This window comes from Kovacikia sp. CALU 1929 (assembly GCF_056784235.1).
In genome coordinates, this window is sequence record NZ_JBXBCF010000062.1 from 1 (window position 1) to 57,671 (window position 57,671).

General features: G+C 50.5%; 54 protein-coding genes (1 of these 54 running past the window's edge). 30 read left to right on the forward strand and 24 right to left on the reverse strand.

Translation table 11 applies throughout. The features are described from left to right. Positions 1-234, forward strand: a 234-nt coding sequence (locus AC1S52_RS10105; protein ID WP_482028872.1) for a hypothetical protein, incomplete at its 5' end; no start/stop codon positions are given. A 244-nt stretch (positions 235-478) separates the two neighbouring features. Continuing rightward, positions 479-1,384, forward strand: coding sequence for a 4-hydroxybenzoate solanesyltransferase (locus tag AC1S52_RS10110; RefSeq protein WP_482028873.1), 906 nt, complete (start codon positions 479-481; stop codon positions 1,382-1,384). Positions 1,385-1,548: 164 nt separating this feature from the next. Here AC1S52_RS10110 and AC1S52_RS10115 read toward each other — a convergent pair whose 3' ends face one another. Next, the gene (locus AC1S52_RS10115) at positions 1,549-2,334 is read right to left on the reverse strand and encodes an RNA polymerase sigma factor SigF (protein ID WP_482028874.1); all 786 of its coding nucleotides are present in this window, start codon (positions 2,332-2,334) and stop codon (positions 1,549-1,551) included. A 267-nt stretch (positions 2,335-2,601) separates the two neighbouring features. On the opposite strand from AC1S52_RS10115, the gene AC1S52_RS10120 reads away from it, so the two are divergent. From AC1S52_RS10120 to AC1S52_RS10135, 4 genes are all read left to right on the forward strand, one after another. Beyond that, positions 2,602-3,333: a Bax inhibitor-1/YccA family protein gene (locus AC1S52_RS10120; RefSeq protein ID WP_482028875.1), complete on the forward strand. Its 732-nt coding sequence runs from the start codon at positions 2,602-2,604 to the stop codon at positions 3,331-3,333. A gap of 112 nt (positions 3,334-3,445) precedes the next feature. Beyond that, a protein-coding gene (prfB, locus tag AC1S52_RS10125) for a peptide chain release factor 2 (protein ID WP_482028971.1) occupies positions 3,446-4,559 on the forward strand; the annotation gives its coding sequence in 2 pieces (ribosomal slippage) (positions 3,446-3,517 and positions 3,519-4,559; 1,113 coding nt in all). A 16-nt stretch (positions 4,560-4,575) separates the two neighbouring features. Then, on the forward strand, positions 4,576-4,839 hold the full coding sequence (locus tag AC1S52_RS10130; RefSeq protein ID WP_482028876.1) for a DUF2584 family protein: 264 nt from the start codon (positions 4,576-4,578) through the stop codon (positions 4,837-4,839). 147 nt (positions 4,840-4,986) lie between these two features. Then, the gene (locus AC1S52_RS10135) at positions 4,987-5,358 is read left to right on the forward strand and encodes a TSUP family transporter (protein WP_482028877.1); all 372 of its coding nucleotides are present in this window, start codon (positions 4,987-4,989) and stop codon (positions 5,356-5,358) included. A 111-nt stretch (positions 5,359-5,469) separates the two neighbouring features. Here the strand turns inward: AC1S52_RS10135 and AC1S52_RS10140 are convergent, their stop codons facing one another. Continuing rightward, positions 5,470-5,874 (reverse strand): NIL domain-containing protein, encoded by a 405-nt coding sequence (locus AC1S52_RS10140; protein WP_482028878.1) that lies wholly within the window; start codon positions 5,872-5,874, stop codon positions 5,470-5,472. 512 nt (positions 5,875-6,386) lie between these two features. On the opposite strand from AC1S52_RS10140, the gene AC1S52_RS10145 reads away from it, so the two are divergent. Continuing rightward, entirely contained in the window at positions 6,387-6,998 is a 612-nt protein-coding gene (locus AC1S52_RS10145; RefSeq protein ID WP_482028879.1) for a thioredoxin family protein, read from the forward strand. Between the two features lie 119 nt (positions 6,999-7,117). Here the strand turns inward: AC1S52_RS10145 and murG are convergent, their stop codons facing one another. Further along, positions 7,118-8,206 (reverse strand): undecaprenyldiphospho-muramoylpentapeptide beta-N-acetylglucosaminyltransferase, encoded by a 1,089-nt coding sequence (murG, locus tag AC1S52_RS10150; RefSeq protein WP_482028880.1) that lies wholly within the window; start codon positions 8,204-8,206, stop codon positions 7,118-7,120. A 174-nt stretch (positions 8,207-8,380) separates the two neighbouring features. Here murG and AC1S52_RS10155 point away from each other — a divergent pair, with 174 nt between their 5' ends. The 3 genes from AC1S52_RS10155 (at position 8,381) to AC1S52_RS10165 (ending at position 10,692) form a co-directional block, all read left to right on the forward strand. Continuing rightward, on the forward strand, positions 8,381-9,235 hold the full coding sequence (locus tag AC1S52_RS10155) for a nuclear transport factor 2 family protein (protein ID WP_482028881.1): 855 nt from the start codon (positions 8,381-8,383) through the stop codon (positions 9,233-9,235). Between the two features lie 207 nt (positions 9,236-9,442). After that, complete coding sequence (locus AC1S52_RS10160) at positions 9,443-10,267, forward strand: HEAT repeat domain-containing protein (protein ID WP_482028882.1); 825 nt, start codon at positions 9,443-9,445, stop codon at positions 10,265-10,267. A 68-nt stretch (positions 10,268-10,335) separates the two neighbouring features. Next, positions 10,336-10,692, forward strand: a complete 357-nt coding sequence (locus AC1S52_RS10165) for a PadR family transcriptional regulator (RefSeq protein ID WP_482028883.1) — start codon at positions 10,336-10,338, stop codon at positions 10,690-10,692. 174 nt (positions 10,693-10,866) lie between these two features. On the opposite strand, the gene AC1S52_RS10170 is transcribed toward AC1S52_RS10165, so the two are convergent. The 6 genes from AC1S52_RS10170 to AC1S52_RS10195 form a co-directional block, all read right to left on the reverse strand. Then, positions 10,867-11,634 carry an MBL fold metallo-hydrolase gene (locus tag AC1S52_RS10170; RefSeq protein ID WP_482028884.1) on the reverse strand — a complete coding sequence of 256 codons (768 nt, stop codon included), beginning with the start codon at positions 11,632-11,634 and terminating at the stop codon, positions 10,867-10,869. 82 nt (positions 11,635-11,716) lie between these two features. Further along, positions 11,717-12,325, reverse strand: coding sequence for an anthranilate synthase component II (locus tag AC1S52_RS10175; protein WP_482028885.1), 609 nt, complete (start codon positions 12,323-12,325; stop codon positions 11,717-11,719). Between the two features lies 1 nt (position 12,326). Next, complete coding sequence (locus AC1S52_RS10180; protein WP_482028886.1) at positions 12,327-12,797, reverse strand: diacylglycerol kinase family protein; 471 nt, start codon at positions 12,795-12,797, stop codon at positions 12,327-12,329. Between the two features lie 158 nt (positions 12,798-12,955). After that, complete coding sequence (ybeY, locus tag AC1S52_RS10185; RefSeq protein ID WP_482028887.1) at positions 12,956-13,486, reverse strand: rRNA maturation RNase YbeY; 531 nt, start codon at positions 13,484-13,486, stop codon at positions 12,956-12,958. A 23-nt stretch (positions 13,487-13,509) separates the two neighbouring features. Beyond that, positions 13,510-13,701 (reverse strand): DUF3285 domain-containing protein, encoded by a 192-nt coding sequence (locus AC1S52_RS10190; protein ID WP_482028888.1) that lies wholly within the window; start codon positions 13,699-13,701, stop codon positions 13,510-13,512. 160 nt (positions 13,702-13,861) lie between these two features. Continuing rightward, complete coding sequence (locus tag AC1S52_RS10195) at positions 13,862-14,593, reverse strand: class I SAM-dependent methyltransferase (protein ID WP_482028889.1); 732 nt, start codon at positions 14,591-14,593, stop codon at positions 13,862-13,864. A gap of 401 nt (positions 14,594-14,994) precedes the next feature. On the opposite strand from AC1S52_RS10195, the gene AC1S52_RS10200 reads away from it, so the two are divergent. Then, on the forward strand, positions 14,995-17,379 hold the full coding sequence (locus AC1S52_RS10200) for a vWA domain-containing protein (RefSeq protein WP_482028890.1): 2,385 nt from the start codon (positions 14,995-14,997) through the stop codon (positions 17,377-17,379). Positions 17,380-17,522: 143 nt separating this feature from the next. Here the strand turns inward: AC1S52_RS10200 and AC1S52_RS10205 are convergent, their stop codons facing one another. Further along, positions 17,523-20,039: a zinc metalloprotease HtpX gene (locus tag AC1S52_RS10205; protein ID WP_482028891.1), complete on the reverse strand. Its 2,517-nt coding sequence runs from the start codon at positions 20,037-20,039 to the stop codon at positions 17,523-17,525. A 52-nt stretch (positions 20,040-20,091) separates the two neighbouring features. Continuing rightward, positions 20,092-21,720 (reverse strand): peptide chain release factor 3, encoded by a 1,629-nt coding sequence (gene prfC, locus AC1S52_RS10210; RefSeq protein WP_482028892.1) that lies wholly within the window; start codon positions 21,718-21,720, stop codon positions 20,092-20,094. A 172-nt stretch (positions 21,721-21,892) separates the two neighbouring features. Here prfC and AC1S52_RS10215 point away from each other — a divergent pair, with 172 nt between their 5' ends. Next, positions 21,893-22,240, forward strand: coding sequence for a DUF4870 domain-containing protein (locus AC1S52_RS10215; RefSeq protein WP_482028893.1), 348 nt, complete (start codon positions 21,893-21,895; stop codon positions 22,238-22,240). Positions 22,241-22,719: 479 nt separating this feature from the next. Here the strand turns inward: AC1S52_RS10215 and dxs are convergent, their stop codons facing one another. Then, a complete protein-coding gene (gene dxs, locus AC1S52_RS10220) occupies positions 22,720-24,627 on the reverse strand; it encodes a 1-deoxy-D-xylulose-5-phosphate synthase (RefSeq protein WP_482028894.1) in 1,908 nt (635 codons plus the stop codon). Positions 24,628-24,854: 227 nt separating this feature from the next. Between dxs and AC1S52_RS10225 the strand changes: the two genes are divergently transcribed. Together AC1S52_RS10225 and AC1S52_RS10230 are read left to right on the forward strand one after the other, a co-directional pair. Further along, entirely contained in the window at positions 24,855-25,583 is a 729-nt protein-coding gene (locus AC1S52_RS10225; RefSeq protein ID WP_482028895.1) for a hypothetical protein, read from the forward strand. 240 nt (positions 25,584-25,823) lie between these two features. After that, positions 25,824-26,225 (forward strand): hypothetical protein, encoded by a 402-nt coding sequence (locus AC1S52_RS10230; RefSeq protein WP_482028896.1) that lies wholly within the window; start codon positions 25,824-25,826, stop codon positions 26,223-26,225. Positions 26,226-26,291: 66 nt separating this feature from the next. Here the strand turns inward: AC1S52_RS10230 and AC1S52_RS10235 are convergent, their stop codons facing one another. Then, positions 26,292-27,329, reverse strand: coding sequence for an NADP(H)-dependent aldo-keto reductase (locus AC1S52_RS10235; protein ID WP_482028897.1), 1,038 nt, complete (start codon positions 27,327-27,329; stop codon positions 26,292-26,294). Positions 27,330-28,365: 1,036 nt separating this feature from the next. Between AC1S52_RS10235 and AC1S52_RS10240 the strand changes: the two genes are divergently transcribed. From AC1S52_RS10240 to AC1S52_RS10250, 3 genes are all read left to right on the forward strand, one after another. Then, a complete protein-coding gene (locus AC1S52_RS10240; RefSeq protein WP_482028898.1) occupies positions 28,366-29,631 on the forward strand; it encodes an HhoA/HhoB/HtrA family serine endopeptidase in 1,266 nt (421 codons plus the stop codon). 120 nt (positions 29,632-29,751) lie between these two features. Then, a complete protein-coding gene (gene def, locus AC1S52_RS10245) occupies positions 29,752-30,285 on the forward strand; it encodes a peptide deformylase (RefSeq protein WP_482028899.1) in 534 nt (177 codons plus the stop codon). A gap of 301 nt (positions 30,286-30,586) precedes the next feature. Next, the gene (locus AC1S52_RS10250) at positions 30,587-31,384 is read left to right on the forward strand and encodes a hypothetical protein (RefSeq protein WP_482028900.1); all 798 of its coding nucleotides are present in this window, start codon (positions 30,587-30,589) and stop codon (positions 31,382-31,384) included. Between the two features lie 40 nt (positions 31,385-31,424). Here AC1S52_RS10250 and AC1S52_RS10255 read toward each other — a convergent pair whose 3' ends face one another. Further along, the gene (locus tag AC1S52_RS10255; protein ID WP_482028901.1) at positions 31,425-31,649 is read right to left on the reverse strand and encodes a hypothetical protein; all 225 of its coding nucleotides are present in this window, start codon (positions 31,647-31,649) and stop codon (positions 31,425-31,427) included. A gap of 321 nt (positions 31,650-31,970) precedes the next feature. Between AC1S52_RS10255 and AC1S52_RS10260 the strand changes: the two genes are divergently transcribed. From AC1S52_RS10260 to AC1S52_RS10290, 7 genes are all read left to right on the forward strand, one after another. Continuing rightward, positions 31,971-33,401: an FAD-binding domain-containing protein gene (locus tag AC1S52_RS10260; protein ID WP_482028902.1), complete on the forward strand. Its 1,431-nt coding sequence runs from the start codon at positions 31,971-31,973 to the stop codon at positions 33,399-33,401. Positions 33,402-33,494: 93 nt separating this feature from the next. Then, complete coding sequence (gene menH, locus AC1S52_RS10265) at positions 33,495-34,283, forward strand: 2-succinyl-6-hydroxy-2,4-cyclohexadiene-1-carboxylate synthase (RefSeq protein WP_482028903.1); 789 nt, start codon at positions 33,495-33,497, stop codon at positions 34,281-34,283. Between the two features lie 67 nt (positions 34,284-34,350). Then, positions 34,351-35,046: a hypothetical protein gene (locus AC1S52_RS10270; protein ID WP_482028904.1), complete on the forward strand. Its 696-nt coding sequence runs from the start codon at positions 34,351-34,353 to the stop codon at positions 35,044-35,046. Positions 35,047-35,149: 103 nt separating this feature from the next. After that, on the forward strand, positions 35,150-35,398 hold the full coding sequence (locus tag AC1S52_RS10275) for a hypothetical protein (protein WP_482028905.1): 249 nt from the start codon (positions 35,150-35,152) through the stop codon (positions 35,396-35,398). A 549-nt stretch (positions 35,399-35,947) separates the two neighbouring features. Next, complete coding sequence (hemC, locus tag AC1S52_RS10280) at positions 35,948-36,928, forward strand: hydroxymethylbilane synthase (protein WP_482028906.1); 981 nt, start codon at positions 35,948-35,950, stop codon at positions 36,926-36,928. A 277-nt stretch (positions 36,929-37,205) separates the two neighbouring features. Beyond that, on the forward strand, positions 37,206-38,423 hold the full coding sequence (locus AC1S52_RS10285; RefSeq protein ID WP_482028907.1) for a glycosyltransferase: 1,218 nt from the start codon (positions 37,206-37,208) through the stop codon (positions 38,421-38,423). A 618-nt stretch (positions 38,424-39,041) separates the two neighbouring features. Continuing rightward, a complete protein-coding gene (locus tag AC1S52_RS10290) occupies positions 39,042-39,275 on the forward strand; it encodes a replication restart DNA helicase PriA (protein ID WP_482028908.1) in 234 nt (77 codons plus the stop codon). Positions 39,276-39,318: 43 nt separating this feature from the next. Here AC1S52_RS10290 and rlmN read toward each other — a convergent pair whose 3' ends face one another. The 4 genes from rlmN to AC1S52_RS10310 form a co-directional block, all read right to left on the reverse strand. After that, positions 39,319-40,452: a dual-specificity RNA methyltransferase RlmN gene (gene rlmN, locus AC1S52_RS10295; RefSeq protein WP_482028909.1), complete on the reverse strand. Its 1,134-nt coding sequence runs from the start codon at positions 40,450-40,452 to the stop codon at positions 39,319-39,321. Positions 40,453-40,589: 137 nt separating this feature from the next. Then, positions 40,590-43,634 carry a leucine--tRNA ligase gene (gene leuS / locus AC1S52_RS10300; RefSeq protein ID WP_482028910.1) on the reverse strand — a complete coding sequence of 1,015 codons (3,045 nt, stop codon included), beginning with the start codon at positions 43,632-43,634 and terminating at the stop codon, positions 40,590-40,592. A 394-nt stretch (positions 43,635-44,028) separates the two neighbouring features. Then, on the reverse strand, positions 44,029-44,169 hold the full coding sequence (locus tag AC1S52_RS10305) for a hypothetical protein (protein ID WP_482028911.1): 141 nt from the start codon (positions 44,167-44,169) through the stop codon (positions 44,029-44,031). A gap of 211 nt (positions 44,170-44,380) precedes the next feature. Beyond that, on the reverse strand, positions 44,381-44,692 hold the full coding sequence (locus AC1S52_RS10310) for a hypothetical protein (protein WP_482028912.1): 312 nt from the start codon (positions 44,690-44,692) through the stop codon (positions 44,381-44,383). 330 nt (positions 44,693-45,022) lie between these two features. Between AC1S52_RS10310 and AC1S52_RS10315 the strand changes: the two genes are divergently transcribed. Further along, complete coding sequence (locus AC1S52_RS10315) at positions 45,023-46,801, forward strand: YncE family protein (protein WP_482028913.1); 1,779 nt, start codon at positions 45,023-45,025, stop codon at positions 46,799-46,801. A 140-nt stretch (positions 46,802-46,941) separates the two neighbouring features. On the opposite strand, the gene AC1S52_RS10320 is transcribed toward AC1S52_RS10315, so the two are convergent. Then, the gene (locus tag AC1S52_RS10320) at positions 46,942-48,033 is read right to left on the reverse strand and encodes a phosphotransacetylase family protein (protein WP_482028914.1); all 1,092 of its coding nucleotides are present in this window, start codon (positions 48,031-48,033) and stop codon (positions 46,942-46,944) included. A 357-nt stretch (positions 48,034-48,390) separates the two neighbouring features. On the opposite strand from AC1S52_RS10320, the gene AC1S52_RS10325 reads away from it, so the two are divergent. The 5 genes from AC1S52_RS10325 to AC1S52_RS10345 all read left to right on the forward strand — a co-directional run bounded on the left by AC1S52_RS10325 (position 48,391) and on the right by AC1S52_RS10345 (position 52,486). Continuing rightward, the gene (locus AC1S52_RS10325) at positions 48,391-48,801 is read left to right on the forward strand and encodes a hypothetical protein (protein WP_482028915.1); all 411 of its coding nucleotides are present in this window, start codon (positions 48,391-48,393) and stop codon (positions 48,799-48,801) included. A 96-nt stretch (positions 48,802-48,897) separates the two neighbouring features. Further along, on the forward strand, positions 48,898-51,570 hold the full coding sequence (locus AC1S52_RS10330; RefSeq protein WP_482028972.1) for a tetratricopeptide repeat protein: 2,673 nt from the start codon (positions 48,898-48,900) through the stop codon (positions 51,568-51,570). 10 nt (positions 51,571-51,580) lie between these two features. After that, entirely contained in the window at positions 51,581-51,712 is a 132-nt protein-coding gene (locus tag AC1S52_RS10335) for a hypothetical protein (protein ID WP_482028916.1), read from the forward strand. Between the two features lie 217 nt (positions 51,713-51,929). Continuing rightward, positions 51,930-52,145 carry a hypothetical protein gene (locus AC1S52_RS10340; RefSeq protein ID WP_482028917.1) on the forward strand — a complete coding sequence of 72 codons (216 nt, stop codon included), beginning with the start codon at positions 51,930-51,932 and terminating at the stop codon, positions 52,143-52,145. Further along, a complete protein-coding gene (locus tag AC1S52_RS10345; protein ID WP_482028918.1) occupies positions 52,136-52,486 on the forward strand; it encodes a type II toxin-antitoxin system PemK/MazF family toxin in 351 nt (116 codons plus the stop codon). The genes AC1S52_RS10340 and AC1S52_RS10345 overlap by 10 nt, the downstream gene beginning before the upstream one ends. Positions 52,487-52,497: 11 nt before the next feature. On the opposite strand, the gene AC1S52_RS10350 is transcribed toward AC1S52_RS10345, so the two are convergent. From AC1S52_RS10350 to AC1S52_RS10370, 5 genes are all read right to left on the reverse strand, one after another. After that, a complete protein-coding gene (locus tag AC1S52_RS10350; RefSeq protein ID WP_482028919.1) occupies positions 52,498-52,677 on the reverse strand; it encodes a hypothetical protein in 180 nt (59 codons plus the stop codon). A gap of 34 nt (positions 52,678-52,711) precedes the next feature. After that, complete coding sequence (locus AC1S52_RS10355) at positions 52,712-53,440, reverse strand: Uma2 family endonuclease (protein WP_482028920.1); 729 nt, start codon at positions 53,438-53,440, stop codon at positions 52,712-52,714. A gap of 178 nt (positions 53,441-53,618) precedes the next feature. After that, on the reverse strand, positions 53,619-54,623 hold the full coding sequence (locus AC1S52_RS10360; RefSeq protein ID WP_482028921.1) for a glycosyltransferase family 2 protein: 1,005 nt from the start codon (positions 54,621-54,623) through the stop codon (positions 53,619-53,621). A gap of 78 nt (positions 54,624-54,701) precedes the next feature. Continuing rightward, the gene (locus AC1S52_RS10365) at positions 54,702-56,039 is read right to left on the reverse strand and encodes a pentapeptide repeat-containing protein (RefSeq protein WP_482028922.1); all 1,338 of its coding nucleotides are present in this window, start codon (positions 56,037-56,039) and stop codon (positions 54,702-54,704) included. A 75-nt stretch (positions 56,040-56,114) separates the two neighbouring features. Beyond that, positions 56,115-57,671, reverse strand: the 3' portion of a protein-coding gene (locus AC1S52_RS10370) for an Ig-like domain-containing protein (RefSeq protein WP_482028923.1). The gene runs 8,388 nt beyond the window's last position; only the last 1,557 of its 9,945 coding nucleotides appear in the window; the start codon falls outside the window, past its right edge; the stop codon is at positions 56,115-56,117.

Consider the following 57,671-nt stretch of genomic DNA (forward strand, 5'->3'; position numbering starts at 1 on the left):
GCAGCGGTGTCTGACACCAGTTGGGTGCAGTCTACTAGGCGCTTTTTTACGATACTGGCGACCCGCGCTACGGAACGGCGTTTTTTTCACCTCGGTTGGGACGGGCTACCTACTCTCGAAAGATACAAGGTTGGGTTGAGTGTACGAAACCCAACAGCCACAAGCTTTGCAACAATCATTGATGGCATGAATAAGAGCGCTATACAGTTGAATCTCACCCTTTTGCGGGGTTAGTGATGTTGGGGTTCCTGTCCTCAACCCACCTACGAGGCTCGTAGGTGCGCCAGACCAGGGTGGGTTGCATTGTGTGTGCCATGCAAAAACAGGCGTAGCAGTTCCGGATACAGCGGTTTGGGTATCTGTAAAGGTGGGGGGAAGGGGAGTGGCAGAGAAGTGATTTAATACCCAGTTCTCACCTCTCATCTGTTTACCTTCTTCCTTTAAGATCGTCCTTAAAACTATCTCATCTTACTCCTCCATGTCTTTTCAATCAGAAAGCCGGGAACCAAGCTGGCTGACGGTAGTTCGGCTCTTGCGATGGGATAAGCCGGAAGGGCGGTTGATCCTGATGATTCCGGCTCTTTGGGCAGTGTTTCTAGCGGCACGCGGCAATCCACCCCTGCCTTTAGTTGGGGTGATTGTTCTGGGTACACTTGCCACCAGTGCGGCAGGATGCGTAGTCAATGACCTCTGGGACCGGAATATTGACCCAAAGGTGCAGCGGACCCGCGATCGCCCTCTCGCTTCCCGTGCCCTATCCATCAAAATTGGGCTGGTCGTGGCAGTGATTGCCTTTGCCTGCGCCTGGGGATTGTCTCTCTACCTCAATCCCCTCACTTTCTGGTTGTGCGTGGCGGCAGTTCCAGTTATCGTCCTTTACCCCCTGGCAAAACGGGTATTTCCAGTGCCGCAACTGCTACTGGCGATCGCCTGGGGGTTTGCCGTCTTGATTAGCTGGAGTGCGGTAAGCTGTGGGGCGACCCCTGCTCCTACCCCTTGTTTGGGCAAGGAAACCTGGTTGCTCTGGGGTGCAACGGTTTTATGGACACTTGGATTTGACACCATTTATGCCATGTCAGATCGGGAGGACGATCGTCGGATTGGGGTCAACTCCAGTGCGCTCTTTTTTGGCAAATATGCATCGCTGGCAGTTGGGGCATTCTTCAGTGGAACTACTTTTCTGCTGGCAAAGCTAGGAATCGTGATGGAACTCCAACTGAGCTATTGGGTTGCCCTCGGCGTTGCTATTGTCGGCTGGGCATGGCAGTACTCACGCCTGTCCCAAAAAACAATTCCTCACAGCGCATATGCAGATCTCTTTCGTCAGAATGTCTGGATTGGTTTTGTTCTTCTGGCTGGGATGATTGTAGGGACAAAAAGTTAAGAGTTAGGGGTAGGTTATGCTAACAGGTCATTAGTAATGGGTGAAACACCTCACTTCCCTGCCCATAAACAGAAAAAACTGGGTCAGCTTTTCAGCTAACCCAGCGGGAGAATCATACTAGACGCGACGTGAAAGCGTGATAACAAATTAAATCAGGGCACACTCTAGGGGTCGGTTTGCAGTCCCATCGGTTGCAATAAGGAAACCATCTGGGTAATACCCCGGTGAATTCGACGAGTGACCGTCATTGGGCTGACTCCTATCCGCTCAGCCACCTCTTTGCGGGAAAGATCGTTGATAAAAACAAACTCGATCGCCTGCCGGGTCTTCTCTTCTAGCTGGTTCATTGCCCGCTGAATCTGCTGCCGGTCTTCTTCCAGATGTTGAAGGGTCTGGTAGCGTGTATCGGGCAGGGTGTCGCCCAGGGTCATGGGAGAATCAATCTGCTGGCAAACGGTGGCATCCAGGCTCAGGGGCAGGCGGTTCTTCGTGGCAATTTTGCTTTCGCGCCATTCATTAACCGTGACCCCCAGCTTTTCAGCCACTTCATCATCCGTAGGCTGGCGACCAAACTCCTCTATAAAGGACTCCCGAACTTTTTGTCCTTCTTTGTTGAGTTGTTGCCAACGGCGGGGAATCTTAACAGTACCGCTGCGATCGCGCAGAAAATGCAACATCTCGCCACGAATATAGGGAACTGCAAAGGAGCTAAACGCACAACCTTGATTAGGATTGAACCGCTCGATAGCGCGAATCAGACCCAGGTAGCCAATTTGTTCCAGATCTTCATAGGGTTCAGCGCACTGGTGACTAACCCGATGAGCAATCTTTCTGACCAGACCAGCGTTTAACTGAACTAACTGATTACGAACCTTGACGGAGGGTTTCTGGTGGTAGGAAATCAGCAGTTCCATCCCACGCGAGCGAAGAGAGGTTTGAGTAGCGATCATCTGCAGGTCACCTTTCACATCAGTGTTGAGCCTATTCTCTGTAGAGATGGCTAAGGAAACTATCGTTAATCTACGGGACTGATCAGAGGTACCCCAAAAGCATTTCGGCATAAACACGTACATCCCCCTGGAAATCCTTCAAGGTCGTTCAGCTTTCCTTAACCTTTCAAATGCCCCAAATCACCCACCTGTGCCTGTTCGATTTCTGAAATTCAGGCGAGAATAGAGAAAATACTCCTTAACCATTTCGTCGATAAGGGTAAGCTTGTGAGTAATACCAGTAACTTTCGTCAATCAATCGCTGAGGCGAGAAACCAGGCAATTATTGGTCCCAACGTAATTGCCAATGCTCTTCCCTTTGTAGGCGGGGGATTGATTTTGACGGCATTGGGCACGTTTGGCGGTCTGCAAGTACTGGCAAACAATCCCGCCATCTTTATGCCAACCTTCTGGGTTGCGCTGATTGGAAATTTGATTCTGTTCTTTGTTGCCAATTCAGTTGCCCAAAAAGGCAATAACAGCGCTGCCCTGCCGCTGCTGGCAACCTATAGCCTCTTAACCGGATATACCCTGACCGGGCTGATCTATGTTGCTCTGGCAACTGAAGGCGTTGGCTTTCAGGGAATTGGATTGGCGGCACTGGGCTGTGGCATCACATTCATTGCTGCCCGACCGATTGGCTCCAATTTGAGTGAGCAGGATGGTATGGCGCTTGCCAAAACGGTCCGGCTTGGAATCATTTCCCTGTTTGTGGTTCTGCTGATTCAGCTTGGCTTTATTGTGTTTGGTATTGGCACTCCTAGCTTTCTGGAGATTGCCATTTCAGGGATTGGGGTCCTGCTGTTCGTTGGAGCAGCCGTGGTTGATTTTTATGTCCTACCCCGCACCTACAAGGATGAGCAGTATCTGCCTGCTGCCCTGTCGATGTATTTGACCTACATCAACCTGTTCATCTTCATCCTGCGGTTGCTGATTGCCCTTTTTGGCAGTCGGGATTGACCTCCCCTTGCTTCTGCGTGAATAGTCACTTCTGTAGAGACGTTCTAGCCGAACGTCTCTACAATTGTTATAAGCAAACAAGATTCTCCTTTTGTCCTGATGTTTTATGGTGATGGAAACCCTCGAAATTAAACGCGAAGTCGAATTGCTGTCTGACCGCCTGGGTAAAACCCAGGACTATCTTTGACGTACCTGCCCTAACTGCCAAGATCCAAGACCTGGAGCAGATCGCAGCCCAGCCTGACTTCTGGAATGATCAGACACTTGCTCAACAAACCCTCCAGGAATTGAATGATTTAAAATCTCACCTGCAACAGTTTGAGCAGTGGAAAAACAGCCTGGAAGATGCCAGAGCGGTGCTGGAACTGTTGGAATTGGAAGCGGACGAATCCCTGATTCAGGAGGCAGAGTCAAATCTGACCCAACTGGGGCGCGAACTGGATCAATGGGAACTTCAGCAGTTACTATCTGGTCCCTATGACCAGAAGGGAGCCGTGCTGACCATTAACGCAGGGGCTGGCGGTACAGATGCCCAGGACTGGGCAGAGATGTTGCTGCGGATGTATACCCGCTGGGCGGAAGCGCAACGGTACAAGGTTCACCTGGCTGAATTGTCGGAAGGGGATGAAGCCGGAATTAAGTCTGCCACCCTTGAAATTGAGGGGCGTTATGCTTATGGCTACCTGAAGGCAGAGAAAGGCACCCACCGGCTGGTTAGAATTTCACCCTTCAATGCCAACGGCAAACGGCAAACCAGTTTCGCTGGGGTGGAGATAATGCCGATCATTGATAACAGCGTTCAGCTAGAAATCCCTGAAAAAGACCTGGAAATTACGACCTCTCGTGCTGGTGGCAAGGGGGGGCAGAACGTCAATAAGGTGGAGACAGCAGTGCGGATTCTGCACATTCCAACGGGACTAGCAGTGCGGTGTACGGAGGAGCGATCGCAGCTTCAAAACAAGGAAAAAGCTCTGACGATTCTGAAGGCAAAACTGCTGGTGATTGCGCAGGAGCAGAAAGCAAAGGAGATTGCGGATATTCGCGGCGATATGGTAGAGGCATCCTGGGGAAACCAGATCCGCAACTACGTGTTTCACCCGTACCAAATGGTCAAGGATCTGCGAACAAACACTGAAACTACTGCAATTACGGATGTCATGAATGGGGATCTAGATCCGTTCATCCAGTCTTACCTGCGTCAGGAAGCCCAGTTGGTTGATGTTTAGGTGAGGCACTAAATCAATGGGAATGCCCTGCCAGGTCAATAGTATTTTGCGGCTAAAGCGATCGCAGGGCTATCCAGACCCGTTGATTCTCCACACACACCATGAGGTCACCAAGTCAGGCTATCGGATTCTGCCAATGGATGTGCCACTCCAGTTGGTTGATGAAAACTGGTTTGCCCATGCAGAGGTGGTTATCCACCAACTTACCTGGGCACAACAAGCCACCCATATTCGCTTTCAGGTAGTCAGGGTTTATGATTCGCCTTTTGCACTGAAATAGTTGTGGTAGGGTTTTTCCTCCCTGGCACCTGCCATTTTTCACAAGCTTCACTTCCAACTCAATCGTGTCTACAGGTACGACGCTGGAGGCTCACTCGCCCTACAATACTGAGATTCTTATGTTGGTAGGAGTGGGGAGGGAATAGTTATGTCTATTTTGCTGATTCAGCTTTTAATCATTGGACTGGCTGCTGGTGTTGCAGGTGGAATGTTTGGCATTGGAGGGGGGGCAATTATGGTCCCAGCGATGGTGCTGCTATTAGGAATGGATCAAAAATTTGCCACAGGCACATCGATCGCCGCCCAAATTTTGCCGATTGGGCTGTTAGCCGCGATCGTCTACCATCGCAGCGGCAATCTCAACTTTAAACATGCGCTGATTATTGCATTGGGGCTTGTGATTGGTAACTTTTTTGGTGCCTTATTTGCCAATCAGCCCTTTATCACCAGCGAAACCATGAAAAAAATGTACGGACTCTTCCTGTTTGCCATCGGATTCCGCTACCTGTTCTTTCGATAGGGATCCTGAAATTGAAGCTCATTCCCTTCTACTTTGTCCTAACCCTGACGGTTACTGCTATAGCTGTTGGTTGAAAACCGCAGATTGCCTGACATCTTCTACCTGATTTCCCTAAAAATTTGTCGAAATTGCCTGTACGGGGCAGGTCGGGATGCATTGTTCACAGACAATACAGCGAGATCGCGTGAAGACTAACTTAAATGACTGGGGATCAAGGCTCAATGCCTCAGTCGGGCAGACCCCGGTACATAAGCCACAGTGAACGCAAGACTCTTCATCAATCAAAATTTCTCGGTTGGAAAAGGAGACCCCAATATCCTGCGATCGCATCCAATCCAGAGCGGCATCCAGTTGGTCAATGTCGCCAGAAAGCTCCACAACCAGCTTGCCGATTTGATTGGGGGCAACCTGCGCCCGGATGATGTTGGCTGCGACATTAAAATCTTTTGCCAGGCGGTAGGTGATAGGCATCTGGACTGATCGTTTTGGGAAGGTGAGGGTGACTCGTTTTTTCACAGTTGATGAAGGGCAGGGGTCAATCAGATGGTAGATGGCAGGAATACTTCTTGTGAATGGAAGCCCTCTATAGCGTTTCCTTTCTGGGGGAGGTACATCTCAGCTATTTGACTCAAGGGTTTTGCGGCTATCCATGTACCTCACTGGATTCAAAAACGCTATAACTTGATTCTAGAAAACCTGATCAGGATTTACGCAAATTGCCAAAGATTTGACAGCCATTTCCCCTTGGAATAAGTTACCCATCCACCCATCCACCCATCCACACGCCCATAGTGACAGAGAGTAGTAATAGAGCCATTTTGACCAAGGAGAATTTTTAATTTAGAGTGTCATCTCCTCCTGGAGCAAACCGTTTCAAATCAGTTTTTAAACCTCATCCAAGTCGAGAACTGGAGATTTTTCCCAGGAAAAACTACGGGTTTCTAAGTTGGTGAGGTTTATCGTCTGAACCGCGCAAAGTTTAAGTACACTGAAGATGGTGTAACAGCTTGTGAAGCAAGCATTGGGTTATGGCTGACCAACGACCGAACTTTACGTCTGCTGTTTCAGAGACTTCTCAAACTACTCTTGCCACACGGGTAAGAAATCTGCTAATTGTGCTGGTGGCAGTTGTTCTTAGTACGGCAGTATTTTTGGGGCTGAGGACAGAGTCAGGGGCGGCAACCTTGACTGCGATCGCAGAAGATTCTGTGCCTTTGGAAATTGCGCTGACCAACGATAAGCCAACCCTGATGGAATTTTATGCCAACTGGTGTACCAGTTGTCAGGCGATGGCACCGGATATGGATCTACTAAAGCAACAGTATGGCGACCAGGTAAATTTCGTCATGCTGAATGTGGATAATACCAAATGGTTGCCAGAGATCCTTTCTTATCGGGTGGATGGCATTCCCCACTTTGTTTTTCTGGCTAAGGATGGACAGGCAGTTGCTCAGGCGATTGGAGAGCTTCCCCGCTCGATTATGGAAGCCAACCTGATTGCATTGAACTCAGGTGAACCACTGCCCCATGCTCAGGCAACTGGGCAAACATCAGCCTTTTCCCCTCCAGCCGCAACCAAAGGGGCTTCTGATCCTCGTAGTCACGGCAGTCAGGTTGTTAGCAGCCCCTCTACCTCTTAATCAAGATGGTCAAGCGACCTACTTGATCACCACCTAGAACATCCCAATCCCGAACATGGGGTGCTCAGGAGATTGTGAAAGCGATCGTAAATTTGGAAAGCAGACTATTCGCAATATTTCTAATGCGATAAGTATTTGGTGACCAGTCTTGCCAGTTGTTCAGCACTGTCGGGTACTGCAAGAGTTGCTGTCTGTTCTGCCATTGTTTTTAAAGTTCCTTTCGCCTCAGAACCAGGCAGATCCTCGTTGAGTAGATGCAGCACATACATCTTCAGCCTATCTGGGGTCAGGTCTGCCTGCTGGAATAGGGTGGCTGCGCCTGCCTGGACGAACACATTAGCGTTGTAAGTCTGATGGTCTTCAGCGGCAAAGGGATAGGGGATAAGAATAGAAGGAGCATGGGCGATCGCCAGTTCGGTCAAGGTTCCTGCCCCAGCACGGCTGATAACCAGAGTTGCCCGTCGTAACAGTCCTGCCATGTGGCGATAAAACGGCAGTGGAAAGTAATGGGGATGTTGGAGAGTTTGGATATCCGGGTCACTGTCCCCCGTCTGGTGAACAATCCAGATTCCTGCCTCCAGCCACGCCGGAGCACACTGCCGCACCAGCTTGTTGACGGCAACGGCTCCCTGACTGCCCCCTACTACCGCAATCAGCGGCACATCAGACGGAACAGGCAACTCAGGTAGATCCAAACGGGTATCGGCAAGAAACTGTGCCCGAACCGGAGTTCCCACCACGGTTGTTTTAGCACGGGGCAGGTATTGAGCCGCGGCTTCAAAGCCCAGGGCAACCGTCGTACACCAGGGACCCAGCAAGCGAGTCACCTTTCCAGGCAGGGCATTCGATTCATGCAAAATGACTGGTAGCCCAAGGGAACGGGCGGCAATCACAGCAGGAGCGGCAATATAGCCGCCAGTTGTAAACACGCCTTGAAACTGTCCCTGTTGAAGCAGGCGGCGCACCTGCCAGATAGAGGTAATCAGCTTGAGCAGAACTTTGACCGCTGCCAGTCCCCGTGTCTGAAAGCCTTCAACTGCTACCGTATGCAAAGGGTACTGAGCAGGGACAAGCTGGGTTTCCAAACGATCCGGCACTCCCAGCCATTCAATCTCGAAATCAGGTAATTGCTCGGCAAGGGCGATCGCAGGAAACACATGCCCACCCGTACCGCTGGCAGCAATCAACAATCGGGTAGATGAACTCACGTTATGGCTCCAAAGGGTCAGTCAGAGTAGAATCGGAGAACCTGTGTCAGGATGACTCCGCCCTAACCAAAAACAGTCAGTGTGAAATTTGTCAGGCTAATCTATAGATGATAGATTGCAAACCGCACTCTTAATCCTCCCTTCTGTTCTATTCCCTTTAAAGTTGTTTGCCTTATGCACAAGCCATTCACCCATCAACCCAAGCACTTTCAAAAGAACGTTTTCCCAGGCTGGGCAGGCTGGCAACAGTGGCAAACATTTCTGCTGACGCTAGGGTTAGTGGTTTCTTTGGGTCAGGCAGGGCGCTCTGTCAATGCCCAATCGCCCCCAGCCCCTCCGGAACTGAAAAATACGCTGGCACAAATTGATGCGGCGGCAAACAAGCGTGATGTGCAGGCAGTTCTGCAATACTACAGCCCCAACTTCACCCACTCCGATGGCTTGACCCGCCAGACGATGGAACAGTCCCTTACAGAACTGTGGAAGCGTTACCCTAACCTGAGCTACCAGACCGAACTGAATTCCTGGAAAGCCGATGGAAACGGAATTGTGACAGAGACAACAACCAAAATCACGGGCACCCAGAAAATGGGAGACGCAGAGTGGAAGATGGACTCTACCCTCAAGTCGCAGCAGCGATTTGAAGGACAGAAAATTGTTAAGCAGGAAATTTTAGCAGAGAAGAGTATATTGACCTCTGGTAGCAATCCTCCTGCTGTCATGCTGAACTTGCCAGAACAGGTAAAAGTGGGTCAGCAGTTTAACTTCGATGCGATCGTCCAGGAACCCTTGGGCAACGATCTGCTACTAGGTGCGGCCTTAGAAGAGCCAGTCAAACCGGCTGGCTTGCTCGAACCCACTACAGTTAATCTAGAATTGCTCAATGCTGGTGGCATTTTTAAGGTTGGGCGGGTTCCCCTGACGGGTGAAAGCCGCTGGATTTCGGCTGTCCTGGTGCGCCATAACGGCATGACGATGGTCACTCAACGCCTGCGGGTTACAGGCGGCAAAGCACCGGCTGGGAAATAAGGTGATTCCTGATAAAAAATCACCCTTTCAGAAGCGGTTCACGCGGATTCTTACAGCCTGCGCTTTGGGCAACAAAAAACTCAGTCAGGATGGCAGGGGAACGAGCTTTTGTAACACTTCCGTTTCCCTGCTCCTCACTGATCTAGAATTTGAGGAGAGATTTTAGGTCAGTGTTGCTTCGATATTTCAATCTTCAAATCAAAATTTATGACTGCTGATCTTGCCAAAACGCTCATTCAAGCTGTTGAAGAAGCTGATTCCTCTGCCCGCCTGCTGAAAGCAGTTCAAGAATTGTCAGAGGCTCGCTTGGAAGCCGCTATTCCAATCTTGATCGCAGTCTTGGGTTACAACAATCCGGGGGCAGCGGTTGCCGCTGTAGATGGATTAATTGCCCTGGGGAAAGCTTCGGTCGTCCCTGTGCTGGAACTGCTAGACACATACAACTACGGAGCAAGGGCTTGGGCAATTCGGGCACTGGCTGGGATTGGCGATCCGCGTGGGCTGGAATTGCTGATTGAAGCCGCCAAAAATGACTTTTCGCTCAGCGTCCGTCGTGCTGCCGCCAGGGGGCTGGGGATTATGGACTGGAGCGAACTATCCCAAGAACAACTTCAGCCTGCCCAGGCTCAGGTGCTAGACGTGCTGATGGAAGTTTCGCAAGACCCGGAGTGGGTGGTGCGCTATGCCGCAGTGACCGGATTGCAGGAGTTGGCGATCGCGGTTGCTGTCTCCAACACTGATTGGGCAATGCGAATTTTGACTTATTTTGAGCAACGGATCGAGGTTGAAGATAACCAGGCAGTAATTGCCCGCATCTGGCTGGCTCAGAAAGAGATTCATGAATATGCCGTTAGTATGCTGGAAAAGCAGGCAGATCCAGCGGTCAGTACGCTGGTCAGTACGCTTGACCTGGATTGGCAAGCTACTCTAGAACGGCTTTATGCCCGTAAACGGAAGCAAGAACCGCTCCCAGAGGGTGATCCCCGCAAGTTCCGTGAAGCTGCCGCTGCGATTTACAAAGAAATTGCCTGATGTCAGTTGAACCCATTGGCGACTTTCTCTGTCTAAAAGGTTTGAACCCTTTAAGTGAGTAAATCGCAATGACCCTGAAGGAAATCTATCAATTTTTTCAGAGCCAACCTGCCGTGTATCTGAACCAGGAACTTGCAACGTGTTTTGTCTTGTATATCCTGTTGAAGAAGGACTCCTACGGAACAGAGTTAATTCAAATCGTGGAAGACAAATACCCTCCCTATCGCTTGTCAGATACGGTTCTTTACAGTGCGCTCAAGTTTTTGCAGAAGGAAAGAATGATAACGGGGTATTCCAAAAAGGTAGAAGGACGTGGACGACCCCGGCAGATGTACCACATCTCGAATGAAATGGAGAATAAGGCAGAGGATCTGGCAGGACTGTGGCAGGACTATGTAAACAGTAATGCATTACTGTTTGCCTGATACGGTTTCTGGACAAGGAAAATACCAGCACTGACAGGAAGGATTGCATGACGCTAACCTTCCCTGTCAGTCGGCGATCCATCTAAATCAAGAGAAGATTATGGCTAAAGACAACCAGGATAAATTGCTCTGGAATCAACTCCTCTATGCTCACCTTCGCCACTGCTTTCTGTGTCACTGAGCATTCATCACCTGAATCACCATGCCCTGAGAAGGTAAATTACTCCGGTTCAGATTCATGGTGTTGCCGCTGCGTCGGACAGGCACTCCACTCATCAGTGACAGAAAATTATCGACTCCCACTAAATCGCATCCTTCCTTTGAAGCGGCACTGGTACGGAACTGAGTGGGAATCACCATTCTGGGATTTAAGGTTTCTATAGCTTGTTTAGCTTCCTCTGGGTTGTATGCCTTGGGTCCACCCCCAACAGGCACCAACAATACATCTGGGCGACCCATAAGAATCTTCTGCTCCACTGAAATGGGCGCGGCTGCCCCTCCTAAATGCAGAATATTGATCCCAGACTGATTCCACTTCCATGCCACATTAACGCCAAATCTGCGCCCTCCGACGCGATCGTGATCCATCCGAATGCCTTCGACTTTGAGCTTATTCACCTGGTAAACACCAGGCTCGTAAAGTAATCGAGGATTACCGGGGACAATTTCTACCGCCCCTTCATCTAGAAGCTGGCTACTAATCATCAGCAGGTCAGTTGCCACTTTTGGCGCAGGATAGCCCGCTGTGCAACCCAGCGATCGAAATGGATTGACTAAGATCCGGATGCCCCCGCCGGTAAACAAGAAGCATGAATGTCCCAAAAACCGAACCGAAAGCCCTGATGTTTGAGCTTGAACTTCTCCTAGCCGAGAAACCATTCCAGTTCCCAGCACCGAAACCAAACCCGCCCCTGCGTAGCGTATCAACTGCCGCCGTCTCATAATTTCCTCACCAAACCACAACAGAGTTCCAGACTATGTCCTCTGAGTGTTGAGTTTGGCAATTATTCCATCAACTCAACATTCAAGACTCAACCCCTTGACTCTTGATCGACGCTAAAAAGTTCCTCAAAAGCTGCTTGCCTGAAGCGGTTAGAACACTTTCTGGGTGAAATTGCACTCCCTGAATATGGGGATACTGCCGATGGCGAACGCCCATAATCGTGCCGTCTTCAACCCAGGCGGTAATTTCTAGGACTTCAGGAAACGCCTGTCGGTCAATCACCAAACTATGATACCGGGTTGCGGTCAACGGATTCTCCAAACCTCGAAAAACCCCAGCTTCCCGATGGCTGACTGGGGATGTTTTACCGTGCATTAATACTGGAGCAGAGATGATAGTGCCACCAAACACCTGCCCAATGCTCTGATGCCCCAAACAGACCCCTAAAATCGGCAATTCGGGTCCCAGTTCCTTGATTAACTCCATTGAAATGCCCGCATCTTCAGGGCGACCGGGTCCGGGAGAAATGACAATCCCGTCTGGATGCAACTGACGGGTCTGTTCCAGGGTAATCTGGTCATTCCGAAACACCTGAATGTCTGCGGCAATGGGAAACTCAGCACTCAGCTCTCCCAAGTATTGCACCAGATTATAGGTGAAACTGTCGTAGTTATCGATTACAAGAATCATGTCAACTTAGAACTGGCAGTATCAGGAGCCAGAGCTTGGGTAACATCAGCGAACCGGCAACTCCGATCGCTACCAGTGCGGAGATGAGAACAGCCGCCGCCGAGCAATCTTTGGCAATCTTAGCCAGCTCGTGGTAATTCTGCTTCACAGTCAGATCGACCACAGACTCGATCGCTGTATTCAGTAGCTCCATTCCCAGGACGGCTCCAATGGTTAAGCTTACCACAGCCATTTCTACAGCCGTCAGGTGCAGCATGGTTCCCAAAAAAATCGCTAGGGAACCGACGATAACATGGATACGGAAATTTCGTTGAGTCTGAAAGGCATAGCTAATTCCAGCCCAGGCAAACCTAAAGCTGATCAGTAAACTGGGAGCTACCTGCCACGATAGATCCCGGTTTAACTTAACAAAATGCAGCACTTTGCCATTGGTGGAAGGCTCAGATGTTTGACGTGAAACTTCAGGAGACATAACCGAAACCGGGAGAACGGGGATTAACTTGAAGCGAACGCAGCCAGGGCTTTCATAACAAATCCTCCATCAACTAGAGGTTTTATTCCAGAAGCCACCTCATTATGCAGGTATGAAGGATGGCATAGTATAGCGTCTATTACCAACCAGCATGAATTCTAACTGGTCTGCACCGGAACTCCAACTATCTGAAGTAAAGCTTGCTGTTGATTTAACATTCGAGCCAGACTGGCATCATTGGGATGATCCCAGCCTAAAAGGTGGAGCAGTCCGTGGGTGGCTAACCAGGCTAACTCTACCCTTAAAGGATGGCTCTGCGACTCTGCCTGCCGTTGTGCCGTCTCAATCGAAATCACGATATCTCCCAAATATAGTGGTAGCGAAGCGCTCATTTCCTCCAGGGGAGAACCTTCTGCTTCCAGGGCAGCAAAGGCAAGGACATCCGTTGGTTTGTCTTGCTGGCGGTACTGCTGGTTGAGGGCTTGTATCTCGAGATCGCCCGTTAACCGTAGACTCAGTTCATACGCTTGAATCGGAGACAGATTGGGCTGTAACTCCTCTAGCCATTGCTGAAACCAATCTTCCCAGATTTCGGAGGAAATTGAATCAGTAGGAGTATTGGGCAGGTCACTCCAATCTGATGCAGCTAACTCGTCCGTCCATTGTTGTACGCAGACTTCAACCAACACAACCTAAACTCTCCTAACTTTACTTACCGGGTCAGGTAGGACAGTCCTATCAGAAAACTTAATAGGGCGATCGCGGTTAAAGCAAAATGCTTAAGAGAGGTTCCCCGCTTACGCACCATGTTACGCATCGCATGTTTAACATAGCTCCCTTCCGGTTTTGTAGGGGGCGCTTCAACTGCTTGCGTCTCTTCCGAAGCAGGATTAGAGATTTCCATAGAACTTTAAGCTGACGACTTTACACTATTCAAAGCCTATCCTAACTGAAATCCCTAATTTCTCACGGGAGTGTATAGCGGTCACAGGTATAGGAGGGATTAGGCGGAGACAGGGCAGGGGGTTTCATTTGTCCTCAGTCGCTGAGGTTATGCCTCATTCCTATGCGTTGACCAAGACAGGAGATGCCTGCATCTTACGGGCAAAGGTTGTACTTTCGATGCAATAGATACTGGTGTAAGCGGGTTCACGAATGGTTTCTACAACCAGACGATAATGCCCATCATGTCCCTGGTCGTAATCCCGTTGAGCAGAGTTATGCACTGCAACGATGCCACCGGGTTTAAGGAATGGAGCAAAGCTTGTATAGGCAGATCTTGCTCCCTCAGGGGACTGGTCCCCATCTAAGAAAAGCATGTCAATTGGTTTTTCCCAATTAGCAGCCACGGTTTGTGCGGTTCCCTGATGAGCCTCTACCCAGGCACTCACCCCAGCGCGACGAATATTCTCATCAAACCAATCTCTTAGCGATAGCCTTCTTCGCTTTGCAATCCGCTGATAAAACGGCACTGAAAACCCGTCGCCCGAAGCATTGAAAGGATCAATACAGTGAACCTTTCCACTACCACGCAGTTTACATGCTCCTGCAAATAAAACAGAAGAACGTCCCAGAAATGAGCCAACTTCAACAATGACAGCATTGGGTGGAAGGGCATAACACATTTTGGCTAACTCAATCCCTTCCTGCTCCGACAGAAAACCGGTGATTTGGCGGGAGTAAGCAAGGTACTTTCCTAAAGCTCCATATTCCAAACGATAGGAGATTGAATCGACGGTATAGGCTTTAGTACGACGCATCACTCGGACAAACATGCTGTCAGGTGTTAGTCCCATGATTCTTCTATTTCTTAAAGACATTACTTCTGACCTTTAAAGTACTGTGGCACTGAACAGAATTCGTGTAGTGTTAGTCACAAGAACTAGAATCCAGAGGAGGAGATTTAGAGATAGCGATTTTTCCACTGATTAAAATAGATATTAATCAAAGAAAAAATAGTGATTGAATTTGGCGGGAAGCCTTATGTAACTACACCGGCAAAGTAGCTTTGTCGGGATATTCTGGAGATGCTATTGAAATAATTAAAGGTTTGAACGCGCCAGGTTTGAGGAATTGAGATGGTCGATGAAGCTGCGTTAAGTTCATCTCCGGCTTCGTTACCATTCCTGCAACGAAAACCTAATTCCCTTTCAACGGAATTATAATCAGCCCAACTTCCGTATTGAGGGATTCAGCCATGTCGTACATTTTACGGTTCCTGCGTGTGCGTCGTCTGGGGATTCTGGCAGTAGCTCTGCTGATGCTACCGGCACCCTTCATGCCGCTGGCAACCCAGGCGGCTCCCCGGAGAACAAGCGTGGGGGGAGCTTGCAAAGGAGCAGAGCTTTTGAGTCCAGAGGATCCAGATGTGAGGTCGCTGCGATCGCTCCTTTCTCGCTACACCATCACGGTGCCTTATGTAACTGGCTTTGGAGAAAGACCTGTCACACGCTACGAGTTTGCGATCGCCTTAGGAGCGGTTTTGGAACAAGCCGGACGCACCTTAGCCGCGACTCAGGATGCCAGTGCTAAATCTGACCTGGCGGTGTTAGAGCAGCTTCAAGCAAAATATGTTCTGGACTTAATCGATGCAAATGCCTCTCACCAGGCATTCATGTCTTTAACGGGTAAAGAGGTGCCACTGGCGCAGGTTCGTGCCCTCCAGTTTTTGATCCAGAAATATGGTTTGTCTGTGAGGTTGAATCGAGATCGCAACCTGACCCGCAACCAATTTGCTACAGCACTCAATGCCGTTCTGGAACAGGTTAATCAACTAACAGCACAAGGGAAAATCAATTATGCAAGTCAGGATTTAAGAATTCTACAGGACTTGAATAGCCTGTATCATTCAGAACAAGCCAGCGATCGTGGACGAGTAGATGCACTAGAGTCTCGTGTAAATTTACTAACACCGTCCCAATTTGGTGTAGGAGCAAATGGAGCGGCCTTAAATGCACGTCCCACCCCTTCTAATCCCATTCCTTCTAAAAGGGGCAGCGCTGGCAGCAGAGATCAGCCTGCCCCCGCCTCACGTCCTGCCCCTGCCCTTGCCCCTCTCACTCTCAGCCCCCAACCCACCGGACTTTCACCCCAGGAGCGGAGACACAAACCGGGCACCTTCAACACCGAAGGCTATAACAACCTTACTGAAAATCCTTTTTTCCGTCCCAGTCTCAATCCCCTTTCCACCTTTTCGATTGACGTAGACACCGCATCCTACAGCAACGTGCGGCGGTTTCTGAACCAGGGGCAACTGCCACCTAAAGATGCCGTGCGGATTGAGGAAATGATCAATTACTTTTCCTATGACTATCCCCAACCAGAGGGCGATACGCCCTTTTCCGTGACGACTGATGTGGCTGCCGCTCCCTGGAACCCCAAACACAAACTGGTGCAAATTGGTTTGAAAGGGAAGCAGTTGCAGACCGTCCAGCCGAGTAATCTGGTATTTCTGGTGGATGTTTCCGGTTCCATGATGCCGCCCAATAAACTGCCATTGGTGAAGCAGTCCCTCTGTCTACTGGTCACTCAGCTATCTGCCCAGGATCGGGTAACACTGGTGGTTTATGCCGGAAATGCCGGACTGGTGCTGCCTCCCACGCCCGGTAGCCAGAAAGAAAAAATCATGCAGGCAATTGATCAGTTGGAAGCGGGTGGCTCCACCGCAGGCGGGGCAGGCATCGAACTGGCTTACAAAATGGCACAACAGAACTTTCTCAAGGACGGCAACAATCGGGTCATTTTGGCATCGGATGGGGACTTTAATGTGGGGGTTTCCAGCGATGGCGAATTGGTCCGGCTGATTGAACAGAAACGAGATAGGGGAATCTTTCTAACTATTCTGGGCTTTGGCTATGGCAACTACAAAGACTCCAAAATGGAGCAACTGGCAAACAAAGGTAATGGCAATCACTTCTATATTGATAGCTTGATGGAAGGAAAAAAAGTGCTGGTGAATGATTTGCGTGGCACGTTGTTCACCATCGCCAAGGACGTAAAAATCCAGGTCGAGTTCAACCCGGCAAAAGTGCAGGCATACCGGCTCATTGGGTATGAAAACCGCCTGCTCCGCGACCAGGACTTTAACGATGACACCAAAGATGCCGGTGAAATTGGTTCGGGGCACACCGTCACGGCTCTTTACGAAATCATTCCGACCGGGATCGTGAGTGATATCAAACTACCTTCTGTTGATCCCCTGAAGTACCAACAAAGCACCACTGCCTCTGCCTCTAATGACCCCGATCTGATGCAAGTAAAACTCCGTTATAAACACCCCAGGGATTCCAGCAGCCAGTTGATTTCCCAAGCCATTCTGGATAGAGAGGTTTCCCTGGAGTCCGCCTCTCCCAATCTCAAATTGGCAACCGCGATCGCCATGTTTGGCATGATCCTGCGCGACTCAGAGTTCAAAGGACAGACAACCTTTGACACCGTGCTGCGACTGGCAAATCAGGCAAAAGGCAACGACCCAGAAGGCTACCGGACAGAATTTATCCGTCTGGTAGAACGTAGCAAATTGCTGTCTACCCAAAAGTCAGAAACCGAACGGGCATCGCAGTTGCTAGATTCGAGTCAGTGAGAGAGGGTAGTGTTCTAGATCTGTTGTTTGCGTTCCGTCGGGGCATTGCACTGCAATGCCCCGACCAGACACCAACCACAAGGGGTGATTATTTTGGAGTTTTCAATCCACAAAGTAAGTCTTGACAGACCTCTACCCTCTTCTTAAACAATTCCTCCCCGGAAGATGATCAAAATTCCCCAAACTGCCGCGATCGCTCCCAGGATGGTTGACCAGACAGGATGATTGCTGCGATGGACTCGTCCAGCAGGGGTGCAGAGGAGGTCTACATCAACCCAGGGACTCACGCCTCGACGGAACCAACCCGTGGTTGTCAGGTCATGGTTAATCAAATCGGTGAAGCGGTTTGCTGTGGGTAGGAGGTTGCCAATGGGTCCCCAGGGGGAGAGGCAACGCAGCCGTACAATTCCGGTTTCGGTTTTCAACAGCAAGTCCTGACTGAGGATATTGCTGATGCCTGATCTACCCAGGAGTTTGCCTTCTAGCAGAATCGGCATACTATCTACCGGAACCAGATCGGGCTTTTGCAGCAATTCCACCAGCCTGGGTGGGGATTCCTGATTCCGCAGCAGAGAAGGGTTGATATCGGGAAAGAAAGGGTTGATGCGAATGAAGGTGCCAAGGCAGAAGCCAACCAGAGGGATTCCTTTTGAGAGGGTGGGATCGTCGTACATCCAGGACAGCAGTTCAGAATTAAACCGTCCGCCGACCCAGCCCACCATTGACAGGACAAATGCCAGCAATAAACCAAACCCCAGTCCAAAGAACGGTGCGCCCTGAAGCAGGAGGGTACGCCATTGGGCAGCGGTAAACCCTGATTTTTTCTGGTGGGAAACCTGTGCTTCCAGGTCAGCCTTGAAATCGAGTTCCGTTGATAGCCGCCAGTGGCGGGCATAAAGTGCCAAGAGACGGAGGCGATCGCCCGTGGGTGGATGAGAGTCAGCCAATGCCAGCCAATGACGGTAGGGATTGGTCCACTCCCACTCCAGTAAAGGCTCTAGAGGCGCATAGTGATACACACTGCCCAGGGTGGTTCCCATCCGGTGCCCTAAAGGACTCAACAATTCAAACTCTTCCAGTAGATAGCGGGTGCCTCCCTCGTGCTCCACATCTTTTGCAGTACCGATCGCTATTTTCAACAGGGCGCGGGTAAAGCCATTCGGGTTTCCCGTCAGGTCAGCCGCCGTGTGATCGCTGTAATAAACTCGCTGACGCGACAGCCATAGCCCAATCCACCGGGTGAGGGAGTACAGCCCGTAAGCGATCGCCGAAACCACGATCACCAGTCCTCGCAAAATTGGCGGTGATTGCCGATTGCCCCACTCCGACACCCAGCGGTAAATGCTGTAGGGAATCTGGTTTACCACGGTCAACAGTGACATTAGTGGCACATCGCGATAGGCAATATGCCCAATTTCGCTGGCATACACCGTGGCAATCTCGTCATTGCTCAATTGCTCAAGTAGCCCCTGACTGACCACCACCCGCGTCAAGCGGGGCAAGCATCCATAACTAAACGCTATCGGTGCCGCCGCTGGCACCACTCCCAGACTGGGCAGGGGCACCCTGCGCTGGTGGCAATAACGCTTCATTGCCTTAGCGACCTCTGGGCTGTAATTGGACAGGGTAGACAGGGAAAGGGGCTGTAACCCATGCCCAAAGGTCAATAGGGCATCTAGAATCCAGCGCGACGCAAAAAACAAAACCACTAATGGAATCAGCACGGACCAGACGGGAGGCGTTGGAATTGTGCGTTGGAAAAGAAAAAATGGAATATGAGTTAGCGCAATTCCCGAAACCAGCGTTATCAAGTAGAAAACCTGTTGCAATGCCCAAAACAACGCGATCGCCGTTCCCACCTGTGCCACAACCGCACGGGCAATATCTAGCCTTTTCAGCGGGTTCCATTGCTTCGCCCGCTCTGCCTGCCGCCAACCGGGTTGGTAGGAGAATAGGCGATCGAGGGAAGATGGAGGAGAGGAGAGAAGGGAGTGCGCTGTTAGCTTTCCCGCAGAATGGGAGGGCAGATCAGCCGTGGTTCGTGGTTCGTGGTTCGTGGTTCGTGATTCTTGTGGAATCTCCGTACCCGTTACTCCATACCCCGTACCCTGTACCCGGTCTGTTTCCGTCTCCTGCATCCCTGCTTCTGATACTTCCCCTTCCGTCTCCTCCAAAATGACAGTCTGGCGAGGGAGAGAGGAGCCATCAAAGGGCACAAAACCCGTCAGGTCTTCGCTCTCTGATGGAGAAACTTCTGCCTGCTCCGTGATTTCCCCGATCTCTGCTGATTCCCGCTTCACCACTGCTTCATCTTTCTGACTCCTTACCTCCCCGCCTACTTCTGCATCAGCCATTTGGGGAAACCGCTGGGTTAAATTTTCCAGGGTGCGAGTTGCCCACTCTTTGACCTGGGGACCTTCGTGCTGACCCAGCGCCTGACAGAGAGACACTGCCTGGGGAAGATTACCATTGCGGGTATAAGCCACCACTAAGCCCATCTTTGCCTTCAGGCTGAGGGGATGATTGGGGGGCAGAGATAGGTTCTCAAGCAAGGCGATCGCCGTTGGGTAATCGCCTTGCTTCAGAGCCGCTAACCCGACTTCTGCATCGCTAACAGCTCCGGAGAGGGGGGTAGATGACGAATCAGGAACAGGAGGCATGGTAGAAGTTCTCCTGAAAATGGAAATGGGAGGACAGCTATCTAGAATAACCTCATAAAGAGGCAGGTTCTCTCCCAGAAACTACGGGGGCGATCGCGTTCAGTTTTAACTCCGGATGGTCTTCCTGAAGCTGGCGCAGGTTCCATTCGTTACGAAATAGCAATACTGGACGATCCCAGAGGTCTTTCGCGGTCACTGTATTGAACAGTCGCCCCACTTTTTGTAAAGCCTCCCATCCCCCTTCAACCCAGCGTGCCACGCTATAAGGCAACAGTTCTAAGCGGGTTTCTACCCCATACTCGTTTTGCAACCGAAACTGAACCACCTCAAATTGCAACTGCCCGACGGCTGCCAAAATAGGATCGCGCTTTGCCTCATCAGCCGAGTACATAATCTGTACTGCCCCTTCCTCTCGCAGTTCAGAAACTCCTTTCTGAAATTGCTTGAATTTAGAAGGGTTGGGGTTTTTGAGATAGGCAAATAGTTCCGGGGAAAAGCTAGGAATTCCTTCATACTCAAGCTTTTGCCCCACGTAAATCGTATCCCCGATCGCAAATACCCCCGGATTGTTTAACCCGATTACATCACCGGGGTAAGCCTCATCAATCACGGCTCGATCCTGGGCAAATAACTTCTGGGGGCGCGAAAGGCGTACCATCTTGCCAGTGCGGGCATGGTTCACCATCATGTCTTTTTCAAACTTACCGGAGCAGACACGGACAAACGCCACCCGATCCCGGTGTTTTGGGTCCATATTTGCCTGGAGCTTAAACACAAATCCAGAAAACTCGGGGTTTGTGGGCAGAATTTCTCCCCGGCTACTGGCATGGGATGCCGGTTTAAGGGCATAGTCCAGAAACGCATTGAGGAATAGTTCAACCCCAAAGTTGGTCATCGCACTGCCAAAGAACACAGGAGTCATTTTGCCCCGGTGCAGTTGTTCCAGATCCAGTTCGGGTCCCAAACCTTCTAGCAGTTCCAGTTCGTCTTTGAACTGGTGATATAGTCCTTCGTCTAGCAGATTTTCAATCTCAGGATTGCCCAGGTCGATGACCGTATCGATCGCCTCTCGCTGACCGTGGGCACTCCGTTCAAACAGGTGAATCTGGCGTGCATGGCGGTCAAATACCCCTTTGAAGCGATCGCCCATGCCAATAGGCCAATTCACCGCATAGGTCTGCAAGCCCAACTCTTTCTCAATTTCATCCAGCAATTCCAGTGGTTCCCGCCCTGGACGGTCTAATTTATTGATAAACGTAAAAATGGGTAGCCCCCGCATTCGGCAAACCTCAAACAGCTTACGAGTCTGCGGTTCCAAGCCCTTGGCGGCATCGATCAGCATCACCGCATTGTCAGCTGCCGCCAGGGTGCGGTAGGTATCTTCACTAAAGTCTTGGTGACCGGGAGTATCTAGCAGGTTAATCTGGCAGTTCCGGTACTCAAATTGCAAGACGGTGGAAGTAATCGAAATTCCCCGTTGCTGTTCCATTTCCATCCAGTCCGAAGTGGCATGACGCTGTGCCCGCCGTGCCTTCACCGAGCCTGCCTGGTGAATTGCCCCCCCGTACAACAGCAGCTTTTCAGTCAGCGTTGTTTTTCCTGCATCCGGGTGAGAAATAATGGCAAAGTTACGCCGTTGTTCAACAGCTACCTGCAATTCGGCTTCGATTTCACTGGACATTATGATCTGAATCCTGCTGGAACTTCTCCTAATCTATCAGGGTAGAACGGAATATTGGGCAACCGCTTTCGGTAAACCCTGCCCTGTTATTCGTATTCCCACTCCCTGCTAAATCCAAAGTTCGCTGTATATTGGCAAGTGTAGTAAAGCCCCAATGGATGTGAGGCTGCCAATGCAAACGCCTGAAGTCTTTGATGCGGATAAGCGCAAACTATTGTCTTCCCTGGCTCACGGGTCGATCTTTTTCAGTGGACTGCTGGTTTCAATCGGAATTCCGATCGCCCTTCTATTTGTGTCCAATGATCCTGTTGTCAAAGACAACGCCAGGGAAGCGATTAACTTTCACTTCAATGTCTGGCTCTACGGGCTGATTCTAATTCCGTTGTCATTTATCACCTTTGGACTGGCAGGTGGAATCTGGTGGTTGGTTCATTGGGGATTGACCGCCTGGGCAATCGTTCACTGCCTGAACACCCCAGATCAACCGTTCCGCTATCCTTTTATCTTCCGGTTGCTTTAAAGCATAAGCTTTAAAGAATAAATTGCCCCTCAGGCGAGACTCTGGGGGGCAGTTGAGACAGTTAAACGCTTAGTTGTTTATAGTGTGGCGGAGATTAAAAGGGTTGGTCCAAATGGGTGTGACGGTTTCCCCATTGTCCCTGCCCATTGCTCTTACTAGACCTTGACATCAATCTGGCTACCATTCCTGACACCAGACACCCTTTGAATAGTTGCTGAACTGACGCTACAGAGTATCAGTCCATTGTTTCTACAAGCGGTATCGCAATAAGTGGTATCGAAAACTGTAACCAGTCAATCCAGGAGCGGCACTCTTTGTAGACTTAAATTGCACCTCATGCACTAATTGAAAGGCAGCCCATCGGCTGCCTTTTTTGTTAGAACTTAAGGTGAGAGTTGAGAGTTGAAAACTACCAATCACCAGTGATGAGTGACCAGTAGTTGCTCCTTAGCAACTAACAACCAACAGCTAACAACCTCCTAAACTCCAACAACAGATGGCTGTTGACTGAACAGCTTCAAAATCCGCTCTGCCATTTGGGGCGGGGTCAGTCCCAGTTCAGCTTTAGATTGATCGGGGGTTGCGTGGTCAACCAGCTTGTCGGGAATCCCAATCCGGGTCAGGGGGACGGCAATGTCAGCATCCAGGAGTGCTTCCGCGATCGCCGAACCAAAACCACCAGGGAGACAGCCTTCTTCCATCGTCACAACCCGACCAATTTGTTGTGCCAGGGGCAAAATTAGCTCAGTATCCAGAGGTTTGGCAAAGCGGGCGTTAATTACCGTAGCGTCAATGCCATGCTCATGCAGAATTTCTGCCGTTTGCATGGATGGATAAACCATGGATCCATAGGCAATGATCAGCAAATCGTCCCCATTCCGCAAAATTTCCCCTTTGCCGATGGGTAGGGGTTCCCAACCCTCTTCCATTAAAGGCGCACCATAGCCGTTGCCTCTGGGATAGCGGAGGGCAATCGGTCCATCGGTATGCTCAATTCCAGTCACAATCATGCGCTGAAGTTCAGCCTCATCCTTGGGAGCCATCAGCACCATATTGGGAATACAGCGCAAGTAGGCAATGTCATACATCCCCTGGTGTGTCGGACCGTCTGCCCCCACAATGCCTGCCCGATCTAGACAGAAAAACACGGGTAGGTTTTGGATGCAGACATCGTGGATAATCTGGTCAAATGCCCGCTGCAAGAAGGTGGAATAGATAGTGGCAACCGGGCGCATTCCTTCACAGGCAAGTCCGGCAGCCAGGGTAACGGCGTGTTGTTCAGCGATTCCCACATCAATGTACTGCTCTGGCACCCGCTTTTGCAGAATGTCTAACCCCGTGCCTGTTGCCATCGCGGCAGTAATGCCAATGATGCGGTGGTTATTTTCTGCCAGTTTGGTCAATGTTTCGCCAAACACTTTTGAATAGCCAGGCGGTTTGGGCTTGCTGGACGGAATTGCCTTTCCAGTTGCTAGATTAAAGGGATTTTGAGCGTGGTAACCAACCTGATCTTGCTCAGCAACCTCATAGCCCTTGCCCTTAGTGGTCGCCACATGAAGCAGGACAGGACCCGGAGTTTTGTGAGCCTGCTGAAACGTGGCAAGCAATTCTTCCAGGTTATGCCCATCAATGGGTCCAATATAGGTAAAGCCTAATTCTTCAAACACTGCCCCGACCTTGGGCACTGCCAGGCGCTTCATCCCTTCCTTAAACCGATCCAATTCGGGGGCAAGGGAGTCCCCGACAAAGGGGAGGTGCTTGAACTGTTCTTCCAGATTGTCGCTCAGAAATTGAACGGGAGGGCTGAGGCGCATTTTGTTGAGATAACGGGGAATGGCACCCACATTGGGAGAAATGGACATTTCATTGTCGTTTAGGACAACCAACAGGTTGGTCTTAGGCAAATGTCCGGCATGATTAATCGCTTCCAGTGCCATACCACCGGTTAAGGCACCATCTCCAATCACAGCGACTACTTTGTACTTCTCGCCCTGTATATCCCTTGCCAGAGCCATTCCCAAAGCGGCTGAAATACTGGTAGAGGCGTGACCAGCCCCAAAGTGGTCAAATTTGCTCTCACATCGCTTCAAATAACCAGCGACCCCATCCTTTTGGCGTAGCGTGTGAAAGCGAGAATACCTGCCGGTAATCAGCTTGTGGGGGTATGCCTGGTGCCCTACGTCCCAAACGACTTTATCGTGGTCCAGATCCAACGTCTGGTAAAGGGCAAGGGTTAACTCGACAACGCCTAAACCGGGACCCAGGTGTCCGCCTGTAGCTGCAACGGTTTGTAGGTGTTTTTCGCGGATTTGACGGGCAACTTGCTGGAGCTGGTAAACAGACAAACCATGCAACTGGTTAGGGTGGGTAATCTCGCTCAGATGCATACCGGGGTATCCTCTGGTTTTTTCTCTGGTTTTTTAATGAACGGATTCATAGTATCTTTAACACTTTAGTTGATTACCGTGTCCGAATTGGGCGATACAGAAAGCAAATTTTGTTACGTTGGGTTATCTATCAAAGGTGCCAGATTTCAGTTTGTTGGGGAACGATCGCCCTGACCAGGGGTAATATCGGTTACGTTCGCTTTTGTCTACTGGAGAAAGCGTGTATCATGCAAGTCAGACTGTTTAATCTTCATAGACCCGTGAGCATTCAACTCTCTCAACCTTCATTGTTGACCTTAGGAGCCAGAAGGCTGGTTCGCGGTCTGTCTGGTCTGGGTATCGTTGCTGGTCTTGTGGCTGCGGTCGTTCCAGCACCGATTGCGATCGCCCTCCCTTTTCCGCTTCCAAGAGTGAACGACTATCGACCGAGTAGAAGGGATTTTGACCAATGCACATCCCGTTTGATCAATCTCCAGCTTTCTGTTGAAGAAGCCACCTCTGCCTGCGCCCGCACGCTAGTGCCGAGTGATTTGTCCAAGTGTGTTGAAAGGGTTGCCAGTGTGGATGCGATCGCGGCGGCGGATGCCCTTTCCGCCTGCCGTCAGGTGCGTCGTCCCGAGGAAATGGCATCCTGTGTGGTTGATATTAATGGCAGAGTCGAGGGAGCCACCGCTGCTGACGTACTCGATGGCTGTCGTCGGAGTCTGTTTCCCGATCGGCTTGCTAATTGTGTCGTGGGCACGACCCAGGCGGCTAAGTATCCTTCCACCCAGGCAATTAGCACCTGTATTGATGGAGGTTATTTCCCGCGCGAGTTAGACCCAACGTTTATTAGCTATCCGCTTGTCGAATCGTTTGAACCGAGCCAAACCCCTTTGTTTGAGCCAGCACCGTCCCTAACTCCAACTCCAGCTCCAACTGCTCCGGCTCAGGAAGTAATCCCTCAGAAGTTTTGATGGGTCATTAGCAAGGATTCCGGTATCGGGCACCTGGTATTGGGTATTGCGTATCGGATGTTCTGAGTCGGGTGCTTAGTCTTTGAGCTGGGCGCGCCTATGTGTTTGGCGGAATCAAAACTTGATGGAATCAAAGCCTGACAGAATCAAAATTCTGATGCCTGGGCGATCGCACAGTCTGGGAAACCTGGCTTAACCTGGAGATATAGCCTGTGAAAAGGTGAATTTTGAGGTTGGTTTATGAAAGCATGGGCGATCGCCATTACTTCTCTACTGTTGCTAAGCACCCCTGCCCGTGCAGCGGAGTACGAGGGCAGAAATATTGATGGTAGGAAACTGGATGCCCAGGTTTACTCCTACCAGACGGGCGGTGTGTTTGATACTCAAGTGGAATTTAACCAGGATTTAGCCACTATTTACTTTGCGGGTGGTGGGCAACTGACTGTTCGGCTTAATCAACGTGCGATTGCCGATCCAGACAATATTCTGGGTTATGGCAGATTAGGACAAATACCACTGGGTCGCTCTTTTGCGATTGGACTTACCCCAGACAACGGTTTGCGGGGAGGGCTAACGATTGGAGCCGGACGGTTAGATGACTTGTGGAGAATTCGTTTAAAGTCGCTCACAAGCGAAGAGTGAAGGATAGAAAGGGAGGAGCAGGGGGCTGAGGGGAACTCTCAATTCTCAACTCTCAATTCTCCCCCTTCACGGTGCCGGGTTGGGATAGCGACTGTGAACCGCATTGATTTCTGCCACAATTTCTGGGCTGAGGTTGATCTGAAGGCTGGCAAGATTTTCTTCAAGTTGGGCGAGGGTGGTTGCGCCAAGGATGGTGCTGGTGACAAACCATTGCTGGCGCACAAATGCCAGTGCCAGGGAAACAGGGCTAAGGTTATGCTGTTTGGCGATCGCCCCATAGGCATCAACCGCAACATCCACGTTGGGCTTGGAGTAGCGCTGCCCAAAACCAGGAAACAGGGTTAAGCGGGCATCGGCAGGCTTCTCTTGTGAATATTTGCCGGTCAGTGACCCGAACCCTAAAGGGCTATATGCCAACAGCCCCAAGTTTTCGTAGTAGCAGGTTTCTGCCAGAGCCGTTTCAAACACGCGGTTAATCAGGCTGTAAGCGTTCTGAATCGAAACCACTTTCGGCAGACCCAACTGGCGGGCAACCTGGCAAAATTGGGCGACACCCCAGGGGGTTTCGTTACTCAGTCCCAGGTAGCGAATTTTGCCTGCTTTGATCAGATCGGCAAACCCAGTGAGTTGTTCAGCAATGGGAACAGTGGCGCGGATTTGCTTCGGGTCAAACACGGTTTGTCCAAACAGAGGCACGTAGCGGTTGGGCCAGTGAATCTGGTACAGGTCAATGTAGTCCGTTTGCAGGCGTTTTAGGCTGTCGTTAACGGCTTGCTCGATATTCGGGCGATCGATGGCATTGGGACCATTCCGAATCCAGTCCAGGTGGCGGGAAGGTCCGGCAATTTTGGTCGCAATAATCAGGCGATCGCGCTGTTTTCGGACCAACCACTGACCAATGTATTCTTCCGTCAACCCCTGGGTCTCCTGACGGGCAGGCACCGGATACATCTCGGCGGCATCAATAAAATTGACCCCATGGAACAGGGCACAGTCTAACTGCTGATGCGCCTCCTCCAATGTATTTTGTTGTCCAAAAGTCATCGTCCCCAAACCAATTTCAGAAACCTGAAGCTCACTGTCACCCAGTTGTCGGTACTGCATCGTCACCCCAAGGAAAAATCACTTGATTTTATCGTAACTGGAGGAAACGAGTAGCGGGATGAGGTAGGGATGAAGGAGCAAGAGTTTTGAGTTGAGAGTTTTGACCTGATAAACTGCGGCGTAAGTTTGGCACCCCTGTTTCCGTCAGGGCGGAATTCAGAGTGCGAAATAGGTACGAGGGCACGGAGTTCTAGCTCCCTTCTCTCTGGTTCTTAAGATACAAGGGTTAGGGATGTAGCTTGCTTCCCGCAGGATGGGCAAATCCGCCCTTGACCCCGCAATACTGCCTCAAGGGCGGGTCGATTTAACCTGTGAATTGACCCAGCAATTCATTTAAAGAAGCATTCCTGCTTTTTAGTAATGCCAAAAAAAGAAAGAGGACAGACGGAGCCTTCTGTGTCGCCTTCAGAGAGAATACAGAAACCTGTTCCCGCTGAGTGACAACTGAGTGTGAGGAGCACCAAACTGGTGTCGGCTCGTCTGTCCTTACAGTTCATTCACCTGTGATTAAAAGGTATCAAGCCCGTTTGTCAATCCTGTGTTTCAAGGATGAACTTGAAATGACAGATTGACATGGTGGTAGGTGTCGGGTGTTTACTTCCTACCTGGCTCAATGCTTGGGTTCTGTCAGGCACGATTGAGCTAGTGTTAAAGAAATGATCAACAGTGGGAGCAAAAATTTGCTTTTCAACGTCATGGTTTATCAGGTAAGTCTATGACTGACCGTGATTTGTAGCAGCTAAATGGATCTCCTGAACCCCTTATCCCTGCCTACTTGAACATCTGGAATCTGAAACCTGGAACCTGACCCCCGGTCCGTAACTATTGATTTTCATCTCGGCGTAATTTGAGTGTTATCTAAAAGTCATACGTGCCATCTAACATCTTGAATCAGTAGGATAGTTGTATGGTTGATCCCAGCGTCACTTTGATTGTGTAGTTGCCCTTCAAGATACTGCAATACGGCTCATACAGCATCCACCCACCTTTTGACACAATCGTTCAAACCTAGCGGACAACTTAGATAGTGATGACAATGAATAATTCAATCAATAATTCAGACAAATCAGACAAATCTCGTCGGTTCTCCTGGAAGAAGCCAGCCATTTTGTTAATGTTGCCTTTGGTTGGGGCTGGGGCAGCGGTGGCAGGCGATCGCCTGCTCTCATCTGCCCCTTCACCTTCTCAACCAGCCATTGCTCAAGCCATTACTAGCGACGCGCCTTTGGTGGCACAGGCACCCAGTCAAGGCAGCGGGCTGCTTTCGGCAACGGATCCCAACTTTATTGTTAATGTCGTCGATCAGGTGGGTCCTGCGGTTGTGCGGATTGACTCCTCCCGGACAGTGCAAACACGGGTTCCTCCCATGTTGAATGACCCGTTTTTCCGGCAATTCTTTGGCTCTGATGTGCCTACGCCACCCTCAAGCCGCGTGCAGCAGGGCACTGGTTCAGGTTTTATCATCAAGTCTGATGGGCTGATTCTGACCAATGCCCATGTGGTCAGCGGTGCAGACACGGTGACTGTAAAGCTGAGGGATGGTCGAGAATTTCGGGGTAAAGTCCTGGGTAATGATACGCTCACTGATGTTGCTGTGATCAAAATTGAAGCAAACAATTTACCCACGGTTGCCGTTGGCAATTCGGATTCGCTCCGACCAGGTGAATGGGCGGTCGCGATTGGTAACCCCCTGGGGTTAGACAACACCGTGACCGTTGGCATTATCAGTGGAACGGGTCGTCGTAGTTCCCAAGTGGGAGTACCTGATAAGCGGGTTGGCTTTATCCAAACCGATGCGGCAATTAATCCTGGTAACTCCGGTGGTCCTTTATTGAACCAGCGTGGTCAGGTCATTGGCATGAACACCGCCATCATTGGAGGCGCTCAAGGCTTGGGCTTTGCAATTCCAATTAACACGGCTCAGAATATTGCCAATCAGTTGATTACCAAAGGAAAGGTAGATCATCCCTACCTGGGTATTCAGATGACAACCCTCACTCCTGAACTGAGGGATCAGGTGAACCGCTCGAAGGAAATCGATGTCAATGTTCAGGATGATGAGGGAGTCCTGATTGTACGGGTGATGCCGGATTCTCCTGCCGCTAGAGCCGGATTTAAAATTGGCGATGTCATCAAAAAAATCAATGGTCAGCTTGTGAAAACGGCTGACGAAGTGCAGCAGGCAGTCGATCGCGCCACCATTGGCGGCACCTTACAGGTGGAGTTAAATCGTAATGGGCAGTCGGTTGCGCTCTCAGCTCAGCCCGGACCCTTTCCAGCCAGGACGGCTCAGAATGAGTAGGGTTAGGTATTAGGTGTCAGGTGTTGGGGCAAAAGGCTCTGCCTTTTGCCATTACCCACAAACTCAAAACTTTTAACTCTCAACTCTTCACTCTGCTTCCTCTTTCCCTCCCACATTTCTATGGCTGAAGTTCTATCGGTAATTGAGTTGGGTAATCCGGTTTTGCGTCAGCGATCGCAGCCAGTCCTGGATATTCATCAAGCGTGTATTCAAAGATTGATTGAGGATCTCATGCTGACGGTGGGCAAGGCAAATGGGGTTGGGATTGCTGCGCCCCAGGTAGCTCAGTCCAGACGCATGTTTATTGTGGCATCTCGTCCTAACCCACGCTATCCGGATGCTCCCGAAATGGAGCCAACGGCAATGATTAACCCCCGTATCCTCGCCCATTCTGAGCAGATGGTAAAGGGATGGGAAGGCTGTCTCAGTATCCCTGGTATTCGAGGCTTGGTACCCAGGTACCAAGCGATCGAAGTTGAATATATCGGACGAGAGGGCAAACAGCATCAGCAGCAATTAACCGACTTCGTTGCCCGTATCTTCCAGCATGAACTCGACCATTTGAATGGGATTGTCTTTCTGGATCGGGTGGAAAACACTCAGGATTTGATGTCTGAAAAAGAATTTCAATCCCAGATAAGTAGCCGGGTGTAATTAGATTAAAGATAGTTTTGGGGGTGGAGGGGGTGGAACCCCGTGCCTGGGGGCGCAGCCCCCACTCCCCCTTTTTACAATTAATTTGAACCGCCTACTTAGGACAAACAAATGCCTAAATCTCGATTTTCGGGAGCGGCAAAGTCGTCTTGACTCCTCACTTTCCTGTCCTCCTCAAGTATTGTTAAACATTGTTCCTATCAATGCTGCACAAATAAGTGGGAACACTAGGATCTAGAACAGGTTTTGTAGCCACCAGCGGCTTTTCCTTTCTTTTGTCCCACTGAGGTGGATGTTCCCTATGTCTATTCAAAAAATCCCCCTCGAAAGTGTTCAGAAAATTCGCCAACACATTAGGACGGTGTTGGCTTTGCCAAAGTCTGAGAACCATCCCCGGTTGTGGTCTTCCTACGATGAGGTGGATGAACTGCCAGAACCAGACTCCCTCAGCGACCTGGGAGAATTATTTAACTTTGGTGGAATCGTTGAAGAAGCAACCTACGCTCCTAATGTCAGGGGTCAGTGGTTTATCAGTTCAGCCAATCCGGGAGATGCGCTGATGAAGTTACCCGGACTGCATCTGAAGCCAGACATGCGATTGGTTTGCTATCTGTATCGCACACCCAATGATGGAACTGGAATGACCTGGGCTGTGCCAGAGATGCTGAGTACTACAGCTCAATTAGAAAAAGCCCTCATCACCAGCGGAGATCGCACCCAACCTCCCCATCCTGAAGGAGCATTACCCGATGTAATGGATGCCATTGCGGGCGATCGCTCCCCTGCTACCTATGTCGTAGCTTCCATTTTGCGCCGGGAATTACGAGAACTGGGGGCACTGGGCAAATCCTGTAACTGGACTCACCATCGCCTGATTAATACCCTCCCAACCCAGGTAAGTTGGCAGTGGAAGGTTGATGAGCCAAAAGATTTTTCACCCAAAGTGCGACTCTTTCCCGATGGAAAGACCGCGATTGAGTTTTTTAGCTGCCGGATTGTTGCGCCAGTTGCCATCTTTCAGCACATTGACCAGTATCCCGTCGGTCAATACAAAGCGGCATGTTTAGATAGACCTGTGGCGATCGCCCAAAAGGCTTGAAAATGGCAGCCATAGAAGCGAGTAGCAGGTAACTGGTTTTTTAAGGGCTTTTTCCAGATCTCTCTTGTTCCAGTGCCCGTTCGGTGCGATCGTAGGGCTTGTTTTTAGGTGTCCATATTTTGAACGATGCCATCATCACCTGGTTGATAGTCGTGCGAGTTTTGTAACTGGCACCACTCAGGGGTTGAGGCAAAAACTTGTCACCAAATCCGATAAATACCAGAATCAATATGAGCCAGACCGGAATCCAGGATTTGTGGAACATTGTATTAACAGGTGCTTGCCTGTAAAGCTCTTTAAGCAAAGCATGCCCACAAAGTGGGGCTATTGAATCACTGAAATGGGCTGTCTGTTCTTAAAACATTGTTTGCTAATGAACGAGTGGTCTGTCAAGAATTTAGTTTGTAGGCTTAAAACCCTAAAATAATCATCCCTTTTCTATTCCAGGCTCACAAACACACAGTTGACAAACCACTAATAGTCTGGAATGCAGATTTTGAAGGGTTTGCAACCTTTCAAAACCCCGCAAATTGGTTTTTCTGGGTTTAGATTACCGGGCAAAGTTCCTTTGGTGAACCACTAACATATGTCTGATTTAATTTTGTTCTGGCATCGTCGAGATTTGCGGATTGCGGATAATTTAGGGCTGGCGGCGGCTCGCCAGTGTTCTGCCAGAATCGTTGGAGTCTTTTGTCTGGATCCCAACATCCTGGAACGAGATGATATTGCACCTGCCAGAGTGACCTACCTGATAGGTTGCCTGCAAAAATTGCAAAAGCGATATGTTGAAGCCGGTAGCCAGTTATTAATCTTGAAGGCGAATCCCCGGGAAGGGATTCCTCGACTGGCAACTGCTCTCCATGCTTCAGCAGTCTATTTCAACAAAGATGTGGAGCCGTATTCCCGCGATCGCGATCGCACGGTCGCTGCCGCCCTGCGGGAACAAGGAATCGAGGTTTATCATTTCTGGGATCAACTCTTGCACGCTCCGCAGGACATCAAAACAGGGTCAGGTCAACCCTATACGGTCTACACTCCCTTCTGGCGCAACTGGAGCCGTAAGCCCAAAGAAGCTCCTCATGAAACGCTTGCAGGGGTGCAGGGATTGACCGAGCAGGAGCAAAAGTCAGCGCAGAAGGCGGGTGTAATTGAGTTGCCCTCGGCGAAAGATTTAGGTTTTGTTTGGGATGGTGATCTGCTGGTCGAGCCAGGAGAGGAAGTCGCCCAGGGAATACTGGAGGACTTTTGCGATCGCGCCATTACGGAATACGCCGAGCAGCGAAACTTTCCAGCCAATCCTGGTACTTCTCGACTGAGTGCCCCGCTTAAGTTTGGTGCAATCGGTATCCGCACTGTCTGGGCAGCGACCCAGACGGCTCTGGAAAATACCCGCAGCGACGAAGCCAGAAACGGAATTCAAACCTGGCAGCAAGAACTGGCATGGCGGGAGTTTTACCAGCATGTTCTGTATTTTTTCCCAGAACTGGCAGATGGTCCTTATCGGGAAGCCCTGAAAGAGTTTCCCTGGGATGACAATGAGGAATACTTTCAAGCCTGGTGTGAAGGCAGAACGGGCTACCCGATCGTCGATGCCGCCATGCGCCAGATGAACGAAATTGGTTGGATGCACAACCGCTGCCGCATGATTGTTGCCAGCTTTCTGACCAAAGATTTGTTGATCAACTGGCAGCGGGGCGAAAAGTACTTTCTCCAAAAGCTAATTGACGGTGATCTGGCAGCAAACAACGGCGGTTGGCAGTGGAGTGCATCCAGCGGTATGGATCCCAAACCTCTACGGATTTTTAACCCGGCAAGTCAGGCAAAAAAATTTGACCCCGATGCAGAGTACATCCGCAAATGGCTTCCAGAACTGGCAAGTGTGGATACGGAAGCCCTGGTGACTGGCAACATACCTCCAGAAGAACGCGATCGCTGTGGCTATCCCATGCCGATCGTAGACCACAAGCAACAGCAGCAAGAGTTTAAAGAACGGTATCAGCAGCAGAAAGAGCGTTAAGGGGTGAGGGGGATGAGGGAATAGATCATTCTTCCACCCTCCACTCCTCCACCCTTCCACTCCTCTCCTCCTCCACCCTTCTACTCCTCCCCCATGCCCTACCATTTCCATTCATCTATCCAGGGAGCTACTAATTTACCTGTAGTGCTGTTTTTACATGGCTTTTTGGGGAGTAGCAGAGATTTTGAGCGGGTGATGGCTCAATTATCAGACCAGTTTTGTTGTGTCGCAGTGGATTTGCCGGGGCATGGTCACACACAGGTGGAGGGAGGGGAAGATCTCTATAGGATGTCTGACACCGCTAGAGCATTAGTCGGTTGGTTAGATGAACACGGGATTCCTCTGTGCTGGCTGGCTGGTTACTCAATGGGGGGACGATTAGCGCTATATCTGGCAATCCACTTTGCTGATCGGTTTCCCAAAGTAATTTTGGAGTCGGCTTCCCCTGGGCTGAAAACAGAACAGGAACGGCAGCAGCGATTGCAGCGCGATCGCCTTCTGGCTGACCAACTGGAAGCAGATTTTCCCGCTTTTTTAAACCAGTGGTATGGGCAACCGCTATTTCAGTCCTTACAGCAGCATGTAGAGTTCGAGTCAATCCGGGAGCAGCGATCGCACAACCGACCTGGTGAACTGGCAAAGTCTCTCCGTAGCCTCAGTGCAGGCAACCAACCTTCTATGTGGGAACTGCTGGCACATCACCGACAGCCATTGCTGCTGCTAGTGGGTGAGCGCGATCGCAAATTTTGCACAATTAACCAGGAAATAGCTGACTGTTGCCCAACGGCTCGATTAGAAGTTGTCCCAGATTGCGGTCATGCGGTTCATCTGGAATGCCCAACTGTTTACACCAAATATGTCCGCGCCTTTTTGGGTAAGTGAACGGAACTTTTCCCCCAAATCATCACTCTAATTAACCATTACCCCCCGTATTGCTTGGTAATCAACCATGTTAAATCTTGATCGCTGGCAGGCTGGTCCTGCCCTGGTTGTTGCATTTGGAATCGTATCCAGTGCGATCTCGCCCTTCATGACTCCGGCATCCGTTTCAGCTACCCCCACTCCCTACACCGTGGCTCAACTGTTTCCCCCATCAGGGCAGTATCCCTCAGGTCAATATCCCTCCACGGTACAAACCATTCCCGCTGGCACTCGCATCCCCGTCCGCTATGACGAGGCTGACAAAATCGTAGTTGCCCCCGATGAAACCGCTCCCATCACCTTAAGGGTGGCAAGTAACATCCGTAACACCGCAGGTGCCATGTTGGTGCCTGCGGGTAGCGAAATTCGGGGCAACATGGTGCCATCCGGCTATGGTTCCCGCTTTGTTTCCGAAACCCTAATTTTGCCAGATGGCACCTCATACCCAATTAGCGCTGATTCCAGGGAAGTGACCCGGATTGAAGAGGTAAGCGAAAACAACGGTACGGCGATCGCCACTGGGGCTGCCGTAGGAGCTGGTGCCGCGACGATTCTGTCTGGTATTACAGGCAGCCGCCGCATTACCTTCGGCAAGGTTTTAGCGGGTGCGGGTGCGGGTGCCCTGGGTGGGCTGCTCCTGGGCAAACGGCGCAAAGAAGTAGTGGTCGTTCACCCAACAACGGACCTGACACTAACCCTGAACTCTGGACTGGTGCTGCGTTAAAGCATTAGAAAACCACAAAAACCTCAATTCCGTCGTGGTGCTTGACTAGTTCGCCATCCTCAAAAACTTTTATGCTATGAGTGAGCGAATTATCAGAAATCCCATGGCAAAACATACCCAGGCACATCTGTCCCGCACTATTGAGAAGAGTAAACCCAGTGACTCCAAAGACATGACCAAACGCCAGATGGAGTATTACATGGGCGCAAAGTTGCTTGAGATTGGAGTAGACCCAAAATCCGCGATTTACCGCTGGTCAATGGAAACAAAAGGAAACAACGAAGTTTGGACCTATAGCGCTTACTGGGGCGACTCTAAAGAGAGTTTGCTGCAACAAGAGCAGGGATCCTGAGTGAGTCGCTTGGGGACAATTAAAGCTATCCCAAAAACCTCAGTGGTTAAAGCCCAGTGCTAAGTCCAGGACGTTTGCGGATAGGCTTTTTCGGATAGGCTCTTACAACGCTCTTGATGAAGACACGATAAAGCAATGTGAATTTGCGGTAAGCCATCCTGAAGCAGTCTGAACTTAGAGAAGAGTGGAGTGGTAGATGCACCCTGATCTAAATCCCCGGCTCAGGCTGGGGATTTTTTTTATTCTGGTTAGTCCAGTTCATCCCATACCACAGCAGTTATTCAGTCATAAGGTTTAGGACAAATAGCAAACGTAAAAACCCACACGGTTCCTTCTCCCATGACACCGTTTGGCTGGTGTTAGCAAAGCCTGGACATCTGACACCTGCAATACACCGATTTCTGCCAACTTGCCCCATAGAGTTGTTTAAACTCCTCAGCAGTCCTTAATTAACTGTAATATTGAATTCGCGCACCCTGGTGCAGATAGGGCTACACACTGCGGTAATGTGAAAGGAGTGACTTAAAACCCGTTTCCATTCCTGAATTTATGACACTGTCTGCATCGCCGACTGTTTCTAGCTCCAGCCGCACCATTCGCATCGGTTCCCGTAAAAGCCAACTGGCGTTGGTTCAGACTTACTGGGTTCAGGAGAATTTGCAGAAGGCATTTCCCGATCGCACCTTTGAAGTGCAAACCATGAGTACCCACGGCGATAAAATCCTGGATGTTGCCCTGGCGAAGATTGGCGATAAGGGTCTCTTTACTAAAGAACTGGAAGTGGGAATGCTGAATGGCGACATTGACTTTGCCGTTCATTCCCTTAAAGATTTGCCAACCCGATTGCCCGAAGGTCTGGTGTTGGGTTGTGTGACTGAACGGGAAAACCCAGCAGATGCTCTGGTTGTCCACGAAAGTCATAAAGACAAGCAACTAGATACCCTGCCAGAGGGAGCCGTTATTGGCACCTCTTCCCTCCGCAGACTGGCACAACTGCGTCATCACTATCCCCACCTCAGCTTTAAGGACGTGCGTGGTAATCTGAATACCCGTCTCGGAAAGTTAGATGCAGGCGAGTATGATGCGCTAATTCTGGCAGTGGCGGGTTTACAACGTCTGGAAATGGCAGATCGAATTCATCAGGTGATTCCGGCGGAGGTTTCCCTCCATGCCGTGGGGCAGGGCGCACTGGGAATTGAGTGTCGTGCTGGTGACACTGAGGTGTTGGAGTTGCTGAAGGCATTGGAACACCTACCGACTGCCTATCGTTGCTATGCCGAAAGGGCTTTCCTTCGAGAACTGGAAGGGGGCTGTCAGGTGCCGATTGGTGTCAACACCACACTGGATGGGGACACCCTTACCCTGGTAGGTATTGTTGTCAGTTTAGATGGGCAAAGGCTGGTTAAAGATAGTGTGACAGGACCCGCTACTGATGCGGAAAGGCTAGGAACTGAACTGGCTCAAACTCTGCGTCAGCAAGGAGCACAGGAAATTCTGGATGAAATCCTGGCAACGGTTCAGAGAAGCTAGGCTTGAATGGACTGAACCGAGTTTTCAATCCCCGGAATCTCAGAGGTTCCGGGGATTTTGTTCATGGTGTTTAAGACAACCTTTCAGCACTTTGCTATAGGCTTCACGGTTCCATGAAGCATTGGACAGGGTGAGGGAATCTCTAAATAAGAGAGCGGATTTAAGCCAGAATACCTTGTAGGATTTCCACCGGGATAGCCCTTTTTGGGGCTGCATGTCACCTGTGAGGAATTTCTGGTGAATACTACCAACGTCCCCCTTACTCCCCGCGATCGCCATGCATGTTGCCTATCTGGTGAACCAGTATCCCAAGGTCAGCCACAGTTTTATCCGTCGAGAAATTCTTGCAGTGGAAGCCTCTGGCGTTTCGGTGAGCCGGTTCTCTATTCGATCGCTGGATGCAGAACTGGTAGATGGAGCAGACCGACAGGAGTTTGAGAAAACTCGTTTTGTCTTGGCAGGTGGAGCCACCAAGCTACTGTTTAGTTTGGTGCAAGTAGCGTTGACCAGACCCGCACAGTTTTTCAACGCTACGCGGCTGGCATTCAAAGTGGGTTGGAAGTCAGAGCGGGGAATGGTGATTCACCTGGCATATTTGGCGGAAGCCTGCGTCCTGCTGAAATGGTTTTCCGATGCAAGGGTTAATCACGTTCACGCTCACTTTGGCACCAATTCCACGACTGTGGCGATGCTATGCCATGCCCTGGGGGGTCCACCCTATAGCTTCACGGTACACGGTCCCGAAGAGTTTGATAAGCCAACCGCGATCGCCCTGACCGAGAAAATAAACCGGGCTGCTTTTGTTGTATCCGTCTGCGCCTTTGGTAAAAGCCAGCTTTTTCGCTGGTGTGACTATAAGCAGTGGTCCAAGATTCATGTAATTCATTGCGGTGTGGATCATGCTTTTCTGGCTCAGCCTGCTATCCCGATTCCCCCACAGCCTCGGTTTGTTTGTGTTGCCCGTCTGAGTGAGCAGAAGGGGCATTTGATGCTGATTGAGGCAGTCAGCCAGCTTGCCAGTGAGGGAAATCAATTCAAACTGATTCTGGTCGGGGATGGTCCCCTGCGGGGGCAGATTGAAGGCATGGTTTCCCAACTTGGTTTGCAAAATCATGTTGAAATTACCGGTTGGGCAACCAATGCCGAAGTTCAGCAACAATTGATCCAGGCTCAGGTGATGGTACTACCCAGCTTTGCAGAGGGTTTGCCAGTCGGAATCATGGAATCGCTGGCACTCTGCCGCCCGGTCATCAGCACCTACATTGCCGGAATTCCAGAACTGGTAGAACCCGGTCAGTGTGGTTGGTTAGTGCCTTCTGGTTCCACGCAAGCTCTGGCAACCGCGATGCGAATGGCTCTGCAAACTCCTCTAGAAGAACTGGAGCGAATGGGCAAGCATGGCTCTGAGCTGGTTACCAAACATCACAATGTCGTCATTGAGGCACAGAAGCTAGTCAAACTGTTTCAAACCTATTCTGAAAGGGAGCAGGACTAACTCATTGTTTTCACTACCCCTTCAGATCCGCTTCACAAAGTAGGCTAGTGGTAAGTCGATCAATGATTGACGGGTAACCAAAATCCAGGTTATTGGTTGGGGTTAAATTTTGCGGGTCTTCGACCCGTCAAAATTTTCCTGACGGAACACTAGTAGTCTAGGGCATAAGTAATGCTGCCTTTGTGAAAGGCTGGCAAGAGGTTTAAGCCCCTTGCTAAAGCTATTCAGACTTACGCCATCTTGTACTAGATGGCTCAGTCAAGGGAAAAGAATTCTTCAGCAAGGGAGCTAAAGAGCCAACAGCTAAAAGTTAACAAGGTTTTAAGACTTGTAAAGTCGATTTGTAACTTCTGACACACCGTTGCTCAAAAGCATTTAGACTTTTGAAAGTACTTAAAAATAGGTAGAACCTAAAATCAGTTGATCCCTATCAAGAATTCATAAAAAGCAACCGCTTTCTGTCGAAAGGTTTATTGCCAACCCGCATAAATACCGACATAATAGTAATCTCATCCTGGTCGAGCAATCCGCTTCACAAGTGTGTTTTCTTAGTCAATTTTGATACTTTTCGTTACTTGTTAATTTCGATTTACGTAGTTTCAAATGTAAAGTTTTCCCATGAGTACTCTTCAAAATTTGGTTAATACACAAGTGTTTAACAATCATTCTGTTAATGACATTACTGTAATCAACATTTGCTGCCCCAATTGCGGTAGCTGTGCCGAACGTCATCACCTCAATACAGAGCAACTGATTAGAACTCAGTGTCCCGCTTGCGACTATTTGATGATTACCTGCGCTCAGACTGCCAGGGTGATAGAGGCTTATGCTCCAGGCATTTTTGCGCGGTAGCGATCGCCCTTTCCCAGCCAATTTCCCTTTCGTCCAGAAGCGTCTATTTCATTTCTGAGGCACGCAGTTGTCCACAGGCAGCATCGGCTTGCAGTCCGCGAGAGCGCCGGACACTCACTGTAATGCGATGGGCTTTGAGGGCGTCCACAAACGCTTGAATCCGGTGACTATCGGGACATTTGTAGGCTACTTCCTTGATTGGGTTATAAGGGATCAAATTGACGTGGCTCTGGAAGCCGCGCAGATGCCCCGCCAGTTCGATCGCGTGTTCGGGACAGTCATTTAGCCCCGCCAACAGGATGTATTCAAAGCTGACTCGCCGACCTGTGATCCGCACGTAATCCCGGCACTCCTCTAGCAAAGCTTCCAGGGGATAATGATGGGCACTGGGGATCAATTGCTCCCGAATTGCTTGATTGGAAGCATGTAAACTCACTGCCAGCGTTGCTTGCAGGTTGTGGTCTGCCAAGCGGCGGATATGTCCAGGAATACCCACGGTTGAAATTGTGATCAGGCGTTGCCCAATGCCAACATCCTGGTTCAGACAGCGAACCGCCGCCAGCACATGCTCTGTATTCAGCAACGGTTCCCCCATTCCCATAAACACAATATTGCTGACCCGTTGCTGAAAGTCTTCCTGAACGGTCAACACCTGATCCACAATTTCATGGGTTTCCAAATTACGCAGAAATCCCCCCTTGCCCGTGGCACAAAAATCACACGCCATTGGACAACCAACCTGGGAGGAGACACAAACGGTAAGGCGGCTAAGGGAGTTTTGAGTTTTGAAGTCTGAATTTTGAGGGGTTCCCTGTCGCCTATTTGCCCTTGTCTGTCCCCGAAATGTTGGAATTCCGACGGTTTCGACGATGTTGCCATCGGCAAGGCGGAGCAGAAATTTGACGGTGCCATCGGGGGCGGGGGAGCGATGGTGCAGGGTTGATCGCCCTATGGCAATGGCTTCTAGCTCCGATCGCCACTGTTTTGGGAAGACGGAGATTTCGGAAAGCGATCGCACGCCTTTCTGGTAAATCCAATCATGCAGTTGTTGACCCCGGTAAGCTGGCTGCCCCTGCTGCTGCACCCACTCAGATAACGCTGCCAGGGACCGACCAAGTAAAGGAGTTATAGGGGGCTGGGGTGTTTCCGCCGGGGTTGGTTGGGTGAGTAGTGTCATTGATGGTTTGTGCGTCAGGCAATGGGCAGCTTCGTGGTCAAGATCCCCGGTGTTTTGTTGAGTTTAGTTTAATGCGGGATCGTTATCCCAGACACCGGGGATCTGGGAGTTGGGTACATAGATCGCGTCCTTAGTTCTTAGCCCACTACAAAGTTGACTAATTTACCGGGAACGACGATCGCCTTCTTAATCGTTTTCCCTTCAATGTACTTCTGGGCAATGTCCGATTCCCGGGCAAACTGTTCCAACTCCTCTTTGCTCAGTTGGGCGGAAGCCTGAAGCGCTCCCCGCGTTTTGCCGTTGATCTGGATGACGAGGGTAATTTCATCCGCCACCAGAGCAGCCGGATCGACTGTTAACCAGGACTGACGATGGATGGAGTCGGTATGTCCTAATCCTAACCAAAGTTCTTCTGCAATGTGGGGAGCAAAGGGAGCCAGCAAAATGAGCAGTGCCTTAATTCCCTCTGCGTAAACAGGAGAATCTTTGCAGGCAGCATCGGTCAGCGCATTGCTCAACTTCATCAATTCGGAAACAGCTGTGTTGAACTGGTACTCGCCTTCCAGGTCTTCAGTCACCGCCTGAATCGCCGTATGGATTGCCCGCCGCAGGTTTTTCTCAGTTCTAGTAAGATCTTGTGAGCCAAGTAAAGAACTAATTAATTGAACGAGGTTATTAGCTATAGGCTCACTTGCCAGAATTTGAGGATGTATCTGGTTGATCCTGGCAAGGAAATCATCATTTCCTAATTGATCTCCGAAAACTATAGGCGGAAGTTCAGCTAGTTGATCAAATTTTCGTAACCATTGAGCCTCAGTCACAAATGGAAGCGCAATAATCGCTCTAGCAGATCTGAAATGTTGAACTTGATCGTATTCCTCGGTCCAGACATTAATTTGTTCCTGAAGGGATAGGTTAGCTTGCTGTAACCATTGATCAATCCTGCCAGAAGTTAAATCATCTATTGAGACAAATTTTTGCTCAATACTAATAATCCCTAATTCCGCATCTGCAATTAAAATATCAAATTGCCTTTGAAGAAGTTGAGTTGTCTCTGGTTGAGGTATGTAGGGGGAGGTGTAGTCACTACGACAAACATGATTCCTGCCGACAAAAGCACTGTGAATCGTATTCCAAACAACAAATTCTGTGACCAGCCGCCAGACCCGGTTGAGAAAGCGAAATTGTCCTTCCACATCCGCTTCGTCCCACTCCAGATCCTTTTCGGGGGGCGCTTTGAACAGAATGAACATCCGGGCAGTATCGGCACCGTATTTGTTCACCACATCTCCCGGTGCCACCCCGTTGTACTTGGATTTGGACATTTTTTCATAGACTACTTCCAGTGCATCACCTGTCTCTGGATCGATGGGATGGGCGAAGTCTGTGATGTTCATGGGCACGACGTATTTCCCAGTTTTGGGATTTTTATACGTTCTGCCCTGTACCATGCCCTGGGTCAGCAAGCGCTGAAAGGGTTCATCAAAGTTAAGCAAGCCGCGATCGCGCAGTACCTTGGTAAAAAAGCGGGAGTAGAGCAGGTGCAAAATAGCGTGTTCAATCCCACCCACGTATTGATCTACGGGCATCCAATCATTCGTTTTTTGGGGATCAAATGCCTGTTGCTCATTGCTGGCATCGGGGTAGCGCAAAAAGTACCAGGAGGAATCGATAAACGTATCCATTGTGTCGGTTTCCCGTTTGGCAGGCCTACCACAGGTGGGGCAGGGGACGTTAATCCAGTTGTCCAATTTGGCTAAGGGGGACGGTCCTCTGCCGGAAAACTCCACTTCCTCCGGTAACCGCACAGGCAAATCCTGATCAGGTACCGGAACCGCACCACATTGGGGGCAATGGATGATGGGAATGGGTGCGCCCCAGTAACGCTGGCGGGAAATTAACCAGTCGCGCAGCCGGTAATTTGCCATGCCCTTGCCTTTGCCATGCTGCTCCAGCCAGGCAACAGCGGCTTCTACACTTTGTCCCTTTTCCTTACCAGCAGGCACCCCATTCAAGGGACCTGAATTGACCATGACCCCATCTCCCGCATGGGCGGCAGTCATGGTTTCAGTGGCGATCGCCTGATCGGGTGGCTGCACCACGACCTTGATCGGTAAATTAAAGGTTTGGGCAAACTCAAAGTCACGCTGGTCATGGGCAGGCACCGCCATAATCGCCCCTGTGCCGTAGTCCATCAACACATAGTCGGCAATCCAGATGGGGATCTTTTCATCATTCACCGGATTGATCGCATAACTGCCGGTCCAAACACCCGTTTTTTCCCGTCCTTCGGCGGTGCGATCGATGTCGCTCTTGCTGGCGGCTTCTGCCTGATATTGCTGAATGAGCTTTGCCTGCTTTTTGGTCGTCAATTTCTCCACCAGGGGATGTTCTGGCGACAGCACCATGAAGGTCGCACCCCACAGGGTATCGGGACGGGTGGTAAAAACCACAATTTCATCGCCCGCTTCTGTTTTAAAGCTGACCTGCGCCCCGGTGGATTTGCCAATCCAGTTTGCCTGCATCAACCGTACTTTTTCGGGCCAGCCCGTGAGCTTGTCCAGGTCGTTCAACAACTGCTCAGCATAGTCGGTAATCTTTAAGAACCACTGGCGCAACTGTTTGCGTTCCACCTTCGCACCCGATCGCCAGGATTTTCCTTCACTGTCTACCTGCTCATTTGCCAGCACCGTCTGGTCAATCGGATCCCAGTTGACGGTCGCTTCCTTCTGGTAAGCCAACCCCGCCTGGAAAAACTGCAAGAAAATCCACTGCGTCCACTGATAATAATTCGGTGAACAGGTGGTCACTTGCCGCTCCCAATCAAAGGAGATCCCCAACTGATCTAACTGCTGCCGCATTTGGTCTATGTTCTGGTACGTCCAGGTGGCAGGCGGAATACCCCGTTCAATGGCGGCATTTTCGGCAGGCAAGCCAAAGGCATCCCAGCCCATGGGGTTGAGTACTCGATAACCCTGCATCCGGCGAACCCGTGCAATCACATCCACAATGGTATAGACGCGGACATGCCCCATGTGCAGGTTGCCCGATGGATAGGGAAACATGGACAGCGCGTAAAACTTGGGCTGCATGGCATCTTCTACCGTCTGATGCAGACCCTGCTCAGCCCAGGTCTTTTGCCACTTTTCCTCAATCTCAGCGGGGTTATAACGGGATTCCACGAGCGAACTCCTGCAAACAGCTTGTCTAACTCATTCTAATTGCCTTATTCATTCTAAAAGGTAGACCGCGATCGCTAGACCGCAATGTGATAGGCAGTCATTGCAAGCCTGCCATCTGAGCTGCCAATTTGATCCAATCGACATTTCCACGTCTAGAGCGATCGTCTACTATAGCGATCCTATGTGGATTGTGAGAAAGAATTCCACAGGAATCCTTTCTCACAAAGTTCCTACTCTCACAACTGATTTAGGACTGCTATAGAGCGATAGGAGCGGAAGCAAACGGCAGATTTTGCTTTAAAGACCTTGCTTTAAACTATTAAGGAGCATGGAAACCATGCTCCTCGCTACTATAGAAAATTGTTAGCAAATCACAGTCTCGATTCTTGGCGAACTAGCCGATCGCGTAGGCAGAACTGAGTGCCCACAGAATCAGGATGGCAATACTACCCAAGACTAAAACAGCGGAAACCGCGATCGCCTTGGGGCTATCCGCTCCATCGAATTTCATGATTCCCCGATTCAAATCTGACACGGTTTTTCCTCCAATTTCACACTCGTTAATCGCCAGTCGTAAAAGAAGTCAGGGTGTATTCTGGATTACTTTGCCCTCAGGCGTTTGACCCGCCTTAATTCTAGCCACATCAAGGGAAAAATCTGGCTAACTTTAAGTTTTCTGAAGGGTTGAAAGCGTATTTTGAGTTGAGTGTTTTCGGCTAAGCGTGGTGATCTACTCATGGTTTTCCCTAAGCGGCTCCGTGTCCGTCTGAGAAGTGCCCCTCTAAACGCTCAAGGATGCGCCGGTTTTCAATCTGCAACCCTTTCACCTCTGACTGCATCTCTCGAATCAGCGCCCTATCCTCATCCGCCTGGTTCACTACCCCGCTAAACCATTCCACAGTTTCAGAAGCCTGATCTCGAAGCTCCTGTCTTTGCTGCTCAATTGCTGCCCTCAAACCAGCAATCTTAGCACTATTAGCTGAAATAGCTTTTGTATTGCTCTTTGCAATTTGAGTTGTTTGCAGCAGCAATGAACGAATCTCATCTAACTCACTCATGCGATCGCCCTTACTTAGCCTTCTGCTTTGATTCTGCTTTCTGCTTGAGCCATTCCTGAATTAGCTTTACAGTCTTTTCAGATTGTCCTTGCTGTTCCACACGTTACTGGATCTGCTCGATGAGAAGTACGAACTCCTACGCTCCGTGAGAATGGCTGTCTGTTTGATTAAAACTTTCCCTCTCGTAGAATTATGATATTTTTAGAACAAATGCTCTATAGAAACGTTTAAGAGGCATTGGTTGGGGGGGATTGGTTTCCCCAACTTTTCTTTATCAGTTCTGTTAACTTCGGTTATCCTGGCTCCAGTGTTGCGTGTATTGGTCGCTACATGACACAGTCTAATCTCGTCCAGCTTGCTCAGTCAGGGGATGCGAACGCGATCGCTGCCCTGATGAATTCTGCTTTACAGGCAATTGGTGTGACGGCAAGGGTGGTCTTGCGCGATGGGGATCTCCATATCCTACTGGAGTCAGAACAAATTCTGGCTGAGCATTCCTGTGCCGAGTTTATTCAGCGGGGAATTACCCGGCTGGGGATGGCGTGGATTTCATCGGCAATTATTTATAGTCGGGTGACCGGGCAGCAGGCGCCCGTCTGGGTGCAGAGAATTGACCTGGCAGATGATGACGGTATTGCAAATCCTTTTGTGCTGGCACCGGAAGTGCAGCTTGAGGCGGATGGAGGTTACCTGGTTCGGTTGCCAACCTCCCAACCCAGACGGGTGCGGCTGTTTGATTTATTGATGCTGAGTTTTCCCCTGTTGGTGGTTCTGACCAGCATTCAGATCTGGAGCCGGTATCTATCCAGCAGTTCGCAAAGTATTTTCTCCACCCCTTCTTCGGGGTTGAATGCAGAAAAATCTGCTCCATCCAAGGTGAGTGAACCGGAGAAGCCTGACCCCTATCGTTTAGCAATTAATCAGGCGACCAGTGCCGTGAAGTTGGGGGAAACGGCTAAAACTCGGCAGGAGTGGCGCAAGGCAATTGATGAGTGGCAGCAGGCGATCGCCCATCTGGAGAGCGTCCCCAAAACTCACTCGAACTATGCCCTTGCTCAACAGAAGATCACAACCTATCAGCAAAACCTGGCGTTGATCGCCAAAGATAAACTGAGTCTATCGGGCATGGATTTGAAAAAGGTGATTTCCGGTGGGGTTTCACCCAAGTCGGTGGTGTTTTCGGGCGATGACCTGTTCTTTGCCCAGAACATGATGTATAGCCACACGATTACGGTCTATGACCGCGAGTTTCGCCTGGTTAAAACGATTTCCGATAATGTGAAGCTGGCTAACTTTGGCTACCCGCAGTACAAAGGTTCTCAGAAAGGTGCTCCCGTAGAAGCTGCCTTTTCCCACGGCGGAGAGGTTGCCTGGGTGTCAAACTACGAAATGTATGGAGCCGGATTCCGCTCCGGTGCCGATGATGACTGTAGCCCTTCCACCAACAACGATCCCAGTTTTCTCTATCGGATTGGTACGGGTAAGCTGGCGATCGACCATGTGGTGCAGGTCGGCTCAGTGCCCAAGTTTGTGGCGACGACACCCAACAATCGCTATGTGCTGGTCAGCAACTGGTGCAGTTGGGATCTAAGTGTGGTGGATACTCAGAAAAATAAGGAAGTCCGCCGGATTCAGCTTGGTCCCTACCCACGGGGGATTGCGGTTGATCCCAAGTCGGAGAAGGCATACGTTGCCGTCATGGGTTCCTACGATATTGCAGTGGTCAACCTGAAAACCTTTGCCGTTAACTGGCTCCAGGGCATCGGACGTTCTCCGCGTCACATCAATATTGATCCCGATGGCAAGTATCTTTATGCCACGTTGAATGGGGAGGGGCAGGTTGCCAAGATTGACCTTGCCACCCGTAAGGTGGTCAGTAAAGTTTCCACCGGAAATGCTCCCCGTAGCATGGCAATTTCAGCCAACGGGCAGTTTATTTACGTGGTGAACTACAACTCGGATACGGTGAGCAAAGTCCGTACCCAGGATATGAAGCTGGTGCAGACAGTCAAGGTAAACCCGGCTCCGATCGGGATTACCTATGATGCCAAGACCAGCCAGGTTTGGGTTGCCTGCTACTCTGGCAGCATTCTGGTATTTCAGGATTAGGAACAGGGGAGGGGAGAAAAGTTGAGAGTTGGGGGATGGGTAAGTCATTCGTCATTCGTCATCTGTAAATGACCAGTGACCAGTGACCAATGACTAACCACTAACACCCCCCTCACCCCACCTTTCGGGAACGCCAAAGGCTAAGATGCCGTCATCGCAGGTTCCATGCCCAAACCTTTTAACAGCCGCTCCATGTCAAAGTGCTCTGCCATCGTCTGGTAGATGTATTGCACTTTGACTGGTTCGTGGACACGCACCTGCCCGAAGGCGCGATCGATGATTTCAACGGTGGTCAGGGTATCCAGATCAACGGAGAGAATGGGGATTTCTAAATCTTCGGCGCGGCTGAGAACGGCGGCAGAAGGGGGCATGTGCCCGGTCAAAATCAGGCATTGGGTGGACGTTTCCAGGGCGGCAAGCTGAATGTCAGCCCGATCGCCCCCGGTCACAACTGCCATGTTTCGCCCTTTGCGGAAGTATTTCAGGGCTGAGTTGACGTTCATTGCCCCAATGGAAAGGCTTTCAACCATCAAATCCAGGCGATCGGGGCGGCAGAGAATTTCGGCGTTCAGTTGGGCAACTAAGTCAGCCACGCTGACACTGCGTAACAGGGCACTGCTGGGTAACAACCCCAGAATCGAAATACCGTGCTTTTCCAGGTAGGGTTGAACTGTTGTTTTGACTTCCTCCATCCGCTCTTCAGGAATGTCGTTGATCACAACGCCCAAGAGGCGATCGCCCAACCGACGCTTGGCAGAAATCAACGACCCGACAATCAACAGGGAGTGAAACCGGGCAACCAGCAACACGCGGGCATCCAACCCTTGAGCAACCTGTCCCAGAGACAGGTCAAACAGGGTGCCTTCTTCCAGGTTCTCTGGACCTTCCAGCAGCGTCAGATCGGGTCCCTGCATCTGATGATATTGGTGCAATGCCTGAATGTAGTCGGTGGAGTCCTCTCCCCGAATCCGCTTTTGAATAGTGGCTTCATCTAGCGCCAGAATGGTTGGCTGCAATCGGTTTTCTGGTAGGTCTAAAATTTGGGCAACGAACTGGGTGTCCTTATCCGCTTCTTTGCCCTCTGGACCCCCCCATACGGTTCCTAAGGGCTTGCCGTAGGCAATATCTAACCCCCGTTGTTTCAAGTGATGGGCGATCCCCAAAACCGTTGCCGACTTACCACAGTAAGCTTCAGTCGATCCAACCAACAAATACTTTGCGGACTTAGGCACGCCTTCACTCCCGAATTTTGACCTTTGGATTATGACTTTTTAGTTAGAGCCACGACTTATGGATAACCTCATTTTGATAACCCCATTCTAAGGTTATCCAGTTCCTCGAAAAATTCCTATTATTCTACGCTAGTGGGGTGGGAAATGAGGGTGAGGGGGAAAGAGGAGAGGGGAGTTGCCAGTTGTTAATTGTTGGTTGTTGGTTGTTAGAGAAGGGCGTTCGCTTTTGGCGTTCCCGCAGGGTGGGGTGAGGGGTGAGGGGTGAGGGTGGGATTTTCTACAGGTATTGTGAAAATTTACACTCAACCAGAGATTCTTCCGTTAGAAAAGAGACAGTTCTAGTCCGGAGTTGCCTCTATGACTGATCCTATTTCGTTGACATTGGCAGGCATTGCTACCCTAGTTTTGACAAAACTGTTTGAAAAAACGGGTGAAAAGCTAGGTGAAAAAGCAGTTGAGGAAGGGGGAAAACTGCTGTCGCTGTTGAAACGGAAAGATCCAGCAACGGTGACTGCGATTGAGCGAGTGGCACAACAGGCTGACCAGGCTGAACCCACCTCTGTCGATCTAGGTGTGGCAGAAATCGTCAACAAAGTAGAACAACTATCCCAAACCGATGCAGAGGTGCAAGCTGCGGTGGTAGCGGTGGCTGAAGCGGCGAAGTCAGAGCCTGCGACGGTGCAAAACATGACCAAACTGGCTGAAAAAATTGGGATTTTGATTCAGGGAGGCTACAACCCGATCACCATTGAGAAGCTTGAGGTTTGACTCCAGTCGCCCGGAGGGGAACGGGCAAAGTTAAGCACCCCACAATTTCAGATTCCCTACCATCGAAATCCGCACTTCACCGGGCGGGAACAACTCCTGCAAGATCTGCACGATGCCCTGATGGGAACTGGTAAAGCCGCCTTAAATCAGGTAGCAGCGATCGCTGGATTGGGTGGAATTGGTAAAACTCAAACTGCCGTGGAGTATGCCTACCGTTACCATCCGACTGTTTATGAGTGGGTGTTTTGGGTTAGGGCAGAAACGGAATTGGAGGTAGTGACCGATCTGGCGAAGATGGCTCGATCGTTTGATCTGGGTACGGAACAGGACAAAATTGATCAGTTAGCAACCCGATCACTGAGATGGCTGGAAACCCATGATCGCTGGTTGCTGATTTTTGATAACGCGAATGAACCAAAAATTGTCGAACCCTGGATGCCCCGCAAGTCCTCCGGTCGCATCCTCCTGACTTCACGGGCACAGCGGTTTACCCGTTTGGGAATTAAAGCACCGATGACCGTTGATGCGCTTCCACTGGCAGAATCCATTGATTTTCTCTGTGATCGCACCCATCGTCCTGACCCGAATCAAACCGAATTAGCGGCAGCAACCGCACTGGCGAAGGAGTTGGATGGCTTGCCGCTGGCATTAGAGCAAGCAGGTGCTTACATCGATCAAACAGGCGTGTCCTTTACAGCGTATTGGAAGTACTACCAGCAGCAGCGGTTGGACTTGCTAGATAAAGGACAGCCCGAAACAGGGCATTACCCCGCATCCGTCGCAAAGACCTGGTTGTTGTGCTTTGCAGCAGTGCCGCAGAGATCGCCTGCCTCGGTGCCCATTTTGCAATTAAGCGCTGTACTGGCAGCAGATAACATTCCCGAATGGCTCTTGCTGGAGTGTGCAGCGGAATTTGGGCTGATGGACTGTACGGATGAGCTAGCACTGGGCGAACAGTTAGCAGCCCTGACGGATTTTTCCCTGATTCAACGGGAGCGGCAGCCAGCCAGCTATAGCATTCACCGTCTGGTGCAGGCAGTCATCTGGCAGCAATTGACCCCAACCGAACGACAGGACTGGATGCTGAGGGCGGTTGCCGGACTAAATGCGGTATTTCCCGATGTGACGAAAATTGAAAATTGGGCAGTGTGCAAGCAATTAGCACCCCATGTGCAGGCGATCGCATCGAGATTGGAAGCAGTTACGCTGAAAACTCCCGAATGGGCTTTTTTACTGAACCAAACAGGGTATTACCTGAATGAGCAGGGGCATTATTGGGACGCAGAACCACTTTATCAACAGTCACTAATAGTTTCAGAGCAGCTATTCGGGAAAAACGATTTGAGTGTGGCAACTAGGCTCAACAATCTAGCAGTCACCTACCAAGCCCAAGGATGCTACCCAGAGGCAGAAATGCTCTATCAAAGTGCCTTAGTGATTAGAGAGCAACTATTGGGAGAAAACCACTTTGATGTCGCTATCAGTTTCAACAATTTGGCAAACCTTTACCAATCACAGGGACGTTACGAGGAAGCAGAACCACTTTATCTACGAGCACTGACTATTTCAGAAAAGCGGTTGGGACAAAATCATCCTGATCTTGCTACCAGTCTCAATAATTTGGCAAACCTCTACTCTGACCTGGGACGCTATAAGGAGGCAGAACCACTTTATCTACGAGCACTGACTATTTCAGAAAAGCGGTTGGGACAAAATCATCCTGATCTTGCTACCAGTCTCAATAATTTGGCGAACCTCTACTCTGACCTGGGACGCTATAGGGAAGCAGAACCACTTTATCTACGAGCACTGGCTATTTCAGAACATTTGTTGGGACAAAATCATCCTGATCTTGCTACCAGTCTCAATAATTTGGCAAACCTCTACTCTGACCTGGGATGCTATAAGGAGGCAGAACCACTTTATCTACGGGCGTTAGTAATTACGGAACAGCTATTCGGCGAAAATCACCCAACCGTGGCCAAAAGTCTCAATAATTTAGCAACACTCTATTCAAATTGGGGATACTACGTAAAGGCAGAACCGCTTTATCTCCAAGCACTGACAATTTTTGAACAGCTATTCGGCGAAAATCATGCTGCTGTCGCTACCAGTCTTAATAATCTGGCAGAACTCTATAGAACATTAGGACACTACGGGAAAGCAGAACCACTTTATGTACGGGCACTAACAATTAGTAGGCAACAGTTTGGACTGCTCCATTGCAATTTAACAACCAAACTTAACAATTTGGGAGCACTTTACAAAGCCCAGAAACGCTACAACGATGCAGAATCGCTCTATCAAGAGGCTTTAGTCATTGAGGAACAACTATTGGGAGAAAACCATCCTAGTGTAGCTACCAGTCTCAATAACCTGGCAGAGCTTTACTTCTCTCAAGGGAACTATAGCGAGGCAGAACCGCTCTATCTACGAGCACTGGAAATCACAGAGCAAGTATTGGGAAAAATCCATCCCGATGTCGCTAATAGACTGAACAACTTGGCAGCGATTTACTCCTCTCAAGGAAACTACAAAAAAGCAGAACCACTCTATCTCCGGGCATTAGAAATTTTGTTTGACTGTTTAGGGAAAGACCATCCCAATACCCAAACGGGCTGGGAAAATTTCCGCATCTTTATTGAAGCCGTGGCTCAGGCGGGGCAAACGGAGCAGTTATCGGATCATCCGATGACGCAGGAGGTGTTAAGGGAGATAAGAGAGGGAGGTAGCTCAACTGAGAGCCTATATTCTCCAACATCGAGATGACCTGGATGCAATGGAAGCATTTTTTGCCCGTCGCAGTCCCGATGCTGAAGCAGCCTGGTTTCATCCACCCCAAACTACAAAGGAATGGCATCAGCAAATGGAAACCTTGCGACCCATTCTAGAACGCAGCGAACAACCGTAATTGACGGAGGTAGCGAATTGTTGTTGCTGATAGCAGCGGGGCAAACGGGGGAGCGATCGCAGCATCCGGTGACGCAAGACCTGTTGCGGCAGATAGGGTAGGGGAATGGGTGCAGGGTGTGGGGTTAAGAGATCGCCTCATCAAGGGAATGCGATCGCATCTTCAGCTTGAGGCATGATAAAAGAATCGCGATCAACCTCCTTCCTGAAGCTAACCTATGAACACACAGCTAGTAGAATCCCTTGTGCAGGCGATCCATGCCCTTTCAGTCGAAGAACGCGTCCTCTTTGACACCAAACTATACGGCAAAAATCCCTATCCTTCCAATCTGGAACTCGCCCACCTGAGCGAACAGGGTAAAGCCTTCGACTTCCTGAAGGACGAACCTGATTTATATACGATTACAGACGGAGAAGCGATTGAATGGGAGTAGCAAAAGGTGATGTCGTGCTAGTCGAATTTCCATTCACCGATTTGAGCCAATCTAAACTCCGTCCCGCTGTCGTTCTTGCTGCTAATTTAGCGATCGACGAGATCACTCTTTGCTTTATTTCCTCCCAGCAAGTCGAACGCTTGAATACTTCAGAATTTGCTCTGCTTGATTCAGATCCAGACTTTCCTCAAACGGGACTTCGCGCCTCTTCAAAAGTCCGAGTTACTCGCATCGCGACACTGAGCAGGCAGTTTGCCGCCAGACGATTAGGAAGACTGGGAACGCAACACTTACAGCAGCTAAACACTACCTTGCTCCAAGCCTTTCAACTTTCTGCTTAGCCCAAGCGATCTTACGATGCCCGTTGCCCAGCCGTAGCTAGTTTTGCTTCCAATCCCTGCACATACGCTTGCAGATGTTCCAATTCATCCACCATCTGCAACACCGAAATCCCGACTTCGGGGTTTACCGCTGGTTGGGCAGTATTGCCAATTTGTGCCTGTGCCCATGCTTGTAAATCCTGTAAGGTCATCTTCTGATTCTCCAAATTAAATTCCTCTCAGATATCATTCCTCCGGTTCAATTCCGGCGGCTCTTAACTGGGCGGCTAGTCGTTCCGCCCGTTGACGTTCCTGGTCTGCCCGCTGGCGTTCCTGCTCTGTCCGTTCCGTGCCCCACAGCAACCGTTCGCCGTTTTCGTCCCACCAGCGCAGCCAGTAGCCGGTTCTATTCTCACGGGTGCCCTGCCAAACACCGAGAAACAGGCTCAACTCAGCAATCCAGAAGCGGTTGTTCTGGTCGCTGTCCCGCAACTGGTATTGGTTGGAGTCATCCAGCCGATAAACTTCCAGGGCACCTGACCTCGGCTCAAAAATTGCGTAGTTGGGAACCTGCAACACCTGTTCGTAAAAGAACCATTTACCCGGTGGATAGGTGGGCTTACTGGAATATTCACCCCCTTCTGTATCTGACAGAAACTCCATCACGATCGCCGGAATTTCTCCCTGAAGTTGGGGCGTATAGCTCCGCTCAACCTGCGATCGCGGTACCCGAATCGAGGGCACGTATGCCCAATCCGGAGCTTTAACCACAATTTGCCCATTCAATGTTGCACAGATGCCGTAGTTGGTAGGAGTGAGAGCATTGGCTGGGAGTCTTGCGGCGAGTTCCAGGCTTTCGGTGAGGGCAGCCGCGATCGCCGGTTGGTTAATGTTGTCCACAGGTTCATCGTCTAAAACGTAATCGTCCGGTAGCTTTTCCCAGGTCACTTTAAACGGTGCTACATTCGCAATCATCGTCAGCCCACCTTGCTAAACCGCAATCCAATCCCCTGGACTCTGAACCTTGCCCCAGGCATCACCGACTTTGAATCAGGTTGCTCTTAAAGCCTATCCGAAAAGCCGTAAACTGCTAGACCTGGTAATAGACCCAAGAAGTTTTCGGATAGGTTTTCATTGTAGAGTGGGTTACTCTTTAGCGAGGAGCATCGGAGGGGCGATGGTGGCTGTTTCCTGGAGGCTGGAGGGCGATCGCTGTCCTGTCATCCGCAAACCCTGCCACTTCCGCCAGGGTATAAAGCGGGCGGTTTTTCACCTCTTCGTAAATCCGCCCAATGTATTCGCCCAGAATCCCAATGCTGAATAGTTGCACTGCCCCCAGAAAGAAAATGGCAACCGCAATGACCGCATAACCCGTAAGCGGCGATTTAGGATAGAACACTCGCCAATAAATCACCAGGGCTGCCATAATTACTGCCACCACTGCCGCAAATAAACCCAGATAGGTTGAGAGCCGGAGCGGCACCTTTGAAAAGGAAACTAACCCATTAATTGCCAGTCCCAAGGATTTGTGGAAGGTGTACTTGACCTCACCCGCAAACCGGGGGTCGCGCTCAAATAAAACCGCGGTCTGACGGAAACCAATCCACGATCGCAGCCCGCGCAGATAGCGATTTCGTTCTGGCATGGCGTTGAGCACATCCACCACCCGCCGATCCATCAGGCAAAAGTCGCCCGTGTCTGTGGGAATGTCCACATCTGCCAGTTGGCGCAACATCCGGTAAAACACATAGGCAGTCAAGCGCTTAAACCAGCCTTCCTGGCGACGCTGGGTGCGCTGAGCATAAACCACCTCATACCCCTGCTGCCACTGCTTGACCAGTTCAGGAATTAGTTCGGGTGGGTCTTGCAGGTCGGCATCCAGAATCACCACTGCCTGCCCCCGGGCAAAATTGAGTCCAGCCGTCACGGCAATTTGATGTCCAAAGTTGCGGGCAAAGCTGAGGTAGCAGACTCGCGGATCTTTTTCGTGCAGGTCGCGCATCAGGGCAAGGGAGCGATCGCGGCTACCATCATTGACCAGAATCAACTCCACCAAGCCATCCATCTGGTCCATCACAGCCTGCAAGCGGCGATATAGCTCAGGAATCGTAGATTCTTCGTTAAAAATCGGAATAATCAAGGAATACTTAGGCACCATCACCTGCTGAAACCCGCATCAAGACTTTGGCATGGACTCTAGCCTAATCCAAAATCCAAACTCTAAAATCCAAACTCCCTACTCTCCCAACTTATTTGGAATGCCCTCACAACCACCGGGAATTGTGCTTCTCGTCTTCGAGCCACCCCAGGCACAGCAATAGTAGCGCTGAGCAGGGGACATATCTTCTGCCCCGGTAAAGTCAGCATTCTCAACGACTGCCCCAGTATAGGCACCTGTGCGGTAGTTGGGTGGCTCAGTCCGGCTGCGGGGAGAGGCATCCTCTGCTTTGCCATAGAAAAAGTGGGTTCCTTGCAAGTCTGCTCCCCGCAGGCTGGCATAGGCAAGGATGGTACGCGAGAGGTTGGTTTTTACCAGGTCACAGCCACTCAAGTTAGCCCGGATCAGGTTGATTTCACTCAGGTCTGCCCAGCGCAGGTCTGTGCCAGACAGATCTGCCTTAGCCAGCATGACACCCAGGTCAATTACCCGCACACCATTGAGCCGGTCTTCTTCATACCCTCCAGCGCCGTCCAGAATTGCTCGTCCTAACCGCTGATCTCGGCGCAGGGGAGTTAGCAGACGGGCACAACTGAGAAAGCGGATCACTTTGGCTTTGCCACCCGCATCGATACTACCGAGAATAGCGGCAGTGCGTCCCTCCGCGATCGCCCGCTCTTGGGGCCAATCTTCCAGTAATCCTTCCTCATCCAGCACCAGTTCAGAAATTCCCTGGAAGTAGCTGTCAATGGTCTGCTGTTGGGTAATAATGTTTTGCCGTGTGGTCAAATCTTTTTCAATCACGTACTGTCGCCACGCAATATAGACCGCCAGAATCGCAATCAAAATCTGACCCAATGCCCCAAACACTTCACCGAGGGCACCCACCGCCTCCCAGTTCAAGGTGCCAAATCGGGCTGCCAGCAGGCGGTTTAATCCCAGAAAGTTGAATAAGCCAATTAGAGCGATCACGCCAGTCAAACTGGCGACCAGAATGGCAGACTCTGGTTCTGCTGCCCAGTGGATCAAAAACTTCCGTAGGGGAAGCCAGAGGAGATTGATGGAAATAAACAGGGCAACGGCAGATCCGACCAACCCAATCAGAGGAAAGTTGATCACCCATCCCAGCAGCATCAGGGCGATCGCGCCCAGAATCACCCCGTAGGCATACAACCGCTGTGACGGTCCTGAGATATCCGAACGGGTGGGAAAGGCTGCCGGGAAAATGCGATCGGGGGCATCCAGAGCGGCGATCTCTGCTATGGACAAACCAGCCTGAGACGATAAACTCTCCTGGGGCAGTCCATTCTCCTGGGCAGTTAAGTGAGGGCTGACCGGCGGGGGTGCCGCAGACAGCCGGCTTTCCCCTTGCCGCAAAGGTTCACTCGACTCAGGTGGATCAGGTTGGATGGTCATGCTTTTACCCACAGGGCATTGGCTGAAGTTACTCCTATTGAACCACTTCAGCCCAGAGATAGGCACCGGATTTGATTAAACAATCCATAGCTCTGTACCTGTGGCTACCGTGTCGGCGGTGAAGAAGAGCCGGTTCCCAACGGCTGTCAACTGACTCGGAACCGCCCCCGCAAAGGCATCGCTGACCGCGATAGTTCCGGCTTCCGTGCCGTCACTGCGCCAGACTCGTGCGGTCCCATCATCGGCAGTGAAGTATAGGAAGCCATTGACATTGGTCAGGGATGCCGGGTTAGCATTCCCCGCCAGGTTAATGTCTCTCACCAGTTCAGCCGTCGTACCATTGCTCTTCCAGAGTTGAATATCGGGCGTTCCGGCAGTGCCCACATCCACGGTAAAGAACAGCGTACTACCCACAACGGTCAAGCTACCGGGTGTTTGCCCAGTGGAAGGTAGACTCTGCACCAGGGAAGCAACCCCGGCTGCCGTACTTCTGTAAAGCCCAAAAGTGGTTCCGTTTTGGGCAAGGAAGTAGAGGTCTCCACCAAAATTGACCAGGTTGTTGGGATTGGCAATGGTTAAGCCTGGATTGAGGGTAGAAAGCGAGGTGGTTCCGGCTGAGGTGCCATCGCTGCGCCACAGTTCAACAGTGGTGCCACTGCTCCGGGTGAAGAACAAAGTGCTACCGATCGCGGTCAGGTTGGTCGAATTTACGCCTACGCCAAAATTTGTCACCTGGACGGTTCCGGCATCGGTGCCATCAGTTTTCCAGAGCTGACTACCATTACTGGTCGTGAAGTAGAGGGTATTCCCTACCACAGTTAGGGCACCGGGTTGGGAGAAGCCCGTTCCCACCTTAACGGTGCCTTCAAAGGTGCCGTCACTCTTCCAAAGCGCAAGACCAGTACCGTCATTTGCCCGAAAGAAGAGGGTGTTGTTAAAGTTGACCAGGTTGGTTGGGCTGGAATTGGCAGATCCAGGGTTAATATTTCTGACCAGCACGGGTGCCCCGCTGCCCGCATCGATCTTCCACAGTTCTGTACCCAGAGTGCCGTTGTTGGCGGTGAAAAAGACTGTATTGCCTACTGACGTAAAGTTAGCAGGTGAGGAGTTTCCACTGGGGTTAATATCGGCAACCAAGAAGGTCCCTGCCGCCGTCCCGTCGCTTCGCCATAGCTCCACGCCACTAAAACCATCATTGGCTGCGAAGTAAAGGCTGCCACCAACGCCTGCCAGATTCGTTGGGGAGGAGGACAACGTTCCGTCTCCGGCGGCATTCTCATTCTGATTGATGTCTTTCAGCAGAAACGCCCCAGAGTCCACATTGACTGTAATCGTACCGCTACCAATCTGAGGTTCACCCGTACTACTGGTATTGCCCAAGTCATCTACGATGATTTGGATAGCATCGGTTCCCGTAAATTCTTCATTGGGGCGATACCTGAGGTTGTTGAGGGCAGCGTTGATGTTGGCGATACTGCCTTGGATCTCGACATTACTATCGCCATCGGCATCATTCACCGTTAAACCGCTGGTGGTACTGAGCGTGAGGCTACCATTACTGGCAGTCAGAGTCACCCGAACCGGGTTAGTCCCTGCGTCTGGATCACTGATCTGAACAGCCGGAATGGTCAG

Coding starts and splice junctions, on each gene's coding strand:
- AC1S52_RS10260 (WP_482028902.1), top strand. CDS start 31,971: ATGTCTGATTTAATTTTGTTCTGGCATCGTCGAGATTTGCGGATTGCG.
- AC1S52_RS10315 (WP_482028913.1), top strand. CDS start 45,023: ATGACACAGTCTAATCTCGTCCAGCTTGCTCAGTCAGGGGATGCGAAC.
- dxs (WP_482028894.1), bottom strand. CDS start 24,627: ATGCATCTGAGCGAGATTACCCACCCTAACCAGTTGCATGGTTTGTCT.
- rlmN (WP_482028909.1), bottom strand. CDS start 40,452: ATGACACTACTCACCCAACCAACCCCGGCGGAAACACCCCAGCCCCCT.
- AC1S52_RS10130 (WP_482028876.1), top strand. CDS start 4,576: ATGGGAATGCCCTGCCAGGTCAATAGTATTTTGCGGCTAAAGCGATCG.
- AC1S52_RS10325 (WP_482028915.1), top strand. CDS start 48,391: ATGACTGATCCTATTTCGTTGACATTGGCAGGCATTGCTACCCTAGTT.
- AC1S52_RS10235 (WP_482028897.1), bottom strand. CDS start 27,329: ATGCAGTACCGACAACTGGGTGACAGTGAGCTTCAGGTTTCTGAAATT.
- AC1S52_RS10155 (WP_482028881.1), top strand. CDS start 8,381: ATGCACAAGCCATTCACCCATCAACCCAAGCACTTTCAAAAGAACGTT.
- hemC (WP_482028906.1), top strand. CDS start 35,948: ATGACACTGTCTGCATCGCCGACTGTTTCTAGCTCCAGCCGCACCATT.
- AC1S52_RS10175 (WP_482028885.1), bottom strand. CDS start 12,325: ATGATTCTTGTAATCGATAACTACGACAGTTTCACCTATAATCTGGTG.
- AC1S52_RS10145 (WP_482028879.1), top strand. CDS start 6,387: ATGGCTGACCAACGACCGAACTTTACGTCTGCTGTTTCAGAGACTTCT.
- AC1S52_RS10285 (WP_482028907.1), top strand. CDS start 37,206: ATGCATGTTGCCTATCTGGTGAACCAGTATCCCAAGGTCAGCCACAGT.
- AC1S52_RS10310 (WP_482028912.1), bottom strand. CDS start 44,692: ATGAGTGAGTTAGATGAGATTCGTTCATTGCTGCTGCAAACAACTCAA.
- AC1S52_RS10240 (WP_482028898.1), top strand. CDS start 28,366: ATGAATAATTCAATCAATAATTCAGACAAATCAGACAAATCTCGTCGG.
- AC1S52_RS10340 (WP_482028917.1), top strand. CDS start 51,930: ATGAACACACAGCTAGTAGAATCCCTTGTGCAGGCGATCCATGCCCTT.
- AC1S52_RS10230 (WP_482028896.1), top strand. CDS start 25,824: ATGAAAGCATGGGCGATCGCCATTACTTCTCTACTGTTGCTAAGCACC.
- AC1S52_RS10350 (WP_482028919.1), bottom strand. CDS start 52,677: ATGACCTTACAGGATTTACAAGCATGGGCACAGGCACAAATTGGCAAT.
- AC1S52_RS10275 (WP_482028905.1), top strand. CDS start 35,150: ATGGCAAAACATACCCAGGCACATCTGTCCCGCACTATTGAGAAGAGT.
- AC1S52_RS10215 (WP_482028893.1), top strand. CDS start 21,893: ATGCAAACGCCTGAAGTCTTTGATGCGGATAAGCGCAAACTATTGTCT.
- AC1S52_RS10200 (WP_482028890.1), top strand. CDS start 14,995: ATGTCGTACATTTTACGGTTCCTGCGTGTGCGTCGTCTGGGGATTCTG.
- AC1S52_RS10135 (WP_482028877.1), top strand. CDS start 4,987: ATGTCTATTTTGCTGATTCAGCTTTTAATCATTGGACTGGCTGCTGGT.
- AC1S52_RS10255 (WP_482028901.1), bottom strand. CDS start 31,649: ATGTTCCACAAATCCTGGATTCCGGTCTGGCTCATATTGATTCTGGTA.
- AC1S52_RS10355 (WP_482028920.1), bottom strand. CDS start 53,440: ATGATTGCGAATGTAGCACCGTTTAAAGTGACCTGGGAAAAGCTACCG.
- def (WP_482028899.1), top strand. CDS start 29,752: ATGGCTGAAGTTCTATCGGTAATTGAGTTGGGTAATCCGGTTTTGCGT.
- AC1S52_RS10115 (WP_482028874.1), bottom strand. CDS start 2,334: ATGATCGCTACTCAAACCTCTCTTCGCTCGCGTGGGATGGAACTGCTG.
- menH (WP_482028903.1), top strand. CDS start 33,495: ATGCCCTACCATTTCCATTCATCTATCCAGGGAGCTACTAATTTACCT.
- AC1S52_RS10190 (WP_482028888.1), bottom strand. CDS start 13,701: ATGGAAATCTCTAATCCTGCTTCGGAAGAGACGCAAGCAGTTGAAGCG.
- AC1S52_RS10110 (WP_482028873.1), top strand. CDS start 479: ATGTCTTTTCAATCAGAAAGCCGGGAACCAAGCTGGCTGACGGTAGTT.
- AC1S52_RS10365 (WP_482028922.1), bottom strand. CDS start 56,039: ATGACCATCCAACCTGATCCACCTGAGTCGAGTGAACCTTTGCGGCAA.
- AC1S52_RS10170 (WP_482028884.1), bottom strand. CDS start 11,634: ATGAGACGGCGGCAGTTGATACGCTACGCAGGGGCGGGTTTGGTTTCG.
- AC1S52_RS10165 (WP_482028883.1), top strand. CDS start 10,336: ATGACCCTGAAGGAAATCTATCAATTTTTTCAGAGCCAACCTGCCGTG.
- AC1S52_RS10205 (WP_482028891.1), bottom strand. CDS start 20,039: ATGCCTCCTGTTCCTGATTCGTCATCTACCCCCCTCTCCGGAGCTGTT.
- AC1S52_RS10250 (WP_482028900.1), top strand. CDS start 30,587: ATGTCTATTCAAAAAATCCCCCTCGAAAGTGTTCAGAAAATTCGCCAA.
- AC1S52_RS10360 (WP_482028921.1), bottom strand. CDS start 54,623: ATGGTGCCTAAGTATTCCTTGATTATTCCGATTTTTAACGAAGAATCT.
- AC1S52_RS10335 (WP_482028916.1), top strand. CDS start 51,581: ATGGAAGCATTTTTTGCCCGTCGCAGTCCCGATGCTGAAGCAGCCTGG.
- AC1S52_RS10225 (WP_482028895.1), top strand. CDS start 24,855: ATGCAAGTCAGACTGTTTAATCTTCATAGACCCGTGAGCATTCAACTC.
- AC1S52_RS10290 (WP_482028908.1), top strand. CDS start 39,042: ATGAGTACTCTTCAAAATTTGGTTAATACACAAGTGTTTAACAATCAT.
- AC1S52_RS10180 (WP_482028886.1), bottom strand. CDS start 12,797: ATGTCTCCTGAAGTTTCACGTCAAACATCTGAGCCTTCCACCAATGGC.
- AC1S52_RS10160 (WP_482028882.1), top strand. CDS start 9,443: ATGACTGCTGATCTTGCCAAAACGCTCATTCAAGCTGTTGAAGAAGCT.
- AC1S52_RS10345 (WP_482028918.1), top strand. CDS start 52,136: ATGGGAGTAGCAAAAGGTGATGTCGTGCTAGTCGAATTTCCATTCACC.
- AC1S52_RS10270 (WP_482028904.1), top strand. CDS start 34,351: ATGTTAAATCTTGATCGCTGGCAGGCTGGTCCTGCCCTGGTTGTTGCA.
- prfC (WP_482028892.1), bottom strand. CDS start 21,720: ATGTCCAGTGAAATCGAAGCCGAATTGCAGGTAGCTGTTGAACAACGG.
- AC1S52_RS10195 (WP_482028889.1), bottom strand. CDS start 14,593: ATGGGACTAACACCTGACAGCATGTTTGTCCGAGTGATGCGTCGTACT.